The sequence below is a fragment of the Streptomyces albospinus genome, from assembly GCF_014648695.1.
GTDB classification, from domain to species: domain Bacteria; phylum Actinomycetota; class Actinomycetes; order Streptomycetales; family Streptomycetaceae; genus Streptomyces; species Streptomyces albospinus.
In genome coordinates this window covers 1-42,900 of record NZ_BMRP01000011.1, presented here as the reverse complement: position 1 = coordinate 42,900, position 42,900 = coordinate 1, and the positions used below count along the sequence as shown (strand labels likewise).

The window sequence follows — 42,900 nt, the reverse complement described above, 5'->3', positions numbered from 1 at the left end:
GCGGCTGACCACTCCGCACTCCCCCGGATCGCAGCGGATTCCCGCGGATCCGAACGGGCCGGGCACTCCTCACGTGCCCGGCCCGTTGTGCGGGTACGGTGGGCGCAGAGGTTCTGACGGCCCCAAGAGACCGAGTGACAGACCGAGATTCCTGGCGAACGGCCAACGGGCGGTGGATGGCGTGCTGATTTACGGATTCCAGAGCATTCTGAGCTGGGTGCAGCTCGCCCTCGGCGTGTATGCCGCCGTGATGCTCGTCGACGCGGCGGTGCGCCGCGAGGACGCCTATCGGGCGGCGAGCAAGCAGAACAAGGGCATGTGGCTGATCTTCCTCGGGCTCGCCACGGCGCTGCTGTTCCTGCTGCCGCTGATGTCGTTCCTGCCGATCATCGGCGTGATCGCGGTGATCGTCTACACCGTCGACGTCCGTCCCGCCCTGCGCGCGGTCACCGGCGGCGGGCGCGGACCGCGGCGCGGCGGCGGCTCCAGCTCGGACGGCCCCTACGGGCCGTACAACGGCCGCCGGTAAGCACGCACCGGCGCGACGACCGACAGCAGACCGGGCAGGTCCCCCTGAGGGGCCTGCCCGGTTTTGTCGCTTCCGCGGCGATAGGACCGATCCCCTCCCGCGTCCCCCGTCCTGCCCGGCCGGCCGGTTGCCTCGCCGGCCGGTTGCCCTGCCGTCCAGCTGGCCGGTTGGCCGATTTGGCCGGTTGGCCCGCCTTAACGGCGGTCGAGGAGCAGTACGGCCACATCGTCCGTGAGTTCACCGCCGTTGAGGTCGCGCACCTCCCGGACCGAGGCGTCCAGCAGTTCCTCCCCCTGGAGGCCGGCCGCCAGCTGGCGGGTGACGAGTTCGGTCATGCCCTCCTGGCCGAGACGCCGGTTGCCCTCGCCGACCCGGCCCTCGATGAGGCCGTCGGTGTACATCATCAGGCTCCAGGCGCCGCCCAGTTCGACCTGGCGGCGCGGCCAGCGGGCGTCGGGCAGCAGGCCGAGCGCCGGGCCGCCGAACTCGTACGGCAGCAGCTGCGGCTGCTCCCCGGCGCGGGCCAGCAGGGGCGCGGGGTGGCCGGCCAGGCACAGGCCGGCGCGGCGGCCGTCCTCGGAGATGTCGACGGTGCACAGCGTCGCAAAGATCTCGTCGTCGGCGCGCTCGTTCTCCAGCACCTTCTGGAGGGTGGCGAGCAGTTCGTCGCCGTACAGCCCGGCGAAGGTCAACGCGCGCCAGGCGATGCGGAGTTCGACGCCGAGCGCGGCTTCGTCGGGGCCGTGGCCGCAGACGTCGCCGATCATGGCGTGGACGGTGCCGTCCGGAGTGCGGACGGTGTCGTAGAAGTCGCCGCCCAGGAGGGCACGGCTGCGCCCGGGGCGGTAGCAGGCGGCGAACCGCAGATCGGAGCCGTCCAGCAGGGGCGTCGGCAGCAGGCCGCGCTCCAGGCGGGCGTTCTCCTGGGCGAGCATCCGGGACTCGGTGAGCTGACGCTGGGCCAGGTCGGCGCGTTTGCGCTCGACGGCGTAGCGCACCGCGCGGCTGAGCACCGCGCCGTCCAGCTCGTCGCGGAAGAGGTAGTCCTGGGCACCGACCCGTACCGCGTCGGCGGCCCGCTCGGCGTCCGTCTCGCAGGTCAGGACGAGGACGGCGTGCGCGGGGGCCATGCGCAGGACGTCGCGGAGCGCGCCCAGCTCGTCGCCCCGGGGGGCGGCGTCGGCGGCCCGCTCGTCGCGGTCGGCCGGGGTGAGGTCGAGCAGGATGCAGTGCACGTCGTCGGTGAGCAGCCGCTCGGCCTCGGTGAGGTTGCGGGCGGTGCGCAGCCGGACCTTGCGGCCGGCCCAGTCCCACATCTCGGGGACGTGGTTGTTCGGGTCCTCGCCTATGAGGAGCAGGGTCAGGCCCTGGGGTGTGGACACCTGGGGGCGGGAGTCCGGGGTGGCCGATTCCTCGCGGGCGGGCTCCTCGCCGCCGGCGCCCCTGGCCGGGGGCCCGTCGGGTGTGGCGGGGGTCACCACGCCGGTCGCGGGGTCGGCTGCATGGCTGCCGGCCAGGTGGGCAGCAGCCTCTTCGGCCGAAAGTCGACGCTGGGCGTCCCGATGCGGAAGCCGGGACTCCGGGAGGTCCTTGGGCAGTGGGGAGGGACCGGCGGCAGCAGGGGACGCCACCAGGGGCGTACCGGCCGCCTCCAGCGTGTCCTGCGGCGCGCGCGAGACCTCCAGGCAGTCCCCATGCGCCGGCACGCCGACGGCCGCCGCGCGGACGTTCTCCGCGCAGCCGTCGTCCACCGGTGCCGCCTGGTGCGGCAGCACGACCGACCGCTGGTGCGGTGCGGGTACGGGCATGGGTCTGCTTCCTTCCCTCCCCCCGAGGGGTCCGGTGGCGCGCCGACCGGCACCTCACCGAGCCCGGCTCAGCCTCGCTCGTCGGTCAATTGAGTGGGGGTGCTGCCGGGCATTGAATGGCGACCATAGCGTCACTACGGCCCGGCATGGAATGGGCCAACGCAATCCGCCAACGTCATATGCCGCGGCCCATAAGCGATTTCACCAGGGGCGGGTGGAAATCGGAATGACGAACATCACCCCGAACGACCGCATTCAGCTACGAGTCCACTACGGATGGACACCCGCCCGCGCCCCGCCGGCGACCCTCCGAAATTAAACAATCCGGTCCTTCGCGCCGTCATTCGGCGAATATTGGCCGCCGGAAAATGTCCGGGATCACTCCGCCCCGCTATTGACACCGCCGCCGGAATCCCCATCGGGCCGCACGACGCCGAGGATCGGCATCGAGCCGGCACCGGTGATCGTCACCTGCCGCCCGGGCCGCGGCGCGTGCACGATCGCGCCGTCGCCGAGATACATGCCGACATGGCTGGCGTCGGAGAAATAGATGATCAAGTCGCCGGGGCGCATTTCTTGGAGCGACACCCGCGGCAGCTGCCGCCACTGCTCCTGCGAGGTCCGCGGAATCGTCCGGCCGGCGGCCTGCCAGGACCGCAGGGTCAGCCCGGAGCAGTCGAACGTGTCCGGTCCCACGGCGCCCCAGACGTAATCCTTCCCGATCTGTGAGGTCGCGTACGAAATCGCCTTCTTGCCCCGGTCGGACGCTTTGTGGGTGATGTCTTTCAGTACGCCGGAGTCGAGCCATTTCTGCTGGGCCAGCAGCGCCTGGTCGTCCTCCAGTTTCCGCAGCCGGTCCTTTTCCTTGGCGGCCAGCCGGGATTCCAGCGCTTTCGCCGCGTCGATCTTGTCATTGATCTCCTTGCGGGCGGCGTCCTTCTTCTTGCGGTTGGCCTCCAGCTGCTCCCAGCGGTCGGTGGCGGACCGCGCATAGCCCTCCAAGTCGCTTTTCAGATGCGTGAGTTGGTTGATCACGCCCTTGGCGGCCTGCTGCCCCTTGCGGGCCAGGTCGGCATTGTTGAGAAAGGCTTCCGGGTCGGCGTTGAGGATCAGCTTCGCCTCGGTGGGGATCCCGCCGCCGCGGTACTGGGCGCTGGCCAGCGCACCGGCCTGACGCTTGAGGGCGGCGAGCCTGCGCTGGGCGCCGTCAATGGTGCGGGCCAGGTCGACGATTTCCTTCTCCTGGAGCCGGACCTGTTCCTCGGCGGCGTTATAGGCGTCGGTGGCCTGCTCCGCCTTGCGGTACAGAGCGTCGATCTCCTTGCGTACGTCTTCCAGGTGCCGGGCCTCGCCGGGCGGGTCCGGGCTGCGCTGCGCCGCGGTCGCCGTGCCACCGAGCAGCCCCGTCGCACAGAGGACGACCGTGGCGCAGACCGCCAGCCGGCCGCCCCTGGCAGCCGTTGCGGCCTCTTCGCCCCGTACGCCCCAACCCTCACCCACGCCCCGAACGCCCTGCCGTGCCCCCTGGCTCCCCACCAGTCACCTCCGGTCGTTCCGCACCGATTCGTGTGCCCGCCTTCGGCGCGGATGCTGCCATACCGACCGGTAATTCAACAGGGCGACGAGCCGTTTCGTACGGGATACCGGGCGCTTCTCGCCTCGCACCCAGCTGACGGCCGAGGTTCACCGTGCGTTCACTCTGCCCCATCGGCCGCTTCACCTGATCTGCCTAATTTCGGCCGTACCGAGTTCGCGGACGCCGCCAGGCAACGCGACACCGCCCCATCCCGTCACCACCCCGCACGCCGCGGAAACGGCGCGCACCAGGAAGGAACTCTCGACAGTGAAGCTTCAGCGCAAGAACCGGGTTCGCGCCCTCGCCGTTGGCGCTCTCGCCGTCTCCGGTGCCCTGGCCCTGACCGCGTGCGGCTCCGACAACACCAGCGGCTCCAGCGGCGGCAGCGGCAGCTCCGCCAAGGCGGCCAACATCAAGTGCGACGGCAAGGGCAAGCTCCTCGCGTCCGGCTCGACGGCGCAGAAGAACGCCATGGACGTCTGGGTGCAGAGCTACTCGGGCGCCTGCTCGGGCACCGAGATCAACTACCAGGGCACGGGCTCGGGTGCCGGTGTCACCACCTTCCTCCAGGGCCAGACCGCCTTCGCCGGCTCCGACTCGCCGCTCAAGCCGGACGAGATCGCCAAGTCGAAGGCCGTCTGCAAGGGCGGCCAGGCGATCGACCTGCCGATGGTCGGCGGCCCGATCGCGGTCGGCTACAACGTCCCCGGCGTCGACAACCTCGTCCTGGACGCGCCGACCCTGGCGAAGATCTTCGACTCGCAGATCACCAACTGGAACGACCCCGCGATCAAGAAGCTCAACCCGGCCGCCAAGCTCCCGGACCTCAAGATCCAGGCGTTCCACCGCTCCGACGACTCGGGCACCACCGACAACTTCACCAAGTACCTCAAGGGCGCCGCCGCCGACGCCTGGAAGCACGAGCCGGGGAAGAAGTGGGAGGGCACCGGCGGCCAGGCGGCGTCCGGTTCGGCCGGCGTCTCCTCGCAGGTGCAGCAGACCAGCGGCGCGATCTCCTACTTCGAGCTGTCCTACGCGACGGCCCACAAGATCCCGACGGTCAAGATCAACACCGGTGCCAAGGCCCCGGTCGAGGCCACCGTCGAGAACGCCTCCAAGGCGATCGCCGAGGCCAAGCCGTCCGGCCAGGGCAACGACCTGGCGGTGAAGCTCAACTACGCCACCAAGGCCGAGGGCGCCTACCCGATCACCCTGGTGACGTACGAGATCGCCTGCGACAAGGGCAACAAGGCCGACACCCTCGCCGCGACCAAGTCCTTCCTGAACTACGTCGCGAGCAAGGACGGCCAGGACGCCCTCAAGGCGCTCGGCTACGCCCCCATCCCCGACGAGACGATCGGCAAGGTCCGCAAGACCGTCGCCACGCTCTCCTGACCTTCCGGGCGGCGAGCCCTCGTGGCCGTACGGACCGGAGCCTTCCGGTCCGTACGGCCACGGGGCCGCCGCCCGTCCGGTGCACCGCCGCGCCAGGAGCCCCCGCGGGCTCCGCAGACCGGAGAAACCATGGACTACTCAGCGCCCCCAATAACCAACACGCCTCCACCGGCGACCGGTTCGGTCTCCGGCAAGGCGGTCCGCCCCGGTGACCGGATCTTCCTCGGGCTCTCCCGGGGCTCCGGAATCGCCCTCCTGGTGATCATGGCCGCCATCGGGGCCTTCCTCACCTACCGGTCCGTGCTCGCCATCTCCGGCGACAAGGCCAACTTCTTCACCACCCTCGACTGGAACGCCGCCGGCCTGGAGCCCAAGTTCGGCATCGCGGTGCTCGCCTTCGGCACCGTCGTCAGCTCGGTCGTCGCGATGCTCATCGCGGTACCGGTCGCGGTCGGCATCGCGCTCTTCATCTCGCACTACGCGCCGCGCAAGCTGGCCTCGCCGCTCGGCTACGTCATCGACCTGCTCGCGGCCGTCCCCAGCATCGTCTACGGCCTGTGGGGCGCGCTCTTCCTCGTACCGCACCTCGGCGGCCTCTACAGCTGGCTGAACGACTACCTCGGCTGGACCGGGATCTTCAGCTACAGCAACGGGGCCGCCCGCTCGCTGTTCACCGTCGGCATCCTGCTCGCGATCATGATCCTGCCGATCGTGACCAGCGTCAGCCGCGAGGTCTTCCTCCAGGTCCCCAAGATGCACGAGGAGGCCGCGCTGGCCCTCGGCGCCACCCGCTGGGAAGTCATCCGGATGTCGGTGCTCCCCTTCGGCCGCTCCGGCGTCATCAGCGCCTCGATGCTGGGCCTGGGCCGCGCGCTGGGCGAGACGATGGCCGTCGCCACGGTGCTCTCCCCGAGCTTCCTGATCGGCTCCAGCCTGCTGGACCCGGGTGGCGGCACCTTCGCGCAGAACATCGCCAGCAAGTTCAGCGAGGCCGACACCTTCGGGCAGAACGCGCTGATCGCCTCCGGCCTCGTCCTCTTCGTGATCACGCTGCTCGTCAACGGCGCGGCGCGCCTGATCATCGCCCGCCGCAAGGAGTACTCGGGGGCCGCGGCATGAGCCGGGGGAACCGCCCAGCGGTAGCTGGGGGAACACGCGAGGCCGCCCGGCCGCAGACGATCACGACCGCCGCACCCCTGCGCCGAGCGGGCGGAGAAGCGAACGAAGAGGGCCGCATGAGTGAGCGAAGCATGGGGGTACCCCCGGCCGAAGGCTGGGGGAGAATCGACAAGAGGTGCGTGTCTCGCGCATGCGATACCTCGCGAATCGAGGTATCGGCATGAGCGTCACGACAAGCCACCGACACCGCCGGGTCGCCGAGTCCCGTAGCGCCGTCTCCCTCCAGCAGGCCCGGCTCCCCCGCTGGACCCCGCCGGTCCTCGCGCTGGTCGCGGTCGGCGCCGGCTGCGGCATCGGACTGGGCGCCGGCCTGGACAGCACCATCCAGTGGGGCCTGATCGCCGCGCTGGTCTTCATCTTCGGGACGTACGCGCTGACCGCCGCCGTCGAGGGCGCCCGCCAGGCCAAGGACCGGCTGGCCACCAGCATGGTCTGGATCGCCTTCCTGCTCGCGGTCGTGCCGCTCGCCTCGCTCCTGTGGGAGACCGTCGCCCGCGGCAGCAAGGTCCTGGACGGCTACTTCCTGTCCCACTCGATGGGCACCCTCCCGGACGCGATGCCCGGCGGCGGTATCTACCACGCGATCATCGGCACCCTGGAGCAGGTCGGACTGGCGACCCTGATCGCCGCGCCGATCGGTCTGCTGACGGCGATCTACCTGGTCGAGTACGGCCGCGGCAAGCTCGCCCGGGTCGTCACCTTCTTCGTGGACGTGATGACCGGCATCCCCTCCATCGTGGCGGGACTGTTCATCCTCTCCGTGTGGATCCTGATCCTCGGCTTCGGCCCGTCCGGCTTCGCCGGCTCGATGGCCCTGGCGATCCTGATGATGCCGGTCGTGGTCCGCTCCACCGAGGAGATGCTCAAGCTCGTCCCGAACGAGCTGCGCGAGGCGTCCCTCGCCCTGGGCGTCCCCAAGTGGCGCACGATCCTGAAGGTCGTCCTCCCCACCTCGATCGGCGGCATCACCACCGGTGTCATGCTCGCCATCGCCCGGATCACCGGTGAGACCGCCCCGGTGCTGCTCCTGGTGTGGGGCGCGAAGACGATCAACAACAACCCCTTCGAAGGCGCCCAGCAGTCGCTGCCGCTCTATGTGTTCCAGCAGTGGCAGCAGGGCTCCGATGCCTCGTACGACCGCGCCTGGGCCGCGGCACTCGTGCTCATCGCCTTCGTCATGATCCTCAACCTGGTGGCCCGCGGCATCGCCCGCTGGAAGGCCCCGAAGCACTGACCCGCGGCGCCCCGCCAGAAAGAAGCAGTGATTTACATGGCCAAGCGAATCGACGTCAGCGGCCTGAACGCGTACTACGGCGCTCACAAGGCCATCGACGACATCTCGATGACCATCGAGCCGCGCTCGGTGACCGCCTTCATCGGCCCCTCCGGCTGCGGCAAGTCGACCTTCCTGCGCACCCTGAACCGGATGCACGAGGTCACCCCCGGCGGCCGTGTCGAGGGCAAGGTGATGCTGGACGACGAGAACCTCTACGGCTCCGGCGTCGACCCGGTCGCCGTCCGCCGCACCGTCGGCATGGTCTTCCAGCGCCCCAACCCGTTCCCGACGATGTCGATCTTCGACAATGTCGCGGCCGGGCTGCGGCTCAACGGCTCGTACAAGAAGAGCCGGCTCAAGGACATCGTCGAGAAGTCCCTCATCGGCGCCAACCTCTGGAACGAGGTCAAGGACCGCCTCAACAAGCCCGGCTCCGGACTCTCCGGCGGCCAGCAGCAGCGGCTGTGCATCGCCCGCGCCATCGCGGTCGAGCCGCAGGTGCTGCTGATGGACGAGCCCTGCTCGGCGCTCGACCCGATCTCCACCCTCGCCATCGAGGACCTGATCGGCGAGCTCAAGGAGCGCTTCACGATCGTCATCGTGACGCACAACATGCAGCAGGCCGCGCGGGTCTCGGACCGCACCGCGTTCTTCAACCTGGCGGCCGTCGGCAAGCCCGGCAAGCTGATCGAGATCGACGAGACCGAGCGGATCTTCTCCAACCCGTCGGTCCAGGCCACGGAGGACTACATCTCCGGCCGCTTCGGCTAGCAGGCACCGCCGGGCCCGGACCGCGAGGTCCCGGCCCGGCCCCTCCGCGTCCTGCGGTGCTGCATGGCGGTGCCACCGCATGACGAAGGGCCCGCCCCTCCTTCCCGGGGGGCGGGCCCATTCTGCTTGCCGCGGCCGGCGGCCTGCGACGACGTTCCGTCAGCCGAAGGCCAGCCGGATCAGCCAGTACGCCAGCCCGGCGACCAGCGCCGCCGCCGGCATGGTGATGAACCAGCCCATCACGATGTTCTTGGCCACGCCCCAGCGCACCGCCCGCGAGCCCTTGGTCGAGCCGACGCCCATGATCGAGGCGGTGATGACGTGCGTGGTGGAGATCGGCGCGCGGAACATGAACGACGCCACGTACATCACCGCGGCGGACGTGGTCTCCGCCGCGAAGCCCTGCGGCGGGTCCAGCTCGATGATCCGCCGGCCCAGCGTCCGCATGATCCGCCAGCCGCCCGCGTACGTACCGAGCGACATGGTGATCGCGCAGGCCAGCTTGACCCACAGCGGAATGGCGTCGTTCGGCTTCTCGACGTCGGCGATGACCAGGGCCATCACCACGACGCCCATGGTCTTCTGCGCGTCCTGGAGGCCGTGGCCGAGGGCCATGCCCGCCGCCGAGACGGTCTGCGCTATGCGGAAACCGCGCTTGGCCTTGTGCGGATTGGCCTTACGGAACAGCCAGAGGATCAGCACCATCACGAGGTAGCCGAGCACCAGGCCTATCACCGGCGAGATGAACATCGGCAGGACGACCTTCGAGATCACCCCGGACCAGATCACCGTCGTGCCGCCGGCGAGCGCCGCACCGACCATGCCGCCGAACAGCGCGTGCGAGGACGACGACGGCAGTCCGAAGTACCAGGTGATGAGGTTCCAGACGACCGCGCCGAGCAGCGCGGCGAAGAGGATGCCCATCCCCTTGTCGCCGTGGGGAGTGGCGATCAGCCCTTCGCTGACCGTCTTGGCGACGCCGCTGCCCAGGAAGGCACCGGCCAGGTTCATCACGGCCGCCATCGCCAGCGCGGCCCGCGGGGTCAGCGCCCGCGTCGACACCGAGGTCGCGATGGCGTTCGCGGAGTCGTGGAAGCCGTTGGTATATGTGAAACCGAGCGCGACCGCAATGGTCACGACGAGCGCAAAGGTGTCCATGGCCGGGGCTCAGGACTCCTTGACCGCGATGGTCTCGACCGTGTTGGCGACGTGCTCGAACGCGTCCGCCGCCTCCTCGAGGATGTCCACGATCTGCTTGAGCTTGAGCACCTCGATGGCGTCGTACTTGCCGTTGAAGAGGTGGGCCAGCAGCTTGCGGTGGATCTGGTCGGCCTGGTTCTCCAGGCGGTTGACCTCGATCCAGTACTCGGTGAGGTTCGACATCGTGCGCAGGTTCGGCATCGCCTCGGCGGTCAGCTCGGCCGCCCGCGCCAGCACCTCGATCTGCTGCTCGATGCCCTTCGGCAGTTCCTCGACCTTGTAGAGGACGACCAGGTCGACCGCCTCTTCCATGAAGTCCATGATGTCGTCGAGGGACGATGCGAGGTTGTAGATGTCCTCGCGGTCGAACGGCGTGATGAACGAGGAGTTCAGCTGGTGGAAGATCGCGTGCGTCGCGTCATCTCCCGCGTGCTCAGCCGCCCGCATCCGCTCGGAGATCTCTGCCCGTGCGGAGGCGTCCGCCCCGAGCAGTTCCATCAGGAGCTTGGAGCCCGTGACGATGTTGTCCGCGGACGCGGCGAACATGTCGTAGAAGCTCGTCTCCCTGGGGGTCAGACGAAAGCGCACGTGAAATCCTCGGGGTGCATCGGATTCGGTCGAGTTGATGCTAGGCGCATCATCCAGCCACAGCTAACCGGCATTCCTTCAGTGTCGCCCATCGGGCAGCATGCTCTGCACGGGGTACCTCGGGTGCCCGAGAACTTCGCTACGATATACCCACCAGGGGTATATGGATCGCCTCAATACCACGGGAGATGGCCATGACGACCACGGACGCCGAGACCAACGGCAGCACCGCAGCCGCCGCGGCCCACCACGACCCCGAGCCGGCATCGACCCCCCTCGACGGCCCCGGCGCTGTGACCGACAACGCTGCACAGACCCCTGCGCACGGCACGCACGGCTACGCCAAGCAAAAGGACGCGCACATCAAGCGACTGCGCCGCATCGAGGGCCAGATCCGCGGGCTCCAGCGCATGCTCGAAGAAGACGTCTACTGCATCGACATCCTCACGCAGGTCTCGGCGAGCACGAAGGGCCTCCAGTCCTTCGGCCTCCAGCTGTTGGAGGAGCACCTCCGGCACTGCGTCGCGGCTGCGGTCATCGAGAGCTCCGCTCCGGGCGCCGTGAAGGGCCCCGAGGCCATCGACGCCAAGGTCCAGGAGGCGACCAAGGCCATCGAGCGGATGCTGCGCACCTGAGTCCCGGACGGCCGGGCAGGTCAGGGAGCCTGCGCCGTCTCGCGCTCGGCCCCGTCCACGTGCAGCACCTCGTCGATCCGGTCCGCACTGAGCCGGTCCTCGCTCGCGGCAGCCGCCGCGATCATCAACTCACCAGTGAGGTCGATCTCGGCGAGGGCCACATGGTCCTGAACCGTCCGATGGCGATGGGCGGGCACGTCCAACACCTCCTCCTTCGAGCGCCTTCCCACGCCTCTGGTGGTTACCGGCCAGCGTAGGGACGGCCGCACGCCCCGCACATGGCACGGAAGGACCATTTCCGCCACCCCGCAGGAGCCGCCGGCACATGCCCCCGGCATACCCACGGCCCCGGAGGGCGGCTCCCTAGGGCTTCGCCTCCGCGATCTTCCCGGAGTAGATGTCCCGCCGGTCCGGCAGCCGCACCGGCGCCTTCGCACCGAATCCGTACAGCTCGGTCGTGGAGGTCACCGACGCCCCCTTCGGTGTGCCGTTGGCGAACCGGAATCGCTCCCGCACCCTGCGCAGCCGCCCGGCCTCGTCCAGATACGCGTCGAACGGCACCACGGCCGTGGTGAACCCCTTTTCCGCTGCGGTCAGCGCCGGCCTGGCCCGCGCCGACGCCACGCCCGCCGCCGCGGCCAGGTCGGTCGTCCCGCGGTAGTGCCGCACCGCGGCCCCGCCCAGCCGCTCCGGCCCCTGATACGTCACCTGCCGTGCCCCGCGCAGCAGTTCGGCGGCGGCCAGCGGATCGGTCGCCCCGCCGGTGACCAGATTCCCGTCGGCCAGCGAGACGGTGTCCACCCGCACCCACTTGTCGGCCGGCACCCCCGCGCCGCGGTTCTTCATGAACAGCGCACCGGGCGCCAGGATTTCCGTGATCGGCTGATGGCCGCCGCTCGGCTTGCCCTTCAGGTCCGGCAGCACCACCCGCAGCTCGCCGCTGCCGGCCGCGAAGTCATAGCTCCCGGCGCCCCTGATGGCCACCCGGGTGCCGCCGCTGACCGTCTCCAGCGCCGTCCGGACCTTCGCGGAACGGGCCCGGACCAGGGCGTCGGCGCTGTGCCGCACCACCTCCGCGGCTGCCGCCCGGGAGGGCGCCGCCTGGTCGTCCGCCGCGGCCCCGCTCGGCGAGCAGCCCGTCGCCAGCAGCCCCGCCATCAGTCCCGACCCGCACACCACGGCCGTGGCCACCGCACCGCCGCCTCGCCTGTCCTGCACCACCATGCGTACGAGCCCCCTCGGCCGCTGTGTCCGGGACCGCCTGGGCCGGCCGGTCCGCTCGGGACGGTCGGACGTTCCGCCGCCCGCTCGACTGACGGTGCGTCGACCGATCCGTTCAACGACCGTTCCGGGGGCTCGTCACGCAACGCGGCCTGGGGCGCGTAGCGTGGCGGGGTGCCCGACCGCCCACCGCACCGCGTCTTCACCACCGAACGCGGCTCCTTCTGCCTGGCCCGCTGCGACTGCGGCTGGACCGGCATGGCCCGCCGCGCCCGCTCCCAGGCGCGTACCGACGCCGAGCGCCACCTGGCCGAGGCGGGGCACGGTCCGGAACCGGCCACCGGGCGCCCCCTGGAATGAGTCCGTCCGTTCCGGGAACCCGTAACCCCCGTGCCGCATCTGGGTAGTGGGGGACACAAGAGCACCGCGCGGTAACGGACTTCACTCGGGGCACCGGACGGCACGGGGCACCGGCGGACATTTCGGCCACAGGGGAACGTGGCCCCGCCGGGTGCGGTGTCCCGGCACACGCCCCGCGACCACGGCCGGACCACCGGCCGACAGGGGCCGGACCGTTCGACAATCAAGGGGGATTCATCCCAGTGAAGCGGCGCACACTCCTCACGGCCGGCGGCCTGACGGCCACCTCCCTCGCCCTGGCCACCGGCTGCGACGGCCCCTCCGGCGGGGCGAACGCCGCCTCCGGCACCACCGCAGGCGCCATGAACACCGCGGCCTCCGCCAAGGCCCCCGCCACCCAGGCATCCTGGAGCGCGCTGGGCAAAAGCCTGGACGGCCCGTTGATACGTGCCTCGGACGCGGCGTACGCCACCGCCCGGCGCCTCTACAACACCCGCTACGACGGCCTCAAGCCGGCCGCCGTCGCCTATGTGAAGCACCCCGGCGACATCGCCGAATGCCTCTCCTTCGCCCGCCGCTACAACGCCCCGGTCGCCATACGCAGCGGCGGCCACTCCTACGCGGGCTTCTCCAGCGGCAACGGCAAGCTCATCGTCGACGTCTCCTCGCTCGCCAAGGTCGGCGCACCGTCCGGCGGCGTCACCCGGATCGGCGCCGGCACCAAGCTCATCGACGTCTACGAGGGCCTGGGCGCGCACGGTGTGACGATCCCCGGCGGCTCCTGCCCCACCGTCGGCATATCCGGCCTCACCCTCGGCGGCGGCCACGGCGTGGTGTCCCGGGCGTACGGCCTGACCTGCGACAGCCTGGTCGGCGCCACCGTCGTCACGGCCGACGGGAAGACCGTCGACTGCGACAAGGACCACCACCCCGACCTCTTCTGGGCGCTGCGCGGCGCCGGCAACGGCAACTTCGGCGTGGTCACCGAACTCCGCTTCCGTACGCACCCGGCGCCCCGCGCGGTGATGGGGTACATGACCTGGCCGTGGGCCAAGGCCGCGGCGGTGCTGGGCTCCTGGCAGAAGTGGGGCCCGGCGCAGGCCGACGAGATATGGTCCACCGCCCATTTCGACGCCCGCCCCGGCGGCACCCCGGCCGTCTCCGTCGCGGCCTTCTCCCTCGGCAGCCACGACGACCTCCAGAACGCCGTCGACAAGCTCGCCGACCAGCCCGGTGGCCCCGGCCCGGCCACCAAGGTGCACCTCACCCCGATCGGCTACCTGGACGCGATGGAGGCGTACGCGGGCTGCTCCTCCAAGTCGAACGCGCAGTGCCACATGCCGGGATCGCTGCCCGGCCACACCGGATCCGGCGAGCTGGGCCGGGAGACCTACGCCGCGCGCTCGCACTTCTTCGACCGCTCGCTGTCCGCGGACGGCATCCACACCCTGCTGGCCCAGATCGAGAGCGGCGGGCGCAAGGGCGTCAACGGCAATGTCGCGCTGACCGCGCTGGGCGGGGCGATAAACCGGGTGGGCGCCTCGGACACCGCCTTCGTCCACCGCGGATCGCGGTTCCTGGCCCAGTACTTGGCGTCCTGGCCGGCCGACGGCGCCCCCGGCGCGCGGACCGCTTGGCTGGATGCTTTCCACGGCGCGATGCAGCGCCACTCCTCGGGCGCCGCGTACCAGAACTACACCGACCCCGGTCTGTCCGACTGGAAGTCCGCCTACTACGGAAACGCCGCCGCCCGCCTCGCCCAGGTCAAGCAGACCTACGACCCGCAGCGGCTGTTCAGCACCTTCGCGCAGGCGCTCTGAGGGACCCGCACACACGGATGGCCCGGCCCCTCCTCGGGGCCGGGCCATCCGCATCCGCCAGGTCTTCGCCGTACCGTTCGCCGTACTGAGCAGCCGTCAGGCCGCCAGGTCCTTGTCCCGCTCGTCGTGCCGCCGCACCGCCGGCTCCGTGGCCACCACCGGGCCGCTCTCACCGCCGCGGCCGGCCGGTGCGCCCTCCGCCGCCGGTACGCCCGGGGCCCGCACCAGCCAGGACAGCCGCGAGCGGTCGACCGCGCCCGCCAGCGGCCCCAGCAGAGCCTGCGCGAGCGGCGCCAGCAGCAGCGCGACGGCCGTGCCGAGGGCGAAGCCGCCGATGACGTCGGTCGGGTAGTGGACGCCCATGTAGACCCGGCTGAAGCCCTCCAGGAGCGCCAGCCCGATCCCGATCAGGCCGTACTTGCGGTGCGCGACGAACAGGCCGACGCCGACCGCCATGGTGAGCGTCGCGTGGTCGCTGACGAACGAGAAGTCGTTCTTGCCGGGGATCAGCACATCGAGCCCGGGGTGGTCCTTGAACGGCCGGGGGCGCTCGACGAAGCCCCGGATCGGGATGTTGGCCAGCAGCGCCAGCCCGGCGGCCAGCGGCGCCCACACCAGCCCGGCGATGGTGGCCGACCCGCCCGGCCTGCGCCGGGCGGCCCACCAGGCGATCAGACACAGCACTCCGAGGGCGGCGACGATGCCGTACTCGCCGAGATACTCCATCGCGCGGTTGACCCAGTGCGGGGCACCCTTCGCGAGGCCGTTGATGCCGTCGAGCACGTCGACGTCAGGGTTCGGCCCCTCCAGTGCGAGTCCAGCCATCTGACATGGCCCCTTATCTTTCGCGCGCGCGAGCGCCGTGGTGTGCTGCCAACCCCCGTTGCCCGACCCTGTGCTCGTCGGGCGTGTGCTGACTGCGAGCCCTGCTGCGTCCCCACGCCAGGGAAACGCGCCGCCGGCCCCCGGCGTTCCACTCTCCACCGGATGATCACCAGGACGTTATCGAAGCTTGATTCATCCGCGCAGTTCAGGGCCTTATGTTCACTCAGCGTCCGCAGTGGGGAGCGCTTTTGCGCCATCGGACGTGACGCGGGTGGCGCCGATGTAGTCCGGCGTATCGATCTTGTCGAAGCGGATCACCGCCCCGGTGTACGGCGCATTGATCATGTACCCGCCGCCCACATAGATCCCCACGTGGTGGATGGACCGCGGATCGTTCAGGTCGTTCGCGAAGAACACCAGGTCCCCCGGGAGCAGTTCGTTCCGCTTCGGGTGCGGTCCGGCGTTCCACTGGTCGTTCGCCACCCGCGGCAGCTCGATGCCCACCGAGTGGTACGCCGCCTTCGTCAGCCCGGAGCAGTCGAACCGCCCGCCCTGGTCCGCCGTCCCGTCGCCGCCCCACAGATAACGCTTGCCCAGCTGCTCCTGCGCGAAGTAGATGGCCGCCGCGGCCTGCCGGGAGGACGCCACCGGCCCGGTCGGCGCCTCGAAGCTCTTGGCCAGCGTCGTGATCGACTTCACATAGCCCTGCGTCTCGCTGTACGGCGGCACGCCGTTGTACTGGATGACGCGGTACGCGCCCGCGTTGTACGCCGCGAGCATGTTCTCCGTGGCGTTGCCCGGCGCGTCCTTCACATAGCCCGCCAGCTCGCAGTCGTACGAGGCCGCCGACGCGATCGCGTCGTTCGGGTCCCAGATGTCCTTCTTGCCGTCACCGTCCCCGTCGACCGCGTGGGCCGCCCAGGTCTCGGGGATGAACTGGGCGATCCCCTGCGCACCCGCCGGGCTCTGCGCACGCGGGTTCCAGCCGCTCTCCTGATAGAGCTGCGCGGCCAGCAGCGCCGGACTGATGGCCGGGCAGAGAGTGCCCCACTTCTGGACCATCGGCTGGTACGCGGCCGGCACCGCCCCCTTCGCCAGCCCGACCACCCTGCCGGCGGCCCCCGCCAGCCCCGCCGCCGCACCGTACGTACCGATCACGAGCAGCCCGACCAGGCAGAGCAGCAGCCCCGCCCCGATCCCGCTCGCCATCCAGAATTTCCGCACCCCACAACCCTCCCCCATTCAGGCCCGGTTCACAGCAGTTTCGACGCGCACCACGCGAGTTGCCGCCGCACCGCGGCGCATCCGGCGGCGCAGGGGGCGGACCGGGGGGCGCCGCCCAGAGGGTGCGATTCCACACATCCCGGTACACCGGCGCCACCGGATGAGCGACACTGCACGGACGACACGAGACAGGGCGGGAGCAGTGGACCCCAACAATCCGAAGCAGCAGAGCCGGCACCTCTGGTTCCGGGTCGGCTATTTCCTCTTCGCCATCCACCTGGTGGCGCTCCTGATGATCTTCGCGATGTCACACGCCCCCAAGTAGACCGACGCAGACCGGCGCCCATCGATCATTGCTCAGCGTTATCCGCCGTGATACACACGGTGAGACAATGGGGCCCCATGGACGGTGCACGCTTACCGGCACACGCCACTCCCACGGGATCCGTCAAAGATTGCCGCCGAGTCGCCATCTGATGGCGACTTTGTCAGCGAAGATAGAGACAGATCCGTGCCGTGCGGCGCGGGCACGCAACTACCCATAATAGGGCGGTGAGTTCACACATGTTCATGGCGGCCTCAAAAGGCGACATCACCACCATCATCGGCGGAATCGCCCCGGACTGGGGGCCGTTCGGCAGCCTGGGCAACGAGGCGCGCGTCATGGTTGAGGTGATCATGGCGGTCGCGATCCTGCTCTGCCTCGGCATCGCCATCTGGGGCGCCGCCAAGCAGCGCATCGGCGCCACCGCGCTCCGCGACACCTTCAGCGCCGAACAGGGCAAGGGCCTCATCGTGGCCGGCCTCACCGGCGTCTTCATCATCGGGTCCCTGGGCACGCTGTTCACCATCGTCTACGGCATGGCCGTCTAGCCCTCCACGGCACGGCGGCCGGACGCCTCGGCCGCCGGACACCTCCGGCGCCCCCAGGCGGGGCCGGGCCCCCACCCCTGCGCCCTGCCCGTCGCCACCGGTCACCACACCGCGCATCCAGGCACGCGCCCGTCCCGGCGCCGCCACCCCTGCGCCCCCGCCCGCCATCTCTCCGCCGCCCCGTGCCCACTCGTACCCCCACAGGTCCCACCTCCCCGCCCGAGGCCCCATGCTGACGCCCACTCACCCCGGTCCTACGGGCCCCGTGCCACGGTTGTGCCACCCCCGCCACCAGCGGGCCGATTGGGCTGCCCGCGCCGCGGGGACAGGTGGATCCGGGGGCCAGTCCGGAGACAGGTCCGCAGGCGGGTCCGGAGCCGCATCCGGAGTCAAGTGCGGACACCAGCAGGCCGTGGCGGACATCGGGCGGACGATGGGGGCAAATAGCCCAGAGTCCCCCATTCGCCTCTGCCGCCCAGCATCTGAGGAACCGTCACGGTGAGATGTACTCGTACCACTTCGCCCGAGCCGCCGCACACGCGGCTACGGTCATATGAAGGCGGCACAACAACAGCACGGACGGCGACGGCGGCAGCGGCGACGGTGACGGCGGCAGAGGGGGCACAGACGCGATGAGCATCGGCGAGGACGGCGGCTACGGCGACGACCGTGGCCCCGGCACGGGCCAGACACGGACCAGACTCCCCGACGGCGAGGGCGATCCCTACGGCGCGGCCCGCCGCTCCCGGTCCGGCCTCTCCAGCCGCAACCTGGTCACGATCGTCGGCGTGGTCGTGCTGCTGATCGCGGCCATCGCCTTCGCCAACCGCGGCGGCAGCGGCAACAGCGAGACCGCCGCCGGCTCCGGCGACACCGCCAAGGACCCGGCCGCCGCCCAGCCGACGGCCCCCACCGGCACGAAGCCGGTCACCGGCAAGAACGGCGGCATCGCGTCGGGCTTCGCCAAGACCCAACAGGGGGCGGAGTCGGCGGCGGCGAATTATGCGGTGGCGTTGGTCTCCGCCAACATCCTCAGACCGAATGAGCGTCACGCGATCGTCCAGCAGGTTTTCGTCCCCGCCAAGGTCGACGAGATGCAGACCAAGCTCAATGCCGCCTACTCCGTCGAATTCCTCAAGAAGCTCGGCCTGGACGCGAACGGCAACGCCGCCCAAGGGATGACGTACGTCTCCCGCACGGTCCCCGTCGGCACCAAGCTCGTGAACCTCGCGGGCGACACCGCGAACCTCGAAGTGTGGTGCACCGGCCTGTTCGGCACTGCCGGTGCCCAGTCGACCAACCCGGTGACCAGCAGCTGGTTCACCATGCGCCTCCAGCTTCAGTGGGCGAACGGGGACTGGAAGGTCGACGGCTTCTCCCAGCAGGACGGTCCCGCCCCGGTCAACGGGGACGTCAAGACGTCCGGTGCAGACCAGATCACCAAGGCAGTTCAGCAGTACGGAGGGTTCACTTATGCGCGGTAACCCGAGGCGCGCCCTCACCATCACCGGCATGGTGGTGTCCGTACAGACGACACTCTTCATGCTCGCCACCCGGGCTCTGGCCGCACCGACACCGAGCCCGTCCCCCAAGGACAATTGCGACCTGATCGTCGGCCCCGCCAAGGACTATTGCCAATCCGGCGACAAAGCCGGTACCGGTCCGAAGTTGCCGCCGAACAATCCGCTCGACAACAACCCCCTCGACCCCCTCGACTCGCTGGCCAAGGGGTGCGCGAAAGCCGCCGCGTGGATTGTCAACAAGCTGTCGGAAGCGGTGAATGCCACCTCTCAGGTGGATTTCACGAATGCCGCGTTTCTGCGGCAGTACGCGGTCGTCTTCGCCGCGTCCACTGTGCTCACGCTCGTGCTGTGGCTGCTCGCCGTCGCCAAGCGGGCGGTGCGGGGGGTGCGGCTCACCGAGGCGATCAGTGAGGCGATCGGGTTTCTCTGGCTGACGGTGCTGGCCTCCGCGTTCACGCCGTTGATTCTCTACACGGTGGTCTCGGCGACCGATGGGGTCACGGCAATCATCGCGAAGGGGACGGGGGCGCAGACCGATACGTTCTTCGGGGCGTTCTCGCAGGCGCTGACCAAGGGGACGGATATCGGCGGCGGGCCGATCATGCTGATCGTGGTCTCGCTGGTGTCCGTGCTGGCCGCGGGCGTGCTGTGGCTGGAGTTGGTGATCCGGGCCGCGCTGCTGTACGTGGGGGCGCTGCTGGGGACCGTGGTGTACGCCGGGCTGGTCGACAAGAACATGTGGGGGCACGTCCGGCGCTGGGCGGGAATCATGATCGCGGTGATCATGGTCAAACCGGTGATCGTGATCGTGCTGGGAATTGCCGGGGCGCTGTCCGGGAACAAGGGGCCGAATGCGTTCTCGGCCGTGGTGTCCGGGCTGGCGATCATCGTGCTGGCGATTTTCGCGAGTGCGGTGATCTACCGGTTCGTGCCCGGTTTCGGGGACGAGATGGTGTCGGCGCGTACGAACAAGGGCCGGGCCACGGACGGCAGTCAGGCGGCTGCGATGATCTCCTCGCCGGCGGCGCTGGTGTCGCAGGGGATCAAGACGCACAGTTCCCGGCGGTCCGGCGGGGACGGCGGCGGCCAGGTGCAGGGCGGGCAGTCCCGGCCGGCCGATGCGGTGGCCGGCGGGGTCGCCGCGCACAGTTCCCGTACCGGCGGCGGCTCGTCCACGCCCGCTCCGGTGCCCCGTACGAGCCCCGGTCCGAGCAGCGCCCGCACTGGCAAGACAGCAGGAGGTGAAGGGCGTTGAGCACGCCTTCTCATCCGATCGCGCCGCGGCGCACCTATTTGATCGGGCGCGCCCGGCCCAATGCCATCGTGGGCAAGAACCGCGAGACCGGCGAGATCGCGCTGATCATCGCGGGGGCGTTCCTGGGGATGATGTGCGGGCTGCTGGTGCCCGCACTGCCGCTGCGAATCGCGTCGCTGACGGGCTTTCCGATGGTGGGGCTCGCCGCGGTGTATGTGCCGTACAAGGGGCGGACGTTCTACAAGTGGTTTGAGATTCGCCGGAGTTTCCGGCGAACGGTACGTAATGGGGCGGTCTACCGTTCCGGTGCTGCGGAGGCGGGCGTGCGGCTTGACGGGAGGGAAGTGGAGATCGGGCCACCACCCGGTATCGGGCGGATCAACTGGCTGGCGGCGCCGTTCGGGCCGGACGAGATCGCGGTGCTGCTGCATGCCGACCGGCGGACGGTGACGGCCGCCATCGAGATCGAGGGGCCGGGCGTCGGGCTGCGGGACAGCGAGGACCAGGAGGCCCTGGTCGACCGGTTCGGGACGCTGCTCAAGCATGTGGCCAACGGGGACGGGTTCGTGACCCGGTTGCAGATGCTGGCGCGGACACTGCCCGCCGACCCGGACGCGCACGCCAAGGACGTCGCCCAGCGCGGGGATACCCAGTCCCCGCACTGGTTGCAGGAGTCGTACGACCAGTTGCAGTCGATGGTCTCGACGTCCTCCGAGCAGCATCGGGCCTATCTGGTCGCCTGTATGCACTACACCCGCGAACTGGCCGCCGAGGCGCAGGCCATGGCCCGGGCCGCGCGGGCGACCCGCGGCGGGCTGCTGCGCCAGAAGCTGGACCGGGACGCCGGGCTCGCGGTGGTGATGGCCCGTGAGCTGACCGATATCTGCGCCCGGCTGGCGGAGGCGGACATCCGGGTCCGCCAGCCGCTCGGGCAGGCCCGGCTGGCGTCGCTGGTGCACTCGATGTACGACCCGGACCATCCGATCGACCACATCCAGGCGATGAGCAGGCGCAACGCCTGGCCGGCCGAGCTGGACGCGATGGAGCCGACGTATCTCCAGGCGAAGACCCGGGAGTCCTCGACGCGGGCGCCGTGGTGCCATGCCACCGCCTGGATCAAGGAGTGGCCGCTGACCCCGGTGGGCGTCAACTTCCTGGCCCCGCTGCTGGTGCACACCCCGGATGTGATCCGTACGGTCGCGGTCTGCATGGACCTGGAGCCCACCGAGGTCGCCATCGAGCGGATGCTGACGGAGAAGACCAACGACGACGCCGAGGCCAGCCGCGCGGCGAAGATGAACCGGGTGGTGGACCCGCGGGACGTGGCGCACCACGGGCGGGTCGACCAGCGCGGCGAGGACCTGGCGTCCGGCGCGGCCGGGGTCAACCTCGTCGGCTACATCACCGTCTCGTCCCGTTCGCCCGAGGCGCTGGGCCGCGACAAGCGGACCATCCGGGCCTCGGCCGGCAAGTCCTACCTCAAGCTGGAGTGGTGCGACCGTGAGCACCACCGGGCGTTTGTGAACACCCTTCCGTTCGCGACCGGTATCCGCCGCTGAAACGCCGCTGAAGCCCTGGGAGGCGCGTACGTCATGGCCATGCTCGATCCGCTCGGTGCCCTCACCGACGCTTTCACCAGCTTCCTGTTCGGGAAGGTGGAGACGACACGGCTGCCCGTACGCACCTCCACCGGCCAGGCGCAGGCGGTCTATCTGCCCACCGCGGCCCCCGGCCTCGGCGACTCCGGCGTGATCATCGGCCGCGAGGTCTACAGCGGGAAGGGCTATATCTACGACCCCTTCCAGCTGTACGGGCAGCAGCTGCCGGCTCCGCACTGGCTGGTGCTCGGCGAGTCCGGCAACGGCAAGTCCGCGCTGGAGAAGACCTATGTCCTGCGGCAGTTGCGGTTCCGCGACCGGCAGGTGGTCGTCCTGGACGCGCAGGGCGAGGACGGCGTCGGCGAGTGGAACCTGATCGCCCAGGAGCTGGGGATAACGCCCATCCGGCTGGACCCGACGGCCGCCCTGAACGGCGGGATCCGGCTCAACCCGCTCGACCCGTCCATCACCACCACCGGCCAGCTGGCCCTGCTCCGCACGATCATCGAGGTCGCCATGGGGCACGGCCTGGACGAGCGGTCCGGCTTCGCGCTGAAGGTCGCGCATGCCGCGGTACTCAGCGAGCACGAGGAACACGGCGAAGGGGCGCGCGAGGACGCGGACGTCCGGCCGAGGGGCGGGCGGCAGCCGGTGCTCACGGACATCGTCGAGCAGCTGCGGCACCCCGAACCGGCCTCCGCCGAGGCGATGAACGTCGACATAGACGATGTCCGCGCCTGGGGTCTGGACGTGGCGCTGGTGCTGGACCGGCTGGTCGACGGCGACCTGCGCGGGATGTTCGACGGTCCGACGACGGCGGGCATCGACCTGGACGCGCCGCTGATCGTCTTCGACCTCTCGCACATCGACCGCAACTCGATCGCGATGCCGATCCTGATGGCGATCGTCGGCGTCTGGCTGGAGCACACCTGGATCCGCCCGGACCGCAAGAAGCGCATCTTCCTGGTCGAGGAGGCGTGGCACATCATCAACTCGCCGTTCGTGGCCCAGCTCTTCCAGCGGCTGCTGAAGTTCGGCCGGCGGCTGGGCCTGTCGTTCGTGGCGGTGGTCCACCACCTGAGCGACGTGGTCGACGGGGCGGCGGCGAAGGAGGCCGCGGCGATCCTGAAGATGGCGTCGACCCGCACCATCTACGCCCAGAAGGCGGACGAGGCGCGCGCCACGGGGCGGGTGCTCGGCCTGCCCCGCTGGGCCGTGGAGATCATCCCGACGCTGACCCCCGGCATCGCCGTCTGGGACGTCAACGGCAACGTCCAGGTCGTCAAGCACCTCATCACCGAAGCCGAGCGCCCGCTGGTCTACACCGACCGGGCGATGACCGAATCCTCCGCCCTGCCGACGGACGAGGCGCGGGCGATCTCGCTGGCGGCGGACGCGGAGGCCGAGGCGCGGGCCGAAGCCATCGCGATGGAACGGCAGTTGAGAGACGAGTCGAGCGAGACGGTGGCGTGACGCGCGGATACGACGAGGACGGATACGGCCGCCCGCGGTACGACGACGGCCGGGGCTACGACGGCCGGGGCCGCGGCTACGGCAGCCGGGACCACGCCGGCTACGGCGAGGGCCCCGGCGACGGCCGGCCCCGGGGGCGGGGCGTCCCCGACTCCCTGCTGATCGGGCTGCTGGTCTTTCTGCTGGGGCTGACCCTGGTGGTGTGGACGGCGACCGGGCTGGCCGGGCTGTTCGCGCACGGCGCCTGGCCGGACGGCGTGTCCTATCCCGGTACGCCGATCGCGCTGCGGCATCTGGTCTCCGCGCCGCACGACATCGCGGCGGCCTGGCCCGGCACCCCGAAGGACCAGCTCCCGGGATACGGCCTGTTCTGGGGGATCTTCATCGGTCAGCTGATGGTGCTGCTGGTGCTGTCGATCTTCGCACTGGGGACGATCGCCCGCTACCGGGCCGTACGGGCGGCGCGGCGGGCGAAGCGCGGCCGGGAGCGGGGGGAGGCACCGGGCACCGCGGAGCCGGCGGCGCGGGAAGCCCTGCGCGAGGCGCCACCGGCCGCGGCGCCCGCCGCCCCTCAGGAGGCCCCGCCCGCGGAGCCGGCGGTTCCGGTTGCCCCGGCGGTTCCGGTGGGCCCGGCGGTTCCGGTGGGCCCGGCGGTTCCGGTGGGCCCGGCGGTTCCGGAACCGGTGCCCGCCGCCGTCCCCGAGCAGCGTGCGACCGCCGCCACCGCCGACCCGCAGCCCGCCCCCGCCGCCGAACCCGCGCTCCCCCGCGTCCAGTTCGGGAGCGACCGCGCGGTCACCCGGGCCGCGGCGCTGGCCGCCGCCACCGCCGCACCCGGGCCGCTGATCGTGGCCACCACCGACCCCGCCCTCTGGTCCGAGACCAAGGACGCCCGCGCCAAGCTGGGCCCGGTGCCGGCCTACGACCCCACGCACCGTCTGGACACCCCGGCCCGGCTGCGCTGGTCGCCCACCTCCGGATGCGAGGACATCGCCACCGCCACCGCCCGCGCCGCCGCCCTGCTGGCCCCCGTACGCCCGGCGAGCACCCTGGACTCGGCGGTCGCGGACGCCGCGCAGACGCTGCTGCGCTGCTGGCTGCACGCCGCCGCGCTGGACGGCCGCCCGTTCCGCCAGCTGCACCGCTGGGCGCACGCCGCCGGCGGTGCGCAGGAGCCCGTGAAGATCCTGCGCACCCACCCCAAGGCGTCCGCCGGTCAGGCCGGCGAGCTGGAGTCGGCACTCACGGCGCATGCCGAACGCCGGGAAATGGCAAAGGAGTTGGTCGGCCGGGCGCTGGCCGCGCTCTCGTCGATCCATATCCGCGACGCCAGCAATCCGCTGCGATCGGATGCGCTCGTTCTTGAATCATTCATCGATGAGGGGGGAACGCTTTACCTGGTGGGCGAGTCCATCGAGGATCCGCGCACCGACCCGGGTGCGATGCCGCTGATCACCGCACTCCTCTCGCACGTGGTCGAGCACGGCCGCCGCATGGCCGAACGGTCATCCGACGGTCGGCTCGACCCACCACTCACCCTCGTCCTCGACGACATCGCGGCGCTCGCCCCGCTGCCCGCCCTTCCCGGGCTGCTCGCGACGGGCCGCTCGCGCGGTCTGCTGACCCTGGCCACGATGCGCTCCCGGGAGCAGGCCCGCGCCCGCTGGCCGCAGGACTCCCTGCCGGACTGACGGACCGGCCCCAACCCGCTTGACGCTGGGCCTGGTTGGCGTGCTCACGGGCCGTCAGGTCCGCACACCCGGCGCGCGGCGAGCCGGACGCGCGGCCGGCGTCATCGGGCTCCTCCCCCGTGCTGTCCTCCGTACTGTTCCCCGTGCTGGCCTCCGTGCCGGGTGATGTGTTCCGCCAGGTCCGCCCAGTGCCGGGCGAGATAGAAATGGTCACCGCCCGGGAAGACCCGCAGCCCGAAGCCGCCGGTGGTGTGCGCGTGCCAGGCCGCCGCCTCGTCGACGGTGACCAGCGGGTCGGTGTCGCCGACCAGTGCGGTGACCGGGGTGGTCAGGGGCGGTCCCGGGTGGTGGCGGTAGGTCTCCACGGCCTTGTAGTCGCTGCGTACGACGGGCAGGGCCATGGCCAGGACGTCCCGGTTGTCCAGCAGCCGGGGGTCGGTGCCCCGGGTCCGCCGGATCTCGTCGACGAGGCCGTCGTCGTCCCGGAGGTGGACGGTGCCGCCGGGCACCCGGCTCGGTGCCCAGGCGCTGGAGACGATCAGCCGGTCCGGGCCGGCGCCGGCGCGCTCCAGGAGGCGCGCCACCTCGTACGCCACCAGGGCGCCCATGCTGTGCCCCAGCAGGGTCAGCGGGCGGCCGGTGAGCGGCGCCAGCGCCCGGTACGCGCGGGCCGCCAGCTCGGCCAGGTCCTCGATCCGGGCCTCGCGGATCCGGTCGTTGCGTCCCGGGTACTGGACGGCCAGCGTCTCGTACGGGCGGCCGTCCGCGGTGCGGGCGGCGACGGCGGTGGCCAGCGGCCGGAACGTGCCTGCACCGCCGCCCGCGTGCGGGAAGCAGACCACGCGGGCGAGTGCCGCCGTGCGGTGCGCGGGCCCGGGCCGCAGCCGGCGCAGCCACGGGTCCGGTGCGGGCGCCGCGGCCCGGCGGGGCCGGGTGGCGGTGGCCGTTCGGGCGCTACATGCCACGGGTGTAGCCCCCGTCGACGGTCAGGCTCTGCGCCGTGATGGCGGCGGCCCGGTCGGACACCAGGAACCCGACGAGGTCCGCGGCCTCCCGCGCCTCCACCAGCCGCCGGAGCGGGATGGACTTGCGTGCCTGGCGCAGCATCCGCGCCGGGTCGGCGCCGATCTCGTCCGCGGAGGCGGCGAGTTCCCGGCGCAGCATCGGGGTGTCGATCCAGCCCGGCAGTACGGCGTTGACCGTGATGCCCCGGGAGGCGAGGTCCAGCGCCAGGCCCTTGGTGTAGCCGATCAGCCCGTGCTTGGAGGCGCAGTAGGCGGTGTTCCGCATCTTGCCGGCCTTGCCGAGGATCGAGGACACATTGACGATCCGGCCCTTGTCGACCAGGTGTTCCAGGCAGGCGGCGGTGACCGCGAAGGTGCCGTGCAGGTTGATGTCCAGGACGCGCAGCCAGGTGGACTCGTCGTCGGGGGCGTTCTCGTCGGCGACCCCGGCGTTGTTGACGAGGATGTCCAGCTTGCCGGCGGAGCGGAGCGCGGCCCGCAGTTCGGTGCGCACCCGGTCCCGCTCGCGCAGGTCCAGGGGGAGCGCGGTGGCCCGCGCGCCCAGGTCGCCCACGTCCTTGACCACCGTCTCCAGCTGGTCGGCGTCCCGGTCGAGCAGGATGAGGTGCCCGGCGCCGGACTCGGCCAGCAGGAGGGCCACTTCGCGGCCGATGCCCTGGGCGGCGCCGGTGACGACCGCGGTCCGGCCCGCCAGCTCGCCGGGTGACGGCCGCCCGCCGGGCGCGCCGGACGGTACGGAGGTGTCGATGTCGTTCATGGCCGGCCTCTCACGCCATCTTCAGGCCGCCGTCGATGTGCAGTACCTCGCCCGTCGTGTAGGTGTTGCGGGGGCTGGCGAGGTACGCCACGGCGTCGGCGATCGTCTCGGGTTCGGCGTAGGTCTTCAGCAGCAGCCGGCTCATGATCTCGTCCTCGCCGTGGCTGCGGATGGTGTCCGTCATATCGGTGTTGATCACGCCCGGGGCGACGGCGTTGACGAGGATCCCTCGGGAGGCGAGTTCCACCGCCATCGCCTTGGTGAACGCCTCCAGACCGCCCTTGGCCGCCGCGTAGTTGGACTGCCCGCGGCCGGGCTTGGAGGCCGCGGACGACGAGATGTTGACGATCCGCCCGTAGCGCTGCCGCAGCATCGCGGGGGCCGCGGCCTGGACGGTGAGCATCGGGGCGACGAGGTTGGTGGCGAGGACGTCCTCGATGTCCTTGAGGCTCTGGTTGACCAGCAGTTCGTCGCGGGTGATGCCGGCGTTGTTGACCAGGACGTCGATCCGGCCGAAGGAGGCGCGGACGCCGGACACGACCTGCTGCGGCACCTCGGGGTCGGCGATGTCTCCCTGGAAGAGCTCGACCGTGCGGCCCAGCTTGGCGATCTGCTCGGCGACCTGTTCCGCCTCCGCCGTCGCGCTGCGGTAGTTGAGCGCGATGTCGCACCCTTCCTCCGCGAGCCGGACGGCGATGGCGCGGCCGATGCCCCGGCTGCCGCCGGTCACCAGGGCCACCTGTCCTGCGAATTCCATGTGGCTGGATCCTCTCCAACTCTTGCCGGTGTCAAGGGACGTGGGGACCGGGCGCCGCGCGCGGTGGTTGCGGGCGACGGGATGCGCGCGGCGCCCGGGGCTCACACCGAGTGCGCGCTCTTGTAGTCGGCCAGCCGCAGCCCGTGCGCGTCGGCCAGTGCGGCGATCTCGGTGACCTGTCGGCGGCTGATGTTCCCGTAGGAGTAGTGCCGGTCGAGGCCGGCCAGGCCCATCAGCGCGGTCTCGGCCATGCAGGCGAAGAGCTGGCCCGCCTCCAGGAAGGCGCGCGCCGAGGGGTGCAGGCTCTCGCCGTTGGGCGTGGCGACGATGCCGCCGAGCATGTACGCCAGGTCGGGCCGCTGCGCGGTCAGGTCCGGCACCGCGTTGTTGGGCACCGCGATGTCGCACACCACCGCGTCCCGGGCGAAGTGCTCGCCGGTCAGGAACGGCTCGGGGCTGTTGGAGGCACACAGCACCAACTGGGCCTCGCGGAGCGCGTCGCTGTCCTGGGTGACGGTCAGGAACGGGTCGTCGCCGTACCGCTCCTCCAGGTACGCGGCGATGGCCTGACCGCGCCCGGCGTCGTCCGCGGACGGGTCCTCGGCCAGCCACTTGGTGATCAGCGGCTCCTCGGCCAGCCGGGCCGGGATGCCGGTCAGCTCGCCGCCGGCCGCGATCCGCGCCCAGCACTCCTGGTAGATGCCGTGCACGGTGTTCCGCAGCCGCCGCACCGAACCGTCCCGGCGGCTGCCGACCAGCACGATCCGGGTCAGCTTCTCGGCGAACAGCTGGCTGTAGACGGAGGCGATGTTGCCGGCCGCGCCGACCACCGCCAGCGTCGAGTCGGCGACCGGGAAACCGCGGTCCTGTGCGCCGCGCTCCATGGCCTGTACGCCCATCGCGACGGTCAGCGCGTTCCCGGAGGTCAGCGCGATGCCCGGGACGTTCAGCGAGGTGCAGTTGTGGGTGACGATCGAGGTGTACATGCCGAGCCCGGCGACCTCGCAGCCGTCGTCCCGGGCCGCCTGCACCCGCTCCTCGATGTCCGCCCGGATCCCGGTGACGTCCCCGGAGGCGAGATAGCGGCCCATCTGCTCGGACCCGACCATCAGCGGGTAGAGCGCGAACTCCACCGCACTGCCGAGCGGCGAGACGATCCGCACGCCCGGGTAGGGCGCGGCCTTCTTCACCGGGTCCATGCCCAGTACGAAGGAGCGCAGCGCGGCATCGCTCAGATCGGCCAGCGCCGGGTCCACCTGCCGCAGATGGGCCGGGGTGATCAGGTGGTTGACGAACGCCACCTTGCGGACCGGGCCGGTCACCGGGCGCACCTCGCCCTGCTCGTAGCCCTCGACGGCGCCCCGGAAGTCGCGGATCTCCGCGCGCGGCTTGGGGATCGTCCGGTCGCTGGCCGGGTGGACCAGGTGGAGGGTGTCCTCGTAGCGCAGGATGCGGCAGAGCCGGTCCAGCGCGCCGCGCAGCTTCTCGATCTCCACGTCCGTGATGTACGCGGACGGCTGGATGCGCAGCACGTTGCCGGCGCTGCCGGTCGGTGCGATCCGGATGCGCTCCTGGCGCAGCAGGTAGCCGGAGAGCAGATAGCCCAGCGACCCGGTGTACGCGCTGCCGCGCAGCACCATCGAGCGGGCCGTGCCCTGGTCGCGGAGCTGGACGCCGAGGAACAGGCCCTTGCCGCGGATGTCCTCGATGATGTCCGGGTACGCCGACCTGAGGTCGGCCAGCATCCCGGCCAGCCGCTCACCGCGCTCGGTGACCTGCCGGTACACCGCGCCGTCGTCGGCCTCCAGCATCTCGACGACCTTGCGGGCGACGGACGAGGAGAAGTCGTCCATGGCGAACGTCGAGCTGTGGATCAGGTCGAACTCACCCTGGTAGAGCGACCGGCGGACCAGCATCGCGGAGATCTTGGCGAGGCCGCCGCCCAGCGACTTGGACAGCGTGTAGTAGTCGCCGCGCAGCCCGATCAGCGAGCTGGCCAGGAAGGCGCCGCAGCGGCCCATGCCGCTCTGCACCTCGTCGATGATCAGCGCGGTGCCGACCCTGTTGCAGAACAGCCGGATGGCCCGGCCCGCTTCGGTGGTCAGCGCGTGGATGCCGCCCTCGCCCTGCACCGGCTCGACGAGGAACGCGGTGATGACCGGGAAGTCCCGCTCCACTACCCGCACTTGGCCGTCGGCGACCTCGGTGTCGAGCAGCACCACCCGCTCGTCCTCGGCGATCCGGTCCAGCAGCTCCAGCCGGTCCATCGGGACGAAGCGGACCCGCGTCCCGAGGTTCTGGAACGGCGCGCGGAAGCCGGAGTTGTAGGTCAGCTGGACGCTGCCGACGAGCTTGCCGTGGAAGGACCGCTCCAGGGCCAGGAACAGCGGCCGGGTGGCCAGCGCCGCCGCGTTGTGCGCACCGACCGCCGACAGCAGCCCCTCGATCCCGTCGGCCGGCGCCGCGTGCCCCTGGACGGCGGGCAGTTGGAAGGCGTCCGGGTCCACCACGGCCGCGCCGCGCCGGACCGCCTCCCGGGCCGCCTCGGCGTGCGCCGCGGTCTCGTCGGCCAGCGCCGCCGCCCGGCGCACCCGGACCAGCTCGGCGTGCTTGACGGCCGCCTCGACCGCCTCCGCGCCGCTGTTGCCGAAGGTCGCCAGGTACGGCTCCTTGACGGAGGTCTCGCGGCGCACCGCGTCGCTGAGCGCGGCGCCGAGCCGGCCGGCCTCGCCGCGCAGCGAGAACTGCGCGTGCACCGCCCGGTTCTGGTCCAGCAGCTCCTTGGCGTGCGCCACGATCTCCGGGTGGTTGTGCCCGAAGATCAGCGAGCCGTAGCCGCCCATCAGGTCCAGGACGGGCACCGGCTCGCCCTGGTCGTCGCGGTGGTGGAGGGTGTTGCCCTCGGCCCGCTCGTACTCGACGTCGAGCCCCAGAGCGGTGAGTACCCGGCCCATTTGGGGCTGCACGAATTCGGTGAACGGCGAATCAGCTGACATTGCCGTCATCACTGACATGGCTGACATGACTGGTGGTCCCCTCAGGAGAGATGCGGCCGTCGGGCGAGCAGAGCTCCCGCGAACCCGTTGAAGGTGCTGTGCAGGGTGAGGACGGAGTCGATCCGCCGCTTCCTGGCCGTACCGGTGACGAAGTCGGTGCCGTCGTCCGGCGGCGACTCCAGATGCGCGATGGGCGGCAGCTCGCCGGCCGCGAACAGGCTGGGCGCCAGCGCCAGTTCGGCCAGCGGGCCGGCGGCCCCCAGCGTGCCGAGGATCGGCCGTACGGAGCTGACCGGGACGCCGCTGTCCTTCAGCAGCGCCCGCAGCAGCTCGGCCTCGGCGGCGTCGTGGTGGACGGTGCCCTTGCCGTCGGCCAGCACGGCGCCCAGCGACTCCGGCGCCACCCCGTGCGCGGCCATCAGGCCGCGGGCGCTCTCCGCCGGCCCGGCCGGGCCGACCCCGCTGTCCGCGGCGGGCCGCAGCGTCGCGCCCAGCACCTCCACCAGCGGGACGGCACCGCGCGCCGCGGCGTCCCCGGCCCGCTCCAGTACGAGCGCCACCGCGCCCTCGCCGAGCACCGTGCCGTCCCGCCCGGCGTCGAAGCTGCGCAGCGAGTCACCGCCCCGCCCGCCCGCGCTCAGATGCCCCGCGCGGTACTGCGCGGCCAGCTTCAGCGGCTCGTTGTAGCTGCCCGCGCCGACCACCATGGCGGTGTCGCAGTCGCCCCGGCGCAGGCTGAACGCGGCCCGCTGGAGGGCGCTCAGCGCCGCGCCCGCGTCCTGGACGAACGCCGCGCAGTCACCGCGGAACCGCTGGGCGATGCTGATCAGCGCCAGGGTGTTGTTGTTCAGCGCCCGGATGACGGTGAACGGGTTGAAGGTCGCCGCGTTGCCGAACGCCTCCGCCACCACCCGCTGGAGGTCCGCGCCCACCTGCCCCGAGGTGTCCGTCCGGGCCTGGTCGAGGGCCTTGTGGAAGGCCGCCACGCTCAGCTCCGTGGAGTCGTCCTGGGCGACGTACAGCCCGCGCCGGTCCTCGGGGATCGCCTGCCAGCTCTCCCCCGCGTGCGCCATGGCGTCCTGGGCGGCGAGCACCGCGTTGAAGGTGAACGAGGTGCCGAACTTCCGCAGCTTGTGGGGCACACCGTCCCGGCTCGCCTGCTGGAGCGCGTCCGGGACGTGCCCGAAGTGGGTGATCTTCCGGGTCCGTACGTACGGGTCCCGGTAGGGCGCGAGCGCGGGCCGCGCCTCGCGCCAGGCCGTCCACAGGGCCTCGGTGCCGCGCCCGGTGGGCAGCACCGCGCCGATACCGGTGACGACGATCGCGTCGCCGGGGCCGGACGAACGGTGCGCGTCGCCGCTGTCGGCGCTGTCGGCGCTGTCGGCAATGTCAGCGCTGGAAGTGATGTCCGCGCTCGGATCGATGTCAGTGCTCATAACCACGCACCACCAGACTGGCGTTGAGTCCGCCGAAGCCGAAGGAATTGCTGACTGCCACCGACACCTCCTGGTGCCGCGCCTTGTCCGGCACGTAGTCCAGGTCGCAGGCCGGATCCGGGTTCTCCAGATTCAGCGTCGGGGGCACGATGCCGTCTCGTACGGACAGCACGGTGGCGATCAGTTCGGGCGCCCCGGCGGCGGCGATCAGATGGCCGAGCATGGTCTTGTTGGCGGTGACCGCCAGCCTCCGGTAGTGCTCGTCCGCCGCGAAGACGTCCTTGATCGCCCGGGTCTCGATCGGGTCGTTGAGCGGTGTGGAGGTGCCGTGCGCGTTGACGGAGTCCACCTCGCCCGGCGCCACCTCCCCGTCCGCCAGCGCCCGGCTCATGGCGAGTGCGGCGCCGTGCCCCTCGGGATGCGGGGCGGTGACCTGGTACGCGTCCAGCGAGCTGCCGAACCCGGCCACTTCGGCGTAGACCGCCGCACCGCGCCGCCGGGCGCTCTCCTCGCTCTCCAGCACCAGCATGGCCGCGCCCTCCGCGGCGACCAGCCCGCTGCGGTCCCGGTCGAAGGCCCGGCACAGCCGGTCCCCGAAGAGCTCGGAGATGGAGGGCGCACCGAGCAGATGGAGCCCGGTCATCGTGGGCAGGTTCAGCACCGAGTCCGCGCCGCCCACCAGCATCGCCTCCACCTCGCCGCGCCGGATCATCCGGAAGCCGTGGCCGATGGCGTGGGTGGCCCCGGCGCAGGCGGTCGAGAAGTTCAGCGCGGGCCCGCGCAGCCGGTGCCGCGCGGCGATGGCGGCGGCCAGCGCGTCATTGGTGCAGAACAGGCCGCTGGCCCGGTCCAGTTGGGCTCGCCGCGCGTAGAGCGTCTGCCAGCTGGGCCGCCCGTCCTCGCCGACCGCGTGCAGCAGCTCGTACGGGTCCCGCTCCGGTACGCCCGAGCCGACGGCCGTACCGATCCGGCCGAGCGCCCCCGGCTCCTCGATCCCGGCGTCCGCCAGCGCCTGCCCGGCGGCGGCCAGCCCGAAGCGGGCCCGCCGCTCCATGGGGGCCGGCCCCTCGCCGGCGCCGTACCGCTCGGCGAACGCCTCGTCGTCGACCGGCGCCGCATAGCGCACCGGGAAGTCCTCGACGCCGGGCAGCTGCCACCGGCGGATCGCCGAACGGCCCTCGGTCAGGCCCTCCCACATGGTCTGCCAGTCGAGCCCCAGTCCGCAGACGGCGCCCAGCCCGGTCACCACGACGCGGCGGCTCATTTCCCGACTCCTTCCAGTACGACGGCGCACACCTGGCCGCGCACGCCGCAGGCCAGCACCAGCGCCCTGGGCGCCGGCAGCGCCTCCTCGCGCACCCCGTCACCGCCGTCCGCCAGCCGCCGCCCGCCGGCCAGCCCGTGCAGCGCCAGCAGCACATGGGCCAGCGGATGGGCGGGGCCGAGCACACCGGTGGCCCGCTCGCTGGTGCACTCCGCGGGCCGGTGCGCGAGCGCCCCGAAGACCCGGTCGAGCGCGGCGCGCTGCGCCCGCGCACCGGCCGCCGACCACACGGCGTCCGGCAGCACCCAGCCGATCCCCCCGGCGTCCGTACGGGCCATCTCCAGCGCCGCGTGCACGGCCTGTGCAATCGCCTCCGCACGGTCGTCCTCGGTGGCGCCGAACGCCCGCCCGTAGCCGGCCAGTCGGGCCGCCGGGCCGCCGTCCGCGGCACCGTCCGCGGCCCGCTCGGCGAGCAGGAAGGCCGCGCCCTCGCCGGGGACCGCCCCGTTCCAGCCCAGCTCCTCGTACTGCGCGAAGAGCAGCGGATGCGCCTTGGGGCTGACCGCGCCGACCAGCGCCGCCGCGTTCTCCCCCTCGGCGACCGACAGCGCCCCGTCGATCAGCGCTTCCAGGCCGGCGTCCGAGAACGGCGAGTACGCCGCCATCGAGCCGGTGAGCCCGAAGGCCGCCGAAATGTGCGCCGCGGCCGTGCTGTTGAGGTGCGAGAGCCCGCTGAACGGCGGGACCTCGCGCCCGAAGAGGGCGGCCACCTCACCGGGCGAGCCGGCGGCCCGGTGCAGCCGGTCCAGTGCGCCGAACCGGAGCAACTCCTCGTCCACCGTGGGCAGTCCGAGGTACAGCCCCCAGCCGGGGCCGCCCACCGGCCCCCGTTCGCCCGGCCCCGCCAGCGCGAGCCGCGCCCCGTACAGCGCCATCCGCGCCTGCTTCTCCGAGGTGCGCAGCACCCGGCGGTGCACGCCCAGCGTGGCGGCGTCCGGGTCGTCCACCAGGAAGGCGGTGTCCGTCTCGGGCCAGGGCCCTGCCAGGAACTCGGCCGGGCGGCCGGTGTCCTTGCCGGCCACCAGGGCCTCCCACAGGGCGCCCGGATCCGTACCGGCCGCGGTGTATAAGCCCGGTGCGGTCAGCCGCACCGCGTCACGAATCGTCATGGTCGCGCTCACCCCGCCTGGGCCAGGATCAGAGAACAGTTCTGGCCGCCGAAGCCGAAGGAGTTCGACAGCACCGCGGTCACCCGCGCGTCGCGCCGCTCGGTGACGACGTCCAGTCCGGCGGTCACCTCGTCCGGTTCGGTGAAGTTGAGCGTCGGCAGCACGGCCTGCCGCTGGAGGCTGAGCACCGACAGCACCGCCTCCGCCGCCCCGCTGTTGGCCAGCGAGTGCCCCATGGCGGACTTGTTGCCGGTGACCGGGATCCCGGCGGCCCGCTCCCCGAAGACGGTGTGCAGGGCCGCCGCCTCGCAGGTGTCGTTGGCCTGGGTCGAGGTGGCGTGCGCGTTGATGTGGTCGATGTCCTCCGGGGCGAGCCCGGCGTCCGCCAGCGCGGCCCGGATGCACTCGGCGTAGTCCGAGCCGTCCCGCGAACTGGACGTCATCTTCACCGCCTCGGTCACCCCGGCGTACCCGGCGACCCTGGCCAGGATGCGGGCCCCGCGCGCCTCGGCGTGCGCCCGCGACTCCAGGACGAGGAACGCCGCACCGTCCCCGATGACGAAGCCCGAGCGGTCCTTGTCGAACGGGCGGCTGATCTCCGCGGGCGCCTTGCCGTCCGCCGGGGCGAGCGCGCCCACCCCGTAGAAGGCGGCGACGGAGGTGAGCGTGGTCAGGCTCTCGGCACCCCCGGCGAGCGCCACGTCGAGCGCGCCGCTGCGGATGTAGCGGTACGCGCTGCCGATCGCCATCCCGCCCGCGGCGCAGGCGTCCGCCCGGGTCTCCAGGACGCCGGCCGCGCCGAAGTAGTCGGCGAGGCTGCCGGTGGCGGTGTCCGGCTGGATCCGCGCATGGCGCCGCGGGTCGGGCCCGGCGTCCGCGTCGAGGTATCCGTCCAGGTCGAACTCCCCGGCCCCGTAGTCCACATGGGCGGCCAGGCCGGTGAGTTCGGCCGGCTCCATGACCATGCGGTTGCAGGCCAGGAAGACGCCGCCGCGCTCACTGTCCAGCCGCCGCGGCAGTCCGCTGCGCTCCCATGCCTGGGCGGCGGCGTGCCAGGCGAGGACACCGGCCGGCCCCAGGGGTCCGGCCTCTTCCGGTGCCGCGTCCTCCAGGGCCTGCCGGACCTGGGGGTCGACGTGCGCCGAGACGGCACAGGGGACGCCCCACTCCTTGTGGCGGGGGTGCTCGGTGATGAGAGTGCGCCCTTGCGCGATGTGGTCGAACAGCGCCTCGGGGTCGGTCAGTTGCCCGGCGACCAGACCGATTCCGGTCACCACGACCTCGTGTTCGGCCCCGTTGGGTATGAGGGGGTTCACTTGCCTTCCTTTCGCACGACGAGCGACGCCTTCCGCACAGGCCGCCGCGCCGTCAGCCGACCGGCTGGGCGTGCCCGATCGCCTCCAGCGCCGCGCGGACGCCCTCGGCCATCACCTCGTCACCGGTGGCCGCCTCCAGCGCCGCGCCGCAGCCGGCGCAGACGGCCTTGCCGGACACCGCGAGCTCGGCCTTGTCGGCGCCGCACTCGGTGCAGGTGGCGGGCAGGTGGTCGAAGATCGCGTGGGTGAAGGAGGCCCAGTGGGCGCTGGTGGCCGCCGCGGCGACCTCGTACGGCCGCATCCCGGCGTGCACCTGCTCCTCGGAGTAGCCGAACGCGCTGCGGCGCAGCACCTCGGCGGCCAGCTCGGAGATGCCGCCGCGCTCGTCGTAGAGCTGCTCGGAGCCGCCGAGCGCGGTCGCGAGCAGGTCCAGCACATTCGACTTGGGCAGTGCCACGCCCAGCTTGGTCTCCATCTCGAAGCGGAATTCGACCAGGTCGAGGGATTCCGCTCCCAGGTCCGCGACAAGGGTCGCGTCGGGCGTGATCTCGTCGACGCTGCTGCCCAGGACCTGGGCCAGCCCCTCCCGCACGATCTCGTGTATCTGCGCTGCCTCGAAGGGGTTCTGCATGATTGTCTCCTCGTTTCCTAGTACTCTGAGCACCACCATTTACCGGCCATTTGAAGCCCCGGAAAACGGCAGCAGAAATTACCTGGCAACATGTGTCAGTCAGCGACTCGCCGATACCGGCAAAGCTCGACGGCGCAGTGAATTCAAGGTTACGAGAGCCTGCTTTTGCAGACGCCGAAGAAACCGTTCAGGAATTCACGCCGCAACTGCCGCAGCACCCTGCGGTCGGCGATGAGTTGATGGGAAGCCCGCGGGCAAGATGACATGCTGCCGTCAAAACGGCGAGGTCAGACCTCGGGCAGTAGACAGGGGCACGCTTCCGGACACCAGGAAGCCCCCACTTCAGACACCTTGGAAGGCGCTACACATGCCATCCCCCGTAGCAAAAGGATCCCCCGACACCTGCATGCTCAAGAACGGACCATTTTCGGTCGGCGGCCACACCGTCGTGACGCACTCACAAAGCCCGCCCCGCCTCAGCTGGAGGCGCGATAAAAACGTTACCACCGCCGCACAGGACCGTCACTCATTTGTGCGATAGGTCACGTGACCAAGTCGGGCACCGGAGGGTGCGCAATAAATGTTCCGTGGTATTGCGAAACTTAACGCGGCATTCACATTCCGGAGAGTTTGATTCCCCTCGGCCGAATTTCGCCGGTTACCCCGGGTAAACCCATGCCGTTCACGCCATTTCCGGCCGACACGGCGCGCCCCGCTTCACGCGGCCGACCCGCCCGGTACCGGCTCGCCGGCCCGCTCCCCCTGGAGCCGCCGCGCATACTCCGCCAGCCGCCGCCCCAGATTCACACTCACCGCACCGACCAGCCGGCCCTCCCGGTAGTGCGCCTCCACCAGCTTCTCCGCGCCCGGATCCCCCTCCTCGACGACCACCCGGTCCCCCGTCCCCGGCAGCCCCACCGACCTGATCCGCAGCCCGAACGCCGACGTCCAGAACGACGGCACATGCCCGTACGGCTCCGCAGCCGCCGGCCCCGCCAGCAGATTCCCGGCCGCCAACTCCCCCTGCGCAGCCGCATTGCTCCAGTGCTCCAGCGGCACCGGCCCGTCCGCCGACCGCACCGCGTCGCACCACGCCACGTCCCCGGCCACCACGATCCGCGGATCCGGCACCCCAGCCTCCCCGCCCGCCCCCGCCGTCCGCGCGAACAGCCGCTCGTCGCAGTGGATCCGCCCGGACGGCAGCGCCAGCCCGGCCCCCGCCAGCCACCCGGTGGCCGGCGTCATCCCGATCGCCACCACCACCAGCTCCGCCGGCAGCACCTCCCCATCGGCCAGCTCGACCCCGCCGACCCGCTCCCCCACCGCCCGAAAGCCCCGTACACCGGCCCCGAGCCGCAGCACGACACCCGCCCGCCGCGCCGCCCCGGCCACCAGACCGGACACCGCACCGCCCAACGCGCGGAGCGGCCGTGCGAACGGCTCCACCAGCGTCACCCGCACCCCGAGCCCCAGCTCGGTCAGCGACGACGCCAGCTCCACACCGACGAACCCCGCCCCGACGACCACCACTTCACGGGCCCCGCCATCCACCGCCGCCCGCAGCCTGCGGACGTCGTCCAGCCCGCGCACCGTCAGCACCCCGGACGCCGGCACCACCCCGGGCCAGGCCCGCGCCTGCGCACCGGTCGCCAGCACCAGCCCGTCGTACGGCAGCTCCGCACCGTCCGCCAGCCGCACCCGCCGCCGCTCCCGGTCCAGCCCGACGGCCGCGGTGCCCCGGATCCAGCGGGCGCCGAAGTCCTCGGCGCCCGCCAGCCGGATATCCGCCTCCGTGAGGTCCCCGGTCACCACCTGCTTCGTCAACGGCGGCCGGTCATACGGCAGTTCCCGCTCGTCCGACACCACGGTCAGCGCCCCGTCGAACCCCCGCGCCCGCAGCGACTCACCGGCCCGGACACCCGCCAGGCCCGCGCCCACCACGACGACCTCGCGCACGGCTCAGGCTCCCTCGACCGCAATCGCCCGCACCGGGCACGCCCGCGCCGCGGCAGCCACCCTGCCGGCCAGCTCCGGCGCCGGATCCGGCGCCACCACCAGCCGCTCGTCGTCGTCCAGCGAGAAGACCTCGGGCGCGACCAGAGCACACTGCCCCAGCCCGTCACACAGGCCGTGGTTCACCGTGATCCGCATACCGACCTCCCCCAACTCCCTTACGCATGACATGCCGTACGAACCGGGCACCGCGGACCGGCACAGGGCCGCCCGCCCCTGCCCCATCGCCCCGGCCCTACGCCGACTCCCGCGCGTACCGCAGCGGCAGCTCCTCCAGCCCGCGGATCGCGTCCGAAGCCAGCCACCGCACCTCCCCCTCCGGAACCGCCAGCTCCAGCGACGGGAACCGCGCCAGGATCTCCGTCAGCGCGATCGTCGCCTCCTGGCGGGCCAGCCGCTGCCCCAGGCAGAAGTGCGGCCCCATCCCGAACGCGACATGCTGCGCGGTCGCCCGACCGATGTCGAAGGCGTGCCCGTCCTCCCGCACCGCCGCATCCCGGTTGGCCGCGTTCAGCAGGAACCGCACCAGCTCGCCCTTGCGGATGGTGACCCCGCCGGCCTCGATGTCCGCAAGCGCCACCCGGTTCACGGTCGTCATCGCCGACCCCCGGAACCGGAGCGCCTCCTCCACCGCACTCCCCACCAGCGACGGATCCCGCCGCAGCGCGGCCAGCTGCTCCGGATGCGTCAGCAGATCGTGCAGCGCGTTGGCCAGCAGGTTCGTCACCGTGTCATGGCCCGCGATCAGCAGCACCGCGGCGAACGACGACAGCTCCTCGTCCGTCAGCGCACTCCCGTCCTCGAAACGCGCCGCGATCAGCTCGCTCAGCAGATCTTCGGTCGGCCGCTCCCGCTTGGCCCCGATCAGCCCGATGCAGTACGCGAACAGCTCGCCCGCCGACGCCTGCATCGCCTCCAGCGACGGCGCCGCGGAGATGTCCATCGCCCACTTCCGGAACGGGTCCCGGTCCTCGCCCGGCACCCCCAGCAGATCGCAGATCACCTCCAGCGGCATCGGATAGGTGAACGCGTCGATGAAGTCCGCCGTCCCGCTGTCCCCCAGCTTGTCCAGCAGCTGCCGGGTGATCTCCTCGATACGCGGCTCCAGCTCCCGCACCGCCTTCGACGCGAACGCCGCGGTCACCAGCCGCCGGTAGCGGGCGTGCCCCGGGTCGTCCTGCTCCAGGAGCATCACCTGCAACCCCGGAACCAGTGCCCCGTGCGGCGCATGCGTGTGCACGTCGTTCGACAGCCGCGGATCGCTCAGCAGCTCCCGGGTCAGCGCCGCACCGAGCACCGTCCAGGTCTCCTGCTGGTTCAGCTGACGTGTACGGATGATGCCGTGGCTCCTGGCGAGCCGCTCCAGCTCCTGCTCCAGACCGGCCGACGCCGCGAGCTCGGCAAGATCGATCACCTCGGACATGATGAAATTCCCCCTATCCCCCTGGATGTACCTCACCTGACGGAGCGCCGGCCCCGCCGCCACCCGACGGCACGGACCGGCCGGCCCCGGAAGAATCCCGCCCCGGACACCACCGGACGGCGGCCACCCGGCCGCCCCGGCTCCTCAGTCCCGGAGCAACTGCACGGCCTGCTGCGCGAGTTGTGCATCCATCGCGCCCGACCGGCTCCCGGCGATCCCCGACCTCATCAGGGCCGCCCCCTCGACCAACGCCACAAACGTCTCGGCCCGCGCCCGGCACAGCTCGGCCGACCAGTCCGGCCGCCCCTGCTGCACATACGCCTCCACATGGGCCACGTACTTCCGGTAGAACTCCCGGACCACCGCGGCGATTTCGTCATCCCTCGCCGCCAGCGCCCACACCTCGACATACAGCCGGACCAGCTGCGGATCCTCCTGCTCGGCCAGCACCACCGCCACCACATCGGCGGGGTTGGCCCGGCCCTCCGGGATCTCGATGACCGACGGATCGTCCCGCGTCAGCCGCAGCCCGGTCGTCTCCGCCAGCCGCTCCAGCGACCGGTCCAGCGCCCTCTCCAGTACGGCCTTGATCAGGTCCGCCCGGGTCGGGAAGTAGTGCTGCAAATGCCCCACCCGCACCCCCGCCTCACCGGCGATGGCCCGCAACGACGCATCCGCGTTCCCCTTGGCGACCAGCACGGTCTCCGCGGCGTCCAGCAGACTCGTCCGTCGGATGCTCCCCTGCCGCGTCAACTGCGGCTTGCCGCCGAGGCGCTTCTCGCTCTCCTCGTTCTCCTCGCTCATGACACCGCGACCTCGACCCCGGCCTTCTCCAGCGCGGCGACGACGTCCTGCGGCGCCGGCGTCATCTCGGGGAACACCACCCCGCCCGGCGCCGCGCAACCGTCCTCGCCGAGCACCCGGCGCAGCCCCAGCAGGCCGCCCAGCGCGGTCAGATGAGCCTGCCCCGCGGTGTCCTTCACCACGGCGGTACGGCGCTCGCCGGCCCGCCCGCGGACGTCGATCCGCAGCAGCGCACTGCCGCCCTCGCCCGGCGAGTACAACATCGACCGCCGGGTCTTCTCGAACCTGTCGCCCCGCCCCCACCGGAAGAACCCGGTCTTCTTCAGCGCGAGCAGCGAGGACGTCGACGAGTTGGCGCTGAACCCGATCCGGGTGATCGCCGTGTCGACCCCCAGCGCCAGCGGCAGCGTGAACTGCTCCGGCGTGTCGATCCGCGCCACCTTCGTACGGTGCTCGCCGATCGCCACGTAACCGGCCCCGGTCAACGGCATGATCATCCGCCGCTGCCCGCCCTCGGTCACCTCGTAGTCCAGCCCCAGCCGGTCCATGAACTCCACCGAGTCGGTGCCCGCCCGGTCCTTGAGGTCGTACCGGATGGCGATCTCCACCGCCGACGCCCCGCCGAGCTCGGCCGCGAGCGCCGCGGTGACCAGCGCACTCACCCCGCCCATCCAGCTGGACGACAACAGCACCGGCGCCGTCGGCGGGGTCACCGCCGCCACCGCCGTGGCCCGCTGCAACCGCGCGGTCCACCGCGTGATGTCCACATACGGCACACCCCCGCGGATCGCCGCCCGCAGCACCCGGTCCTCCGGGTCGTTCACCGTACTGATCACGGCCCGCACCCGCGCCGAGAACGGCTCCGGATCACTCAGATCCCAGCGCCGCACCGTCGCGCCGACCTCATCGGCCAGCGCCTGCCCGCGCTCCGGGGTGCGCCCGGTCAGCAGCAGCGGCCAGGAGGGCGCGGCGAGCCGGGTCAGATCGCCGCCGACGGTCCCGTAACCGCCGACCACGAGCACCGGACCTGTCACATCAAGCTGGATGTCATCGTCCACACCGCAGACACTAGGTCACGCGACCTAGATTCACAACGCCCGCCTCTGTCGGCCGCGTCACATAAAGTCGCAAGCCCACCCGCCGCCGACCGGCAGCCACAGCAAAGGAGTTGGGCCCCCGATGCTCATCGAGAACGTCCTCCCCCCGACCGCCATCGGCGAGGACGCCCTCGGCGACCCGCCCCCGGCCGCATCCCCGGCCCTCTTCCCCGTCGAGGAACAGCAGATCGCGCACGCCGGCGAGAAACGCCGCCGCGAATTCACCACCGCCCGCCAGTGCGCCCACCGCGCCCTGACCCGCCTGGGCCTCCCGCCCACCCCCCTGCCCCCGGACCCCACCGGCGCCCCCGCCTGGCCCCCCGGCATCACCGGCAGCATCACGCACTGCGACGGCTACCGCGCCGCCGCGGTCGCCCACACCACCGACATCCCCCACCTCGGCATCGACGCCGAGCCGCACGCCCCGCTACCGCCCATCGTCCGCGAGGGCATCACCACCCCCGCCGAACGCACCCACCTCCACCAACTCCACGGCGCCCGCCCCGACATCCACTGGGACCGCCTCCTCTTCAGCGCCAAGGAGTCCGTCTACAAGACCTGCTCCCGCCTCTCCCCCCGCCCCCTCCAGTTCGACGACGCCGAAATCACCTTCACCCCCGACACCCACACCTTCACCGCCCGCCTCCTCCTCCCCTGGCCGGCAGACGTCCCCGCCCCCCTCCTCACCGGCCGCTGGCACACCTCCCACGGCATCGCCCTCACCGCCACCACCGTCCCCCGCCCCGCCTGACACCCCCTCACCCGCCTACGCCGCCCGCCACACCACCATCTCCACCTCCCGCGCCGCCGCGTCCTTCGGATCCGCCATCGTCCGCCCACTCGCCACGAACCCCACCGCCCGATACAGCCCCGCGGCCCGCCCGTTCCCCTCATGCACCCACAGCCGTACGCACTCCACCACCGGCGCCGCCAACCCCCACGCCCACGCCGTCGCGGCCTCGAACAACGCCCGGGCCAGCCCCGTCCCCCGATGCTCCGGCCGCACATACACCCCCACGATGTCCACCGCCGGCCCGGCCCCGCCCCCCTCGACGAGCGCCGTCACCATCCCGCCCCAACAACCGCCCCCGTCCTCCCCGATGAACGTGACGATCTCCCGCCCCACCGCACTCCGCCGCGCGCGCTCCTGCCACTCCTCATCCGGCAGCGCCGACGCCGTCTCCCAGGTCTGGTTGAACGCGATCCCCGCCAACGGATCCGCCAACGCCGCCAGCCGCAATTCCTTGAGCCGCCGCCACTCGTCCGCCCGCACCGACCTGATCAGGTAATCCATTGCCACAGCATCCCAGCGCCCTCCACCAGTTGCCCGGACAACGCAAAAAAGCCTCGTTCCCCGAGTCGAAACTCGGGGAACGAGGCTTTTTCAAAAAT

39 protein-coding genes are annotated in these 42,900 nt (G+C 71.6%); 16 read left to right on the top strand and 23 right to left on the bottom strand.

Features of this window, described 5'->3' with window-relative positions:
* Positions 1 to 181: 181 nt before the first annotated feature.
* The gene (locus IEZ17_RS16940) at positions 182 to 529 is read left to right on the top strand and encodes a DUF2516 family protein (protein ID WP_189300962.1); all 348 of its coding nucleotides are present in this window, start codon (positions 182 to 184) and stop codon (positions 527 to 529) included.
* 194 nt (positions 530 to 723) lie between these two features.
* Here IEZ17_RS16940 and IEZ17_RS16935 read toward each other — a convergent pair whose 3' ends face one another.
* Both IEZ17_RS16935 and IEZ17_RS16930 read right to left on the bottom strand, forming a co-directional pair.
* Positions 724 to 2,337 (bottom strand): PP2C family protein-serine/threonine phosphatase, encoded by a 1,614-nt coding sequence (locus IEZ17_RS16935; protein WP_189300960.1) that lies wholly within the window; start codon positions 2,335 to 2,337, stop codon positions 724 to 726.
* A 378-nt stretch (positions 2,338 to 2,715) separates the two neighbouring features.
* The gene (locus IEZ17_RS16930) at positions 2,716 to 3,837 is read right to left on the bottom strand and encodes a C40 family peptidase (protein ID WP_229852327.1); all 1,122 of its coding nucleotides are present in this window, start codon (positions 3,835 to 3,837) and stop codon (positions 2,716 to 2,718) included.
* 343 nt (positions 3,838 to 4,180) lie between these two features.
* Between IEZ17_RS16930 and pstS the strand changes: the two genes are divergently transcribed.
* The 4 genes from pstS to pstB all read left to right on the top strand — a co-directional run bounded on the left by pstS (position 4,181) and on the right by pstB (position 8,534).
* Positions 4,181 to 5,308, top strand: a complete 1,128-nt coding sequence (pstS, locus tag IEZ17_RS16925) for a phosphate ABC transporter substrate-binding protein PstS (RefSeq protein WP_189300957.1) — start codon at positions 4,181 to 4,183, stop codon at positions 5,306 to 5,308.
* Positions 5,309 to 5,437: 129 nt separating this feature from the next.
* Positions 5,438 to 6,427 carry a phosphate ABC transporter permease subunit PstC gene (gene pstC / locus IEZ17_RS16920; protein ID WP_189300955.1) on the top strand — a complete coding sequence of 330 codons (990 nt, stop codon included), beginning with the start codon at positions 5,438 to 5,440 and terminating at the stop codon, positions 6,425 to 6,427.
* A gap of 220 nt (positions 6,428 to 6,647) precedes the next feature.
* On the top strand, positions 6,648 to 7,721 hold the full coding sequence (gene pstA, locus IEZ17_RS16915; RefSeq protein WP_189300953.1) for a phosphate ABC transporter permease PstA: 1,074 nt from the start codon (positions 6,648 to 6,650) through the stop codon (positions 7,719 to 7,721).
* 36 nt (positions 7,722 to 7,757) lie between these two features.
* Positions 7,758 to 8,534, top strand: coding sequence for a phosphate ABC transporter ATP-binding protein PstB (gene pstB, locus IEZ17_RS16910; protein ID WP_189300951.1), 777 nt, complete (start codon positions 7,758 to 7,760; stop codon positions 8,532 to 8,534).
* A 159-nt stretch (positions 8,535 to 8,693) separates the two neighbouring features.
* Here pstB and IEZ17_RS16905 read toward each other — a convergent pair whose 3' ends face one another.
* Together IEZ17_RS16905 and IEZ17_RS16900 are read right to left on the bottom strand one after the other, a co-directional pair.
* Entirely contained in the window at positions 8,694 to 9,692 is a 999-nt protein-coding gene (locus IEZ17_RS16905) for an inorganic phosphate transporter (RefSeq protein WP_189300949.1), read from the bottom strand.
* A 9-nt stretch (positions 9,693 to 9,701) separates the two neighbouring features.
* Positions 9,702 to 10,322: a DUF47 domain-containing protein gene (locus IEZ17_RS16900; RefSeq protein ID WP_159508676.1), complete on the bottom strand. Its 621-nt coding sequence runs from the start codon at positions 10,320 to 10,322 to the stop codon at positions 9,702 to 9,704.
* Between the two features lie 194 nt (positions 10,323 to 10,516).
* Here IEZ17_RS16900 and IEZ17_RS44170 point away from each other — a divergent pair, with 194 nt between their 5' ends.
* Entirely contained in the window at positions 10,517 to 10,957 is a 441-nt protein-coding gene (locus IEZ17_RS44170) for a metal-sensitive transcriptional regulator (protein WP_189300947.1), read from the top strand.
* A gap of 20 nt (positions 10,958 to 10,977) precedes the next feature.
* On the opposite strand, the gene IEZ17_RS16890 is transcribed toward IEZ17_RS44170, so the two are convergent.
* Complete coding sequence (locus tag IEZ17_RS16890; RefSeq protein ID WP_189300945.1) at positions 10,978 to 11,163, bottom strand: hypothetical protein; 186 nt, start codon at positions 11,161 to 11,163, stop codon at positions 10,978 to 10,980.
* A gap of 157 nt (positions 11,164 to 11,320) precedes the next feature.
* Positions 11,321 to 12,181: an SCO4651 family lipoprotein gene (locus IEZ17_RS16885; protein WP_189300943.1), complete on the bottom strand. Its 861-nt coding sequence runs from the start codon at positions 12,179 to 12,181 to the stop codon at positions 11,321 to 11,323.
* Between the two features lie 171 nt (positions 12,182 to 12,352).
* On the opposite strand from IEZ17_RS16885, the gene IEZ17_RS16880 reads away from it, so the two are divergent.
* Both IEZ17_RS16880 and IEZ17_RS16875 read left to right on the top strand, forming a co-directional pair.
* Positions 12,353 to 12,538, top strand: a complete 186-nt coding sequence (locus IEZ17_RS16880; RefSeq protein ID WP_189300941.1) for a hypothetical protein — start codon at positions 12,353 to 12,355, stop codon at positions 12,536 to 12,538.
* 242 nt (positions 12,539 to 12,780) lie between these two features.
* Positions 12,781 to 14,358, top strand: coding sequence for an FAD-binding oxidoreductase (locus IEZ17_RS16875; RefSeq protein WP_189300939.1), 1,578 nt, complete (start codon positions 12,781 to 12,783; stop codon positions 14,356 to 14,358).
* Between the two features lie 96 nt (positions 14,359 to 14,454).
* Here IEZ17_RS16875 and IEZ17_RS16870 read toward each other — a convergent pair whose 3' ends face one another.
* Positions 14,455 to 15,183, bottom strand: a complete 729-nt coding sequence (locus IEZ17_RS16870) for a phosphatase PAP2 family protein (protein WP_189300937.1) — start codon at positions 15,181 to 15,183, stop codon at positions 14,455 to 14,457.
* A gap of 219 nt (positions 15,184 to 15,402) precedes the next feature.
* Positions 15,403 to 16,392: a C40 family peptidase gene (locus IEZ17_RS16865; protein WP_308427668.1), complete on the bottom strand. Its 990-nt coding sequence runs from the start codon at positions 16,390 to 16,392 to the stop codon at positions 15,403 to 15,405.
* Between the two features lie 217 nt (positions 16,393 to 16,609).
* Between IEZ17_RS16865 and IEZ17_RS43850 the strand changes: the two genes are divergently transcribed.
* The 7 genes from IEZ17_RS43850 (at position 16,610) to IEZ17_RS16835 (ending at position 24,820) form a co-directional block, all read left to right on the top strand.
* Entirely contained in the window at positions 16,610 to 16,732 is a 123-nt protein-coding gene (locus tag IEZ17_RS43850) for a hypothetical protein (protein ID WP_268249826.1), read from the top strand.
* Between the two features lie 239 nt (positions 16,733 to 16,971).
* Entirely contained in the window at positions 16,972 to 17,280 is a 309-nt protein-coding gene (locus IEZ17_RS16860; protein WP_043265539.1) for a DUF8827 family protein, read from the top strand.
* Between the two features lie 632 nt (positions 17,281 to 17,912).
* Entirely contained in the window at positions 17,913 to 18,764 is an 852-nt protein-coding gene (locus IEZ17_RS16855; RefSeq protein WP_189300933.1) for a DUF8175 domain-containg protein, read from the top strand.
* A complete protein-coding gene (locus IEZ17_RS16850; RefSeq protein WP_189300931.1) occupies positions 18,754 to 20,058 on the top strand; it encodes a hypothetical protein in 1,305 nt (434 codons plus the stop codon). The genes IEZ17_RS16855 and IEZ17_RS16850 overlap by 11 nt, the downstream gene beginning before the upstream one ends.
* Positions 20,055 to 21,617: an SCO6880 family protein gene (locus IEZ17_RS16845; RefSeq protein WP_189300929.1), complete on the top strand. Its 1,563-nt coding sequence runs from the start codon at positions 20,055 to 20,057 to the stop codon at positions 21,615 to 21,617. Before IEZ17_RS16850 ends, IEZ17_RS16845 begins: the two co-directional genes overlap by 4 nt.
* Before the next feature lie 39 nt (positions 21,618 to 21,656).
* Positions 21,657 to 23,129: an ATP-binding protein gene (locus IEZ17_RS16840; RefSeq protein ID WP_189301250.1), complete on the top strand. Its 1,473-nt coding sequence runs from the start codon at positions 21,657 to 21,659 to the stop codon at positions 23,127 to 23,129.
* Entirely contained in the window at positions 23,126 to 24,820 is a 1,695-nt protein-coding gene (locus IEZ17_RS16835) for a TraM recognition domain-containing protein (RefSeq protein WP_373299837.1), read from the top strand. The genes IEZ17_RS16840 and IEZ17_RS16835 overlap by 4 nt, the downstream gene beginning before the upstream one ends.
* A 101-nt stretch (positions 24,821 to 24,921) precedes the next feature.
* Here the strand turns inward: IEZ17_RS16835 and IEZ17_RS16830 are convergent, their stop codons facing one another.
* From IEZ17_RS16830 to IEZ17_RS16765, 14 genes are all read right to left on the bottom strand, one after another.
* Complete coding sequence (locus IEZ17_RS16830; RefSeq protein ID WP_189300927.1) at positions 24,922 to 25,785, bottom strand: thioesterase II family protein; 864 nt, start codon at positions 25,783 to 25,785, stop codon at positions 24,922 to 24,924.
* Positions 25,775 to 26,602 carry an SDR family NAD(P)-dependent oxidoreductase gene (locus IEZ17_RS16825; protein ID WP_189300926.1) on the bottom strand — a complete coding sequence of 276 codons (828 nt, stop codon included), beginning with the start codon at positions 26,600 to 26,602 and terminating at the stop codon, positions 25,775 to 25,777. The genes IEZ17_RS16830 and IEZ17_RS16825 overlap by 11 nt, the downstream gene beginning before the upstream one ends.
* Before the next feature lie 10 nt (positions 26,603 to 26,612).
* Positions 26,613 to 27,359 (bottom strand): 3-oxoacyl-ACP reductase family protein, encoded by a 747-nt coding sequence (locus IEZ17_RS16820; RefSeq protein ID WP_189300924.1) that lies wholly within the window; start codon positions 27,357 to 27,359, stop codon positions 26,613 to 26,615.
* A gap of 101 nt (positions 27,360 to 27,460) precedes the next feature.
* Positions 27,461 to 30,355, bottom strand: a complete 2,895-nt coding sequence (locus tag IEZ17_RS16815) for an aminotransferase class III-fold pyridoxal phosphate-dependent enzyme (protein ID WP_189300922.1) — start codon at positions 30,353 to 30,355, stop codon at positions 27,461 to 27,463.
* A 41-nt stretch (positions 30,356 to 30,396) separates the two neighbouring features.
* Positions 30,397 to 31,791 carry a beta-ketoacyl synthase N-terminal-like domain-containing protein gene (locus IEZ17_RS16810; RefSeq protein WP_189300920.1) on the bottom strand — a complete coding sequence of 465 codons (1,395 nt, stop codon included), beginning with the start codon at positions 31,789 to 31,791 and terminating at the stop codon, positions 30,397 to 30,399.
* A complete protein-coding gene (locus tag IEZ17_RS16805; RefSeq protein ID WP_189300918.1) occupies positions 31,781 to 33,055 on the bottom strand; it encodes a beta-ketoacyl-[acyl-carrier-protein] synthase family protein in 1,275 nt (424 codons plus the stop codon). The genes IEZ17_RS16810 and IEZ17_RS16805 overlap by 11 nt, the downstream gene beginning before the upstream one ends.
* On the bottom strand, positions 33,052 to 34,224 hold the full coding sequence (locus tag IEZ17_RS16800; RefSeq protein WP_189300916.1) for a beta-ketoacyl synthase N-terminal-like domain-containing protein: 1,173 nt from the start codon (positions 34,222 to 34,224) through the stop codon (positions 33,052 to 33,054). The genes IEZ17_RS16805 and IEZ17_RS16800 overlap by 4 nt, the downstream gene beginning before the upstream one ends.
* An 8-nt stretch (positions 34,225 to 34,232) precedes the next feature.
* Positions 34,233 to 35,540, bottom strand: a complete 1,308-nt coding sequence (locus IEZ17_RS16795) for a beta-ketoacyl-[acyl-carrier-protein] synthase family protein (RefSeq protein ID WP_189300914.1) — start codon at positions 35,538 to 35,540, stop codon at positions 34,233 to 34,235.
* Positions 35,541 to 35,592: 52 nt separating this feature from the next.
* On the bottom strand, positions 35,593 to 36,171 hold the full coding sequence (locus tag IEZ17_RS16790; protein ID WP_189300912.1) for an acyl carrier protein: 579 nt from the start codon (positions 36,169 to 36,171) through the stop codon (positions 35,593 to 35,595).
* 717 nt (positions 36,172 to 36,888) lie between these two features.
* Positions 36,889 to 38,127, bottom strand: a complete 1,239-nt coding sequence (locus tag IEZ17_RS16785) for an NAD(P)/FAD-dependent oxidoreductase (RefSeq protein WP_189300910.1) — start codon at positions 38,125 to 38,127, stop codon at positions 36,889 to 36,891.
* Positions 38,128 to 38,130: 3 nt separating this feature from the next.
* Positions 38,131 to 38,322, bottom strand: a complete 192-nt coding sequence (locus IEZ17_RS16780; RefSeq protein ID WP_189300908.1) for a ferredoxin — start codon at positions 38,320 to 38,322, stop codon at positions 38,131 to 38,133.
* Between the two features lie 97 nt (positions 38,323 to 38,419).
* Complete coding sequence (locus IEZ17_RS16775) at positions 38,420 to 39,607, bottom strand: cytochrome P450 family protein (RefSeq protein ID WP_189300906.1); 1,188 nt, start codon at positions 39,605 to 39,607, stop codon at positions 38,420 to 38,422.
* A gap of 144 nt (positions 39,608 to 39,751) precedes the next feature.
* Positions 39,752 to 40,411, bottom strand: coding sequence for a TetR/AcrR family transcriptional regulator (locus IEZ17_RS16770; protein WP_189300904.1), 660 nt, complete (start codon positions 40,409 to 40,411; stop codon positions 39,752 to 39,754).
* The gene (locus IEZ17_RS16765) at positions 40,408 to 41,433 is read right to left on the bottom strand and encodes a saccharopine dehydrogenase family protein (RefSeq protein WP_189301246.1); all 1,026 of its coding nucleotides are present in this window, start codon (positions 41,431 to 41,433) and stop codon (positions 40,408 to 40,410) included. Before IEZ17_RS16765 ends, IEZ17_RS16770 begins: the two co-directional genes overlap by 4 nt.
* 157 nt (positions 41,434 to 41,590) lie before the next feature.
* Between IEZ17_RS16765 and IEZ17_RS16760 the strand changes: the two genes are divergently transcribed.
* Positions 41,591 to 42,259: a 4'-phosphopantetheinyl transferase family protein gene (locus IEZ17_RS16760; protein ID WP_189300902.1), complete on the top strand. Its 669-nt coding sequence runs from the start codon at positions 41,591 to 41,593 to the stop codon at positions 42,257 to 42,259.
* A 15-nt stretch (positions 42,260 to 42,274) separates the two neighbouring features.
* Here IEZ17_RS16760 and IEZ17_RS16755 read toward each other — a convergent pair whose 3' ends face one another.
* Positions 42,275 to 42,802, bottom strand: a complete 528-nt coding sequence (locus tag IEZ17_RS16755) for a GNAT family N-acetyltransferase (protein WP_189300899.1) — start codon at positions 42,800 to 42,802, stop codon at positions 42,275 to 42,277.
* Positions 42,803 to 42,900 lie beyond the last annotated feature (98 nt).

Excerpts from the sequence above, each read along its gene's own strand:
- IEZ17_RS16935 (WP_189300960.1), bottom strand. The coding sequence starts at position 2,337 with ATGCCCGTACCCGCACCGCACCAGCGGTCGGTCGTGCTGCCGCACCAG.
- pstC (WP_189300955.1), top strand. The coding sequence starts at position 5,438 with ATGGACTACTCAGCGCCCCCAATAACCAACACGCCTCCACCGGCGACC.
- pstA (WP_189300953.1), top strand. The coding sequence starts at position 6,648 with ATGAGCGTCACGACAAGCCACCGACACCGCCGGGTCGCCGAGTCCCGT.
- pstB (WP_189300951.1), top strand. The coding sequence starts at position 7,758 with ATGGCCAAGCGAATCGACGTCAGCGGCCTGAACGCGTACTACGGCGCT.
- IEZ17_RS16905 (WP_189300949.1), bottom strand. The coding sequence starts at position 9,692 with ATGGACACCTTTGCGCTCGTCGTGACCATTGCGGTCGCGCTCGGTTTC.
- IEZ17_RS44170 (WP_189300947.1), top strand. The coding sequence starts at position 10,517 with ATGACGACCACGGACGCCGAGACCAACGGCAGCACCGCAGCCGCCGCG.
- IEZ17_RS16885 (WP_189300943.1), bottom strand. The coding sequence starts at position 12,181 with ATGGTGGTGCAGGACAGGCGAGGCGGCGGTGCGGTGGCCACGGCCGTG.
- IEZ17_RS16870 (WP_189300937.1), bottom strand. The coding sequence starts at position 15,183 with ATGGCTGGACTCGCACTGGAGGGGCCGAACCCTGACGTCGACGTGCTC.
- IEZ17_RS16865 (WP_308427668.1), bottom strand. The coding sequence starts at position 16,392 with ATGGCGAGCGGGATCGGGGCGGGGCTGCTGCTCTGCCTGGTCGGGCTG.
- IEZ17_RS16860 (WP_043265539.1), top strand. The coding sequence starts at position 16,972 with ATGTTCATGGCGGCCTCAAAAGGCGACATCACCACCATCATCGGCGGA.
- IEZ17_RS16855 (WP_189300933.1), top strand. The coding sequence starts at position 17,913 with ATGAGCATCGGCGAGGACGGCGGCTACGGCGACGACCGTGGCCCCGGC.
- IEZ17_RS16850 (WP_189300931.1), top strand. The coding sequence starts at position 18,754 with ATGCGCGGTAACCCGAGGCGCGCCCTCACCATCACCGGCATGGTGGTG.
- IEZ17_RS16840 (WP_189301250.1), top strand. The coding sequence starts at position 21,657 with ATGCTCGATCCGCTCGGTGCCCTCACCGACGCTTTCACCAGCTTCCTG.
- IEZ17_RS16825 (WP_189300926.1), bottom strand. The coding sequence starts at position 26,602 with ATGAACGACATCGACACCTCCGTACCGTCCGGCGCGCCCGGCGGGCGG.
- IEZ17_RS16820 (WP_189300924.1), bottom strand. The coding sequence starts at position 27,359 with ATGGAATTCGCAGGACAGGTGGCCCTGGTGACCGGCGGCAGCCGGGGC.
- IEZ17_RS16815 (WP_189300922.1), bottom strand. The coding sequence starts at position 30,355 with ATGTCAGCTGATTCGCCGTTCACCGAATTCGTGCAGCCCCAAATGGGC.
- IEZ17_RS16810 (WP_189300920.1), bottom strand. The coding sequence starts at position 31,791 with ATGAGCACTGACATCGATCCGAGCGCGGACATCACTTCCAGCGCTGAC.
- IEZ17_RS16805 (WP_189300918.1), bottom strand. The coding sequence starts at position 33,055 with ATGAGCCGCCGCGTCGTGGTGACCGGGCTGGGCGCCGTCTGCGGACTG.
- IEZ17_RS16800 (WP_189300916.1), bottom strand. The coding sequence starts at position 34,224 with ATGACGATTCGTGACGCGGTGCGGCTGACCGCACCGGGCTTATACACC.
- IEZ17_RS16790 (WP_189300912.1), bottom strand. The coding sequence starts at position 36,171 with ATGCAGAACCCCTTCGAGGCAGCGCAGATACACGAGATCGTGCGGGAG.
- IEZ17_RS16780 (WP_189300908.1), bottom strand. The coding sequence starts at position 38,322 with ATGCGGATCACGGTGAACCACGGCCTGTGTGACGGGCTGGGGCAGTGT.
- IEZ17_RS16775 (WP_189300906.1), bottom strand. The coding sequence starts at position 39,607 with ATGTCCGAGGTGATCGATCTTGCCGAGCTCGCGGCGTCGGCCGGTCTG.
- IEZ17_RS16770 (WP_189300904.1), bottom strand. The coding sequence starts at position 40,411 with ATGAGCGAGGAGAACGAGGAGAGCGAGAAGCGCCTCGGCGGCAAGCCG.
- IEZ17_RS16760 (WP_189300902.1), top strand. The coding sequence starts at position 41,591 with ATGCTCATCGAGAACGTCCTCCCCCCGACCGCCATCGGCGAGGACGCC.
- IEZ17_RS16755 (WP_189300899.1), bottom strand. The coding sequence starts at position 42,802 with ATGGATTACCTGATCAGGTCGGTGCGGGCGGACGAGTGGCGGCGGCTC.